At 73.2% G+C, this 55867-nt stretch carries 52 protein-coding genes (1 of these 52 cut by a window edge); 24 read left to right on the top strand and 28 right to left on the bottom strand.

Going from position 1 to position 55867, the window contains the following annotated elements; translation table 11 throughout:
* The 3 genes in view from ACFI33_RS02705 to ACFI33_RS02695 are tightly spaced (at most 40 nt apart) and all read left to right on the top strand, a layout consistent with a single transcriptional unit that may run on beyond the window.
* Positions 1-409 carry the final stretch of a magnesium transporter MgtE N-terminal domain-containing protein gene (locus ACFI33_RS02705; RefSeq protein ID WP_036339212.1) on the top strand. Its footprint begins 860 nt before the window's first position, so the window shows 409 of its 1269 coding nt (coding positions 861-1269); its start codon lies beyond the left edge, outside the window; its stop codon occupies positions 407-409.
* Between the two features lie 40 nt (positions 410-449).
* The gene (locus ACFI33_RS02700) at positions 450-1241 is read left to right on the top strand and encodes a DUF1003 domain-containing protein (RefSeq protein WP_036339209.1); all 792 of its coding nucleotides are present in this window, start codon (positions 450-452) and stop codon (positions 1239-1241) included.
* On the top strand, positions 1238-2386 hold the full coding sequence (locus ACFI33_RS02695; RefSeq protein ID WP_036339206.1) for an Mrp/NBP35 family ATP-binding protein: 1149 nt from the start codon (positions 1238-1240) through the stop codon (positions 2384-2386). The genes ACFI33_RS02700 and ACFI33_RS02695 overlap by 4 nt, the downstream gene beginning before the upstream one ends.
* 48 nt (positions 2387-2434) lie before the next feature.
* On the opposite strand, the gene ACFI33_RS02690 is transcribed toward ACFI33_RS02695, so the two are convergent.
* Complete coding sequence (locus ACFI33_RS02690) at positions 2435-3043, bottom strand: Sec-independent protein translocase family protein (RefSeq protein ID WP_036316486.1); 609 nt, start codon at positions 3041-3043, stop codon at positions 2435-2437.
* A gap of 60 nt (positions 3044-3103) precedes the next feature.
* Entirely contained in the window at positions 3104-3976 is an 873-nt protein-coding gene (locus ACFI33_RS02685; RefSeq protein WP_036316484.1) for a zf-HC2 domain-containing protein, read from the bottom strand.
* Between the two features lie 196 nt (positions 3977-4172).
* Here ACFI33_RS02685 and ACFI33_RS02680 point away from each other — a divergent pair, with 196 nt between their 5' ends.
* Entirely contained in the window at positions 4173-4823 is a 651-nt protein-coding gene (locus ACFI33_RS02680) for an O-methyltransferase (protein WP_036339203.1), read from the top strand.
* A 78-nt stretch (positions 4824-4901) separates the two neighbouring features.
* Here ACFI33_RS02680 and ACFI33_RS02675 read toward each other — a convergent pair whose 3' ends face one another.
* The 3 genes from ACFI33_RS02675 to ACFI33_RS02665 all read right to left on the bottom strand — a co-directional run bounded on the left by ACFI33_RS02675 (position 4902) and on the right by ACFI33_RS02665 (position 6397).
* The gene (locus tag ACFI33_RS02675) at positions 4902-5072 is read right to left on the bottom strand and encodes a DUF3117 domain-containing protein (RefSeq protein ID WP_002855133.1); all 171 of its coding nucleotides are present in this window, start codon (positions 5070-5072) and stop codon (positions 4902-4904) included.
* 180 nt (positions 5073-5252) lie between these two features.
* Positions 5253-5597, bottom strand: a complete 345-nt coding sequence (locus tag ACFI33_RS02670; protein ID WP_036339289.1) for a hypothetical protein — start codon at positions 5595-5597, stop codon at positions 5253-5255.
* The gene (locus ACFI33_RS02665) at positions 5594-6397 is read right to left on the bottom strand and encodes an LOG family protein (RefSeq protein ID WP_036339200.1); all 804 of its coding nucleotides are present in this window, start codon (positions 6395-6397) and stop codon (positions 5594-5596) included. Before ACFI33_RS02665 ends, ACFI33_RS02670 begins: the two co-directional genes overlap by 4 nt.
* Positions 6398-6575: 178 nt before the next feature.
* Between ACFI33_RS02665 and ACFI33_RS02660 the strand changes: the two genes are divergently transcribed.
* The 4 genes from ACFI33_RS02660 (at position 6576) to ACFI33_RS02645 (ending at position 9920) form a co-directional block, all read left to right on the top strand.
* Positions 6576-7310: an amino acid ABC transporter ATP-binding protein gene (locus ACFI33_RS02660; protein WP_127435213.1), complete on the top strand. Its 735-nt coding sequence runs from the start codon at positions 6576-6578 to the stop codon at positions 7308-7310.
* A 46-nt stretch (positions 7311-7356) separates the two neighbouring features.
* Entirely contained in the window at positions 7357-8250 is an 894-nt protein-coding gene (locus tag ACFI33_RS02655) for a glutamate ABC transporter substrate-binding protein (RefSeq protein WP_060973724.1), read from the top strand.
* A 105-nt stretch (positions 8251-8355) separates the two neighbouring features.
* Positions 8356-9036, top strand: a complete 681-nt coding sequence (locus ACFI33_RS02650; RefSeq protein ID WP_049146610.1) for an amino acid ABC transporter permease — start codon at positions 8356-8358, stop codon at positions 9034-9036.
* The gene (locus ACFI33_RS02645; RefSeq protein WP_036339187.1) at positions 9033-9920 is read left to right on the top strand and encodes an amino acid ABC transporter permease; all 888 of its coding nucleotides are present in this window, start codon (positions 9033-9035) and stop codon (positions 9918-9920) included. The genes ACFI33_RS02650 and ACFI33_RS02645 overlap by 4 nt, the downstream gene beginning before the upstream one ends.
* 61 nt (positions 9921-9981) lie before the next feature.
* Here ACFI33_RS02645 and dapE read toward each other — a convergent pair whose 3' ends face one another.
* Positions 9982-11118: a succinyl-diaminopimelate desuccinylase gene (dapE, locus tag ACFI33_RS02640; RefSeq protein WP_036339183.1), complete on the bottom strand. Its 1137-nt coding sequence runs from the start codon at positions 11116-11118 to the stop codon at positions 9982-9984.
* Between the two features lie 69 nt (positions 11119-11187).
* On the opposite strand from dapE, the gene dapD reads away from it, so the two are divergent.
* Together dapD and ACFI33_RS02630 are read left to right on the top strand one after the other, a co-directional pair.
* A complete protein-coding gene (gene dapD / locus ACFI33_RS02635; protein ID WP_036339180.1) occupies positions 11188-12153 on the top strand; it encodes a 2,3,4,5-tetrahydropyridine-2,6-dicarboxylate N-succinyltransferase in 966 nt (321 codons plus the stop codon).
* Between the two features lie 255 nt (positions 12154-12408).
* Positions 12409-13416 (top strand): DUF559 domain-containing protein, encoded by a 1008-nt coding sequence (locus tag ACFI33_RS02630; RefSeq protein WP_336575018.1) that lies wholly within the window; start codon positions 12409-12411, stop codon positions 13414-13416.
* 96 nt (positions 13417-13512) lie between these two features.
* Here ACFI33_RS02630 and ACFI33_RS02625 read toward each other — a convergent pair whose 3' ends face one another.
* The 10 genes from ACFI33_RS02625 to ACFI33_RS02580 all read right to left on the bottom strand — a co-directional run bounded on the left by ACFI33_RS02625 (position 13513) and on the right by ACFI33_RS02580 (position 27304).
* Positions 13513-14799, bottom strand: a complete 1287-nt coding sequence (locus tag ACFI33_RS02625) for a citrate synthase (RefSeq protein ID WP_073117070.1) — start codon at positions 14797-14799, stop codon at positions 13513-13515.
* Between the two features lie 148 nt (positions 14800-14947).
* Positions 14948-16099, bottom strand: a complete 1152-nt coding sequence (gene dapC / locus ACFI33_RS02620; RefSeq protein ID WP_127435468.1) for a succinyldiaminopimelate transaminase — start codon at positions 16097-16099, stop codon at positions 14948-14950.
* Positions 16100-16104: 5 nt separating this feature from the next.
* Positions 16105-16431 (bottom strand): ferredoxin, encoded by a 327-nt coding sequence (gene fdxA / locus ACFI33_RS02615; protein ID WP_036316465.1) that lies wholly within the window; start codon positions 16429-16431, stop codon positions 16105-16107.
* Positions 16428-16994: a hypothetical protein gene (locus ACFI33_RS02610; protein WP_036316464.1), complete on the bottom strand. Its 567-nt coding sequence runs from the start codon at positions 16992-16994 to the stop codon at positions 16428-16430. Before ACFI33_RS02610 ends, fdxA begins: the two co-directional genes overlap by 4 nt.
* The gene (typA, locus tag ACFI33_RS02605) at positions 16987-18897 is read right to left on the bottom strand and encodes a translational GTPase TypA (RefSeq protein WP_036339171.1); all 1911 of its coding nucleotides are present in this window, start codon (positions 18895-18897) and stop codon (positions 16987-16989) included. Before typA ends, ACFI33_RS02610 begins: the two co-directional genes overlap by 8 nt.
* A 114-nt stretch (positions 18898-19011) precedes the next feature.
* Complete coding sequence (locus ACFI33_RS02600) at positions 19012-20892, bottom strand: ABC transporter ATP-binding protein (RefSeq protein WP_115260835.1); 1881 nt, start codon at positions 20890-20892, stop codon at positions 19012-19014.
* Entirely contained in the window at positions 20889-22079 is a 1191-nt protein-coding gene (locus ACFI33_RS02595; RefSeq protein WP_036339168.1) for an ABC transporter permease, read from the bottom strand. Before ACFI33_RS02595 ends, ACFI33_RS02600 begins: the two co-directional genes overlap by 4 nt.
* Positions 22080-22084: 5 nt before the next feature.
* The gene (locus ACFI33_RS02590) at positions 22085-23605 is read right to left on the bottom strand and encodes an ABC transporter permease (protein WP_036339165.1); all 1521 of its coding nucleotides are present in this window, start codon (positions 23603-23605) and stop codon (positions 22085-22087) included.
* Between the two features lie 162 nt (positions 23606-23767).
* Positions 23768-25630, bottom strand: coding sequence for an ABC transporter family substrate-binding protein (locus ACFI33_RS02585; protein WP_036339161.1), 1863 nt, complete (start codon positions 25628-25630; stop codon positions 23768-23770).
* Between the two features lie 195 nt (positions 25631-25825).
* Positions 25826-27304 (bottom strand): phytoene desaturase family protein, encoded by a 1479-nt coding sequence (locus ACFI33_RS02580; protein ID WP_336575394.1) that lies wholly within the window; start codon positions 27302-27304, stop codon positions 25826-25828.
* Between the two features lie 65 nt (positions 27305-27369).
* Here ACFI33_RS02580 and zupT point away from each other — a divergent pair, with 65 nt between their 5' ends.
* A complete protein-coding gene (zupT, locus tag ACFI33_RS02575) occupies positions 27370-28158 on the top strand; it encodes a zinc transporter ZupT (RefSeq protein ID WP_044659390.1) in 789 nt (262 codons plus the stop codon).
* A gap of 15 nt (positions 28159-28173) precedes the next feature.
* Here the strand turns inward: zupT and ACFI33_RS02570 are convergent, their stop codons facing one another.
* Together ACFI33_RS02570 and tpx are read right to left on the bottom strand one after the other, a co-directional pair.
* Positions 28174-29355 carry a S1C family serine protease gene (locus ACFI33_RS02570; protein WP_136940137.1) on the bottom strand — a complete coding sequence of 394 codons (1182 nt, stop codon included), beginning with the start codon at positions 29353-29355 and terminating at the stop codon, positions 28174-28176.
* A gap of 2 nt (positions 29356-29357) precedes the next feature.
* A complete protein-coding gene (gene tpx, locus ACFI33_RS02565; protein ID WP_049147477.1) occupies positions 29358-29858 on the bottom strand; it encodes a thiol peroxidase in 501 nt (166 codons plus the stop codon).
* 81 nt (positions 29859-29939) lie between these two features.
* On the opposite strand from tpx, the gene ACFI33_RS02560 reads away from it, so the two are divergent.
* Entirely contained in the window at positions 29940-30842 is a 903-nt protein-coding gene (locus ACFI33_RS02560; RefSeq protein WP_127435576.1) for a patatin-like phospholipase family protein, read from the top strand.
* A 24-nt stretch (positions 30843-30866) separates the two neighbouring features.
* Here ACFI33_RS02560 and ACFI33_RS02555 read toward each other — a convergent pair whose 3' ends face one another.
* Positions 30867-31406: a PACE efflux transporter gene (locus ACFI33_RS02555; RefSeq protein WP_238693383.1), complete on the bottom strand. Its 540-nt coding sequence runs from the start codon at positions 31404-31406 to the stop codon at positions 30867-30869.
* A 129-nt stretch (positions 31407-31535) separates the two neighbouring features.
* On the opposite strand from ACFI33_RS02555, the gene ACFI33_RS02550 reads away from it, so the two are divergent.
* Positions 31536-32054, top strand: a complete 519-nt coding sequence (locus ACFI33_RS02550; RefSeq protein ID WP_127435327.1) for a ferritin — start codon at positions 31536-31538, stop codon at positions 32052-32054.
* A 145-nt stretch (positions 32055-32199) separates the two neighbouring features.
* Entirely contained in the window at positions 32200-33150 is a 951-nt protein-coding gene (locus ACFI33_RS02545; protein WP_127435326.1) for a DUF808 domain-containing protein, read from the top strand.
* A gap of 126 nt (positions 33151-33276) precedes the next feature.
* Here ACFI33_RS02545 and ACFI33_RS02540 read toward each other — a convergent pair whose 3' ends face one another.
* The gene (locus ACFI33_RS02540; RefSeq protein WP_127435325.1) at positions 33277-34113 is read right to left on the bottom strand and encodes an alpha/beta fold hydrolase; all 837 of its coding nucleotides are present in this window, start codon (positions 34111-34113) and stop codon (positions 33277-33279) included.
* Positions 34114-34241: 128 nt separating this feature from the next.
* On the opposite strand from ACFI33_RS02540, the gene ACFI33_RS02535 reads away from it, so the two are divergent.
* The 6 genes from ACFI33_RS02535 to ACFI33_RS02510 all read left to right on the top strand — a co-directional run bounded on the left by ACFI33_RS02535 (position 34242) and on the right by ACFI33_RS02510 (position 41288).
* Positions 34242-35249, top strand: coding sequence for an IS481 family transposase (locus ACFI33_RS02535; RefSeq protein WP_371506666.1), 1008 nt, complete (start codon positions 34242-34244; stop codon positions 35247-35249).
* Between the two features lie 114 nt (positions 35250-35363).
* Positions 35364-36098 carry an NUDIX hydrolase gene (locus ACFI33_RS02530; protein WP_336575287.1) on the top strand — a complete coding sequence of 245 codons (735 nt, stop codon included), beginning with the start codon at positions 35364-35366 and terminating at the stop codon, positions 36096-36098.
* A gap of 28 nt (positions 36099-36126) precedes the next feature.
* A complete protein-coding gene (nadA, locus tag ACFI33_RS02525) occupies positions 36127-37455 on the top strand; it encodes a quinolinate synthase NadA (RefSeq protein ID WP_036316443.1) in 1329 nt (442 codons plus the stop codon).
* A complete protein-coding gene (gene nadC / locus ACFI33_RS02520) occupies positions 37452-38372 on the top strand; it encodes a carboxylating nicotinate-nucleotide diphosphorylase (RefSeq protein ID WP_069941599.1) in 921 nt (306 codons plus the stop codon). Before nadA ends, nadC begins: the two co-directional genes overlap by 4 nt.
* A complete protein-coding gene (locus tag ACFI33_RS02515; RefSeq protein ID WP_462623720.1) occupies positions 38369-39541 on the top strand; it encodes a cysteine desulfurase family protein in 1173 nt (390 codons plus the stop codon). The genes nadC and ACFI33_RS02515 overlap by 4 nt, the downstream gene beginning before the upstream one ends.
* Positions 39542-39650: 109 nt before the next feature.
* Entirely contained in the window at positions 39651-41288 is a 1638-nt protein-coding gene (locus ACFI33_RS02510; protein ID WP_127445837.1) for an alkaline phosphatase D family protein, read from the top strand.
* A gap of 73 nt (positions 41289-41361) precedes the next feature.
* On the opposite strand, the gene ACFI33_RS02505 is transcribed toward ACFI33_RS02510, so the two are convergent.
* The 4 genes from ACFI33_RS02505 to ACFI33_RS02490 are packed head-to-tail and all read right to left on the bottom strand — an operon-like array spanning position 41362 to position 44760.
* The gene (locus ACFI33_RS02505; protein WP_036316435.1) at positions 41362-42369 is read right to left on the bottom strand and encodes a glycine betaine ABC transporter substrate-binding protein; all 1008 of its coding nucleotides are present in this window, start codon (positions 42367-42369) and stop codon (positions 41362-41364) included.
* Positions 42366-43118 (bottom strand): ABC transporter permease, encoded by a 753-nt coding sequence (locus tag ACFI33_RS02500; RefSeq protein ID WP_036316433.1) that lies wholly within the window; start codon positions 43116-43118, stop codon positions 42366-42368. The genes ACFI33_RS02505 and ACFI33_RS02500 overlap by 4 nt, the downstream gene beginning before the upstream one ends.
* Complete coding sequence (locus ACFI33_RS02495; protein WP_036316431.1) at positions 43115-44122, bottom strand: ABC transporter ATP-binding protein; 1008 nt, start codon at positions 44120-44122, stop codon at positions 43115-43117. The genes ACFI33_RS02500 and ACFI33_RS02495 overlap by 4 nt, the downstream gene beginning before the upstream one ends.
* Positions 44119-44760 (bottom strand): ABC transporter permease, encoded by a 642-nt coding sequence (locus ACFI33_RS02490; protein WP_002855197.1) that lies wholly within the window; start codon positions 44758-44760, stop codon positions 44119-44121. The genes ACFI33_RS02495 and ACFI33_RS02490 overlap by 4 nt, the downstream gene beginning before the upstream one ends.
* 228 nt (positions 44761-44988) lie before the next feature.
* Here ACFI33_RS02490 and ACFI33_RS02485 point away from each other — a divergent pair, with 228 nt between their 5' ends.
* Positions 44989-46290, top strand: coding sequence for a dicarboxylate/amino acid:cation symporter (locus tag ACFI33_RS02485; RefSeq protein WP_036316429.1), 1302 nt, complete (start codon positions 44989-44991; stop codon positions 46288-46290).
* 73 nt (positions 46291-46363) lie between these two features.
* On the opposite strand, the gene ACFI33_RS02480 is transcribed toward ACFI33_RS02485, so the two are convergent.
* The gene (locus tag ACFI33_RS02480) at positions 46364-47845 is read right to left on the bottom strand and encodes a sugar porter family MFS transporter (RefSeq protein WP_060973553.1); all 1482 of its coding nucleotides are present in this window, start codon (positions 47843-47845) and stop codon (positions 46364-46366) included.
* Between the two features lie 238 nt (positions 47846-48083).
* Here ACFI33_RS02480 and ACFI33_RS02475 point away from each other — a divergent pair, with 238 nt between their 5' ends.
* Positions 48084-49826 carry a bifunctional 3'-5' exonuclease/DNA polymerase gene (locus ACFI33_RS02475; protein ID WP_336575286.1) on the top strand — a complete coding sequence of 581 codons (1743 nt, stop codon included), beginning with the start codon at positions 48084-48086 and terminating at the stop codon, positions 49824-49826.
* A 14-nt stretch (positions 49827-49840) separates the two neighbouring features.
* Here the strand turns inward: ACFI33_RS02475 and ACFI33_RS02470 are convergent, their stop codons facing one another.
* Positions 49841-51091, bottom strand: coding sequence for a hypothetical protein (locus ACFI33_RS02470; RefSeq protein ID WP_041104976.1), 1251 nt, complete (start codon positions 51089-51091; stop codon positions 49841-49843).
* Between the two features lie 238 nt (positions 51092-51329).
* On the opposite strand from ACFI33_RS02470, the gene ACFI33_RS02465 reads away from it, so the two are divergent.
* Positions 51330-52775, top strand: coding sequence for an MFS transporter (locus tag ACFI33_RS02465; protein ID WP_127435461.1), 1446 nt, complete (start codon positions 51330-51332; stop codon positions 52773-52775).
* Between the two features lie 16 nt (positions 52776-52791).
* The gene (arfB, locus tag ACFI33_RS02460) at positions 52792-53223 is read left to right on the top strand and encodes an alternative ribosome rescue aminoacyl-tRNA hydrolase ArfB (RefSeq protein WP_002855208.1); all 432 of its coding nucleotides are present in this window, start codon (positions 52792-52794) and stop codon (positions 53221-53223) included.
* A gap of 20 nt (positions 53224-53243) precedes the next feature.
* Here the strand turns inward: arfB and ACFI33_RS02455 are convergent, their stop codons facing one another.
* Together ACFI33_RS02455 and ACFI33_RS02450 are read right to left on the bottom strand one after the other, a co-directional pair.
* Positions 53244-54710: a serine hydrolase gene (locus ACFI33_RS02455; RefSeq protein ID WP_127435302.1), complete on the bottom strand. Its 1467-nt coding sequence runs from the start codon at positions 54708-54710 to the stop codon at positions 53244-53246.
* A 33-nt stretch (positions 54711-54743) separates the two neighbouring features.
* On the bottom strand, positions 54744-55733 hold the full coding sequence (locus ACFI33_RS02450; protein WP_036338702.1) for a cation diffusion facilitator family transporter: 990 nt from the start codon (positions 55731-55733) through the stop codon (positions 54744-54746).
* Positions 55734-55867 lie beyond the last annotated feature (134 nt).

Here is a 55867-nt window from a genome sequence, read left to right as displayed (position 1 = left end):
GCCGGTCATCCTCCCCCCGGAGGCCACCGTGGCCGAGGCCATGGCGACCATCCGACAGCAGGAGATCTCCCCCGCGCTGGCCTCGCTCGTGATCGTGGCCCGGCCGCCCCTGGAGACGCCGACGGGCCGGTTCCTCGGCGTCGTCCACTTCCAGCGCCTGCTGCGGTACCCGCCGCCGGAGGCGATCGGCAACATCATGGACAAGGACCTCGAGCCCGTCTCGGACCTCGCCCCCATCGCCCATGTGACCCGCGAGCTCGCGACCTACAACCTCACGTGCATCCCCGTGGTGAACGAGCAGGACCGCGTCGTCGGGGCCGTGAGCGTGGACGACCTGCTCGACCACATCCTGCCCGACGACTGGCGGGCCATGGACCTCGACGACGCCGAGACCCGCCCCGCAACCTGACCCCCGCGGCCCGCCGCCGCACGACACCGGAGGTGTGAGCATGACCCAGACCGCGCGAGACCTGCGCCCGGGCCGCGGCACCGGCCTGGACACCCCGCTGAGCGCCAGCGGGCGCCGCGTGCCCCGGCTGGCCCCGAACCCGGACGCCTTCGGCGAGGCCACCGAGGGCATCGCCCGCTTCATGGGCACCCCGCAGTTCCTCGTCTGGATGACGCTGTTCTGCGCCGCCTGGCTGGGCTGGAACACGTTCGGCCCGATGGAGTGGCGGTTCGACTCCGCCGAGCTCGGCTTCACCGCGCTCACGCTCATGCTCTCCCTCCAGGCGTCCTACGCCGCACCCCTGCTCCTGCTGGCGCAGAACCGCCAGGACGACCGGGACAAAGTCGCGCTGCGCGAGGACCGTGACCGCGCCGAGCGCAACCTCGCCGACACCGAGTTCCTCACCCGCGAGATCGCCGGTCTGCGGCTGGCCGTCCAGGAGGTCGCCACGCGCGACTTCGTGCGCGGCGAGCTGCGCGGCGTCCAGGACGACCTCAGGGACGACCTCCGCGAGGCGCTGCGCGCCGAGCTGCGGGAGGAGATCCGGGAGGAGATCCGGGAGGAGATCCGGGAGGAGCTGCGCGCCGGCCTCCCGGGCGCCGAGGCCCAGCCCCGCAAGAACAAGAAGACCAAGGGCCGCGGCCGGGATGCGCGGCGCGGCGACGCCGGCGCCGAGCCCACGACCACCACGCTCGCCACCCTCGCGGCCCAGGAGGCCCGCGAGGCCGGGGGGTCCGGTCCGGCGGCCGGTACCGCCGACGGTGCGGGCCCGGTGGACGGGGGCGGCCGATGAGCGCCCTGGGCCTGCCCGTGCCCGAGGTCCGCACCGACCTCGAGCGCCGGGTGCTGGAACGGCTCGCCACGGTCCAGGACCCCGAGATCCGCCGCCCGATCACCGACCTCGGCATGGTGGAGTCGGTCGTGGAGACCGCCCCGGGCGTCGTCGAGGTCGCGGTCCTGCTCACGATCGCCGCGTGCCCCCTGCGCGGGACGATCCAGACGGACGTGGCCGCCGCCGTCGCCGTCGTGCCCGGCTGTGAATCCGTGGACGTTCGCGTCGGGGTCATGGAGCCCGAGCGCCGCCTGGCGCTGCAGGACGCCCTGCGCGCGACTCGGCCGACGAACCCGTTCGGGGAGGGGACGCTCACGCGCGTCCTCGCGGTGGCCTCGGGCAAGGGCGGCGTGGGCAAGTCCTCGGTCACGGCCAACCTCGCGGTCGCGCTCGCCGCGCGCGGGCTCGCCGTCGGCCTGATCGACGCGGACGTGCACGGCTACTCCATCCCCGGGCTCCTGGGCGTGACCGGCACCCCGACGAAGCTGGACCGGATGATCCTGCCCCCCGTGGTGCGGGACGTGAAGGTCATCTCGATCGGCATGTTCCTCGACGCGGACCGACCGGTGGCCTGGCGCGGGCCGATGCTGCACCGCGCGCTCGAGCAGTTCGTCACGGATGTGCACTGGGGCGACCTGGACGTCCTGCTCGTGGACCTGCCCCCGGGCACCGGGGACATCGCGATCTCGACGGCGCAGCTGCTGCCCGCCTCGGAGCTGCTCGTGGTGACCACGCCGCAGCACGCCGCCGCGCAGGTGGCCGCGCGCGCCGGTCAGCTGGCGGAGCAGACGGGCCAGACCGTGGCCGGCGTCGTGGAGAACATGGGGCCGATGACCCTGCCAGACGGCACCGTCCTGGATGTGTTCGGGACCGGCGGCGGCGCCGAGGTGGCGGAGCGGCTGTCCGGGGTGCTGGACACGCAGGTGCCGCTGCTGGGCACCGTTCCCCTGGACCCGGCGCTGCGCGCGGGCGGCGACGCCGGCGAACCCGTGGTGGTGTCCGCGCCGGAGAGCCCCGCGGGCCGGGCGCTGACGCAGATCGCGCAGCGGGTGGCCGTGCGACCGCGCGGGCTGGCCGGGCGACCCCTGCCGTTCACCCCTCGCTGACCTCGGGTGCCGGCGCCCCGGCCGGGGCACCCGACGCGCGCGACGGCGTCAGGTCGCGTCGACGTCGAAGGGGGCGGGCGCCAGCCCGAGCAGCTCGAGGGGGTCCGGTTCGGTCTCGACGGCGGCAGGACGCTCCTCTGCGAGGGCCTCGGCGCGGCCGGAGGCCATCAGGGCTGCGGCGGCACCGCCCACGGCGGCCGCCCCCGCGGCGGGCGCGGTGGACCGAGTCTGTGCGGCGGCGACGGACTCCGCGGCGGCGGTGCTGCCGCCCCCGGCGGGGCGGCGGAAGAGCGTGCGCGGATCCATGTCCGCCAGGTCCTGGTGGGTGAGGCCGCCGTGCACGTCCTCGGCGCTGATGCCCGTCGCCTGCGCCGCCCGGGACGCGGGCGTGGACGAGCCGTCGGCGGGCTCGCGGAGCGCGTCGCGGATGATGCGGCGCGGGTCGTACTGGCGGGGGTCGTACTTGCGCCAGTCCACCTCGTCGAAGTCCGTGCCGGTCTCCTCCTTGAACTGCGCCTTGGCACCCTCGGCCTTGTCGCGCATGACGCGCAGCCAGTCGGTGAAGGCGCGCGTGTACTCGGGGAGCTTCTCCGGCCCGAGGATGACGATCGCGAGCACCGCCAAGATGATGAACTCGCTGCCGTTGATACCTAACACCCTCCGAACTCTACTAGAGCGGCACCGCCCCACAGCCCGGAGCCGCGGGGGCGGGGCGGCTCAGCCGCGGGGGCGCGGCACGGCGTCCGCGATGCGTTCGAGGCCTCGCTCGAGGCGCTCCTCGACGGCGTCTCCGCCGCCCAGCTCGAGCACCCGTGCCCGCTCGGAGACCAGCAGGTGGGTGAGGACCGCGTCCGCGCGCTCGTCCGGCAGGGTGGCCTCCACGCGGTAGGCGGCCTGCGGCGTGGTCAGCTCGGCCGTCCAGCCGTCCTCGCCCCCCGCCGGGACGATCCGGTAGACGCCGCCGCCGGCCAGTCGACGCTCCTGCGCCCCCGTGCTCAGGGGCGCGGTCGAGGCACAGCCCTCCGGGGCGGCTCCCACGATCCGGGGTCGGCACTCGCGGACGGTCACGGTCGGCTCGTCCCGACCCCAGCCGACGACGACCTCCACGTCCTCGGCCGTCTGGGCGGTGTCCACGGTGAGCGGCTCCAGGCCGGCCCCCACGAGGGAGGGCACCGTCCAGCCCTGACCCCGCAGCTCCGCGACGGTTCCGCGCCGGTCCGTCGACGCGGTCCCGGCTGCCGGCAGGGCGACGGTGTCCGTCGGGGTCGGGGCCGTGCGCACGGCCGTGGCGCGGGGCGCGCCGGCCACCCAGACCGCGGTGAACAGCCCGCCGAGCAGGACGACGAAGGTGAGCAGCCCCACCACGAGGCGGCCGGAGACGCCGCGGGCGCGCAGCACCGGGGCGACGACGGCGCCCGCCGGACGCTGGTGCACCGTGCGGGCGGCGTCGAGCACGCGGGCCCGGGCCTGGACCGTGGCGCGGCACTCGGGGCAGCGGTCCAGGTGGCGGGCGATGCGCGCCCGGGACGCGGCGGGGAGGGCGCCCTCGAGGTAGGCGTCCATGTGGCGCTGGGTGTGTCGACGTCCCATGCGGCCACCTCCTCGGTCCTCGCGTCCTCGGCCCGGCGAACGGCCTCCCACATGGCGGGAGCCGGTTCGTGCCATCTCCCATCATCGGCCCGCCTCCTGGGAGAACTCTGGGTCGCGGCCGCGTGCCGACCCGTACACTGGCCCGCGTCGCCCGTGCCGCGGGCGAGGTCCCGCCGTCGTCGTCCCGGAGTCACCCATGAGCGCCCTGCAGCCCCAGCCCACCGACAAGCACGCGTCCTGGGCCTGGTCGGAGAGCCGGGCCACCGAAGACGACGTCGTCCTGCGCGCCCGCGAGCGCGCCGCCGAGCTGGAGGTGCCGCCGGTGAGTGAGGGGACGGCGGCCCTGTTGACGGTGCTGGCGGCCACGCGTGCCCCCGCGGCGGTCGTGGAGGTGGGCACGGGCGCCGGCGTCTCGGGTCTCGCCCTGATGCGCGGTCTGCCCGAGCGCACGGTCCTCACCACCGTGGACCCGGACGCGGAGGCACAGCGCGCGGCCCGCGAGGCGTTCTCGGAGGCCCGCCTGCCCACGAGCCGCACCCGCATGATCACGGGGCGCTCCCGGCTCGTCCTCCCCCGGCTCACGAGCGGCGCCTATGAGATGGTCCTGGTGGACGGGGACCCGGCCGCACGTCAGTTCGACGTCGAGCAGGCCGCGCGCATGCTCGCCCCCGGCGGCGTGCTCGTCGTGGTGGACGCCCTCGACGGCGACCGCGTTCCCCGGCCCGCCGTGCGCGACGAGTCCACCGTGTCCGCCCGGGCGGTGGACCGCCTCATCCGGGAGGACGAGCACTGGCTGTCCGCCGTCGTCCCCTCCGGCACGGGCGTGCTGATCGCGGTGCGCCGCTGATCCGCGGCGGGGACGCGGATGCGGACGCCCCGCGCACCGTGACGGTGCGCGGGGCGTCCGCGTCGAAGGGGTCAGGGCTCAGGCCTGGATGACGCCCTCGAGGCACTCCTTGAGCTCGCGGGCCTCGTCCGCGTTGATCTCCAGCACGAGACGGCCGCCGCCGTCGATCGGCACGCGCATGATCAGGCTGCGCCCCTCCTTGGTCACTTCCATGGGACCGTCCCCGGTGCGGGGCTTCATGGCGGCCATTGCGACTTCCCTTCTGGATGATGTTCCCGTCACGGCGTCCGGTGACCGCGGGAGCGGGCACTGTCCGGACGCCTCCGGCGCCCCCGCACGCGAGCGTGCGCGAGGCCGGTCACATCACCATTATCGCGGATTCCGCGTGCTCGCGCCAAACGATGGCCCGCACCGAGCCCGGCCCGCGACTCAGGCACGCCCCGCCGGATCGCTCCGGGACGGGTCGGCGGCCTCGAGCTCGGCCACCCGGGCCCGCAGGGCGGTCACCTCGTCCTCGCGCTGCGCCAGGGCGTCCCGCAGCCGCAGCAGGACGGCGTCCACCTGGTCCCGCTGGTAGCCGGGCACCGCGACGGCCAACCGCAGCAGGTCGACATCCGCCGCGCGCGGCCGCTCCGGCAGCAGCACGGGGTGCCCCGGCGTCCGCCCGGCCGGGTCGTCGGCCCGGAGCGTGAGCCGGCCCGCGAGGGCGGCGGCCAGGGCCGCCAGCACGACGACGAGCACGGCCACCAGGACGATCCACTGCGGCCCGCTCACGCGTCGGCCCTCCCCGCCGAGCGGAGCACGCACGCGACGGCCTCCTCGGCCGTGTCCACGAGGTGGAACAGGTCCGGGTCCTCGGGCGAGATCATGCCGCGCTCCACGAGCGTGCCGCGGATCCAGTCCACAAGCGGGCTCCAGAAGCCGCGGTCCACGAGGACCACGGGGAAGCGGGTGACGGTGCCGGTCTGCACGAGGGTGAGGGCCTCGAAGAGCTCGTCCAGGGTGCCGAGGCCGCCGGGCAGCACGATGAACCCCTGCGCGTACTTGAGGAACATGACCTTACGGACGAAGAAGTAGCGGAAGTCCACGCCCACGTGCACCCAGGGGTTCAGGCCGGTCTCGAACGGCAGCTCGATGCCCAGGCCCACGGACTCTCCACCGGCCTCGTGGGCGCCCCGGTTGGCGGCCGCCATGGTGCCGGGCCCCCCGCCGGTGATGACCGTGTACCCGGCCTGGGCCAAGCGGCTCCCGACCTCGTGGGCCAGGGCGTACTCGGCGCTGCCCTCGGGCGTGCGCGCCGAGCCGAACACGGAGACCGCGGGACCCAGCCTCGCGAGGGTGCCGAAGCCCTCCACGAACTCCGCCTGGATGCGCAGGACACGCCAGGCCTCGGACGTCGTCGAGGTGACGTCGGCGGCGGGGCGTGCCGCGTCGCCGGGCCGCCGGCCGTCGAGGAGGAGCTGGTCGAACGTGGGGGTGTGCGCCGCCTCCCCGCGCAGGACCTGCCCGCCGCGGCGGACGCGCTGGGGCGCGGCGGCGACGTCGCCGCCCGAGGGGTGCTCATGTGGGGCCATGGCGTCAGCCTAACGAGCCGGCGGGCCGCCAGGGCCGGCGTCGCACGGCGCACCCCGCCGGGTGTGGCGTGCGCTATATTCCATTGGCATGACGCAGATCACGCCTGAGCAGCCCCACGGCGCCCACCTCCTCGACGAGGCCGGCACGCGGCGCCGTCGCGGTGCCGCAGGCGACGACCTGATCGTCCTCGAGGGCGTCAACAAGCACTTCGGCGACTTCCACGCCCTCCGACAGATCGACCTGCGGATCCCGCGCGGCCAGGTGGCGATCGTCCTCGGCCCGTCGGGCTCCGGCAAGTCGACGCTGTGCCGCACGATCAATCGGCTCGAGACCATCGACGACGACGGCGGCCGCATCCTGATCGACGGGCGGCCGCTCCCCACCGAGGGCAAGCAGCTCGCCCAACTGCGCGCCGAGATCGGCATGGTCTTCCAGTCGTTCAACCTCTTCGCACACAAGTCGATCCTGGAGAACGTCACCCTCGGGCCCATCAAGGTGAAGGGCAAGCGCCGGGCAGACGCCGAGCGGCACGCGATGGAGCTGCTCGAGCGCGTGGGCGTGGCCGCCCAGGCCAGGAAGATGCCGGCCCAGCTCTCCGGCGGGCAGCAGCAGCGCGTGGCCATCGCCCGTGCCCTGGCGATGGAGCCGAAGGCCCTGCTCTTCGACGAGCCGACCTCCGCCCTCGATCCCGAGATGGTGCAGGAGGTCCTCGACGTCATGGTCCAGCTCGCCGAGGGGGGCATGACCATGGTCGTGGTCACCCATGAGATGGGCTTCGCCCGCAAGGCCGGGGACCGCGTGGTCTTCATGGCCGACGGCGCCATCCTCGAGGACACCGACCCCGACACCTTCTTCACGAACCCCCGGCACGAGCGCGCCCAGGACTTCCTGGGCAAGATCCTCGCGCACTGACCCCGTCCCCCGTCGCCCCCACCGCACCGAACCAGAGGAGAGCACCATGCTCCGCACGAAGCTCCTGACCCTGTCCGCCGTCACCGCCGCGGCCGCCCTGTCCCTCACCGCCTGCGCCCCCTCCTCGTCGCAGGGCGGCGGTGGCGACGCCGCCGGCTCGTCTTCGGCCGGCGAGTCGACGTCGTCCGGCTCCGGCGAGCGCCTGCGCATCGGCATCAAGTTCGACCAGCCGGGCCTGGGCTACCGCGAGGGCTCGGCCCAGCCCACCGGCTTCGACACGGACGTGGCCCGCTACGTGGCGGACAAGCTCGGCGTGGCCGAGAAGGACATCGAGTGGGTCCAGACCCCGTCCGCGAACCGGGAGAACGCCCTGGAGAACGGCGAGGTCGACATGATCTTCGCGACGTACTCCATCACGGACGCCCGCAAGGAGCGCGTCGACTTCGCGGGCCCGTACTTCGTGGCCGGCCAGGACCTGCTGGTCCGCGCGGACGACACCGCGATCACCGGCCCCGAGTCCCTCGAGGGGAAGAACCTCTGCTCCGTCACCGGCTCCACCTCGGCCCAGAAGATCAAGGACCAGTTCGCCTCCGGCGTGAACCTGGTGGAGCAGGGCGGCTACGCCGAATGCGTGACCTACCTCGAGTCCGGCCAGGTGGACGCCGTGACCACGGACGACATCATCCTCGCGGGCTTGGCCGCCGCCGACGCCAACAAGGGCAAGTTCAAGGTCGTCGGCAACACCTTCACCACGGAGCGCTACGGCGTCGGTCTGCCGAAGGACTCGGAGCGGTGCGAGGACATCAACGAAGCCATCAAGGAGATGAAGGACTCCGGCGAGTGGGAGAAGGCCCTCGAGTCCAACACCGAGGGCACGGGCTACACCTACGACGAGACGCTGAACTCCGGCGAGGACGCCGAGTTCGAGCCCTGCGCCTGACGACCTGCGCCGCCGGGTGGGCCTGGGACGTGACCTGAACCGTCACCCTCGGCCCGCCCGGCGGCTCCCCTGCCCGTCAGCCTTGTCCCGACCCTCGGAGAACTCATGGAATCGATCTCCTCGCTCCTCGCGGACTACGGCGCGGACATCCCGCTCGCGTTCTGGACGAACATCAGGCTCGCGTTCCTCGCGACCCTCGGCTCGTTCGTCCTCGGCGTGGTGCTCGCCCTGTTCCGCATCTCGCCCGTCCCCTCGCTGCGCGCCCTCGGCGCCGGCTACGTCAACGTGGTCCGCAACACCCCGCTCACGATCATCATGCTGCTCGGCGTGCTCGCCGTCTGGGGACAGCTGAAGATCAGCTTCTCGTCCGACTTCACGCTGAACTTCTTCATCTACGCCGTGATCGCCCTCTCGCTCTACCACGCGGCGTTCATGTGCGAGGCGATCCGCTCCGGCGTCAACACCGTCCCGCTCGGGCAGGCCGAGGCCGCCCGCTCCATCGGCCTGGGCTTCCTGCCCGCGGCCCGCCACGTGATCCTGCCCCAGGCGCTGCGCGGGGCCATCACCCCGCTGGGCAACACCGTGATCGCGCTGACCAAGAACACCACCGTCGCCGCCGCGGCGTCGGTGGCGGAGGCCTCGGGCCTGATGAAGCGCATGATCGAGTTCAGCCCGGACGTGATGGTGGCGATCTTCCTGACCTTCGCGATCGGCTTCTGCCTGATCGTCATCCCCATCGGCCTGCTGACCACGTGGGCCTCGGAGAAGTGGGCGGTGGCCCGATGAGTGCCCAGGCCTCCGTCCTCTTCGACGCCCCGGGTCCGATCGCCCGCCGGCGGATCCTCCTCGCCAACCTCGTCTCCCTCGCCGCGGTGTTGGTCGTGGCGGTGCTCGTGCTGATCCAGATGAACGCCACCGGCCAGCTCTCCGGCCGCCGCTGGCTGGCCGCCGTCGACGGCAACGCGTGGCGGAACTATTACCTGCCGGGCCTGCAGTTCACCCTGCAGTCCGCGGGCATCGCCGTGGTCTCCTCCGTGGTGTTCGGCCTGGTGTTCGGCTTCCTGCGGCTGGCCCCGGTCGGCCCGGTGCGCTGGCTGGCCGCCGTCGTCGTGGAGTTCTTCCGGGCCGTGCCGGTGCTCGTGATGATGGTGTTCTTCTACCAGCTGTTCGCACAGGTCGCGCGCACCGGGGCGATCCAGCCCCAGGACGGCCCGTACTACGCGGTGATCGCGGCGCTGACCCTGTACAACGGGTCTGTGATCGCGGAGCTGGTGCGCTCCGGGGTGCGCTCGCTGCCGCGCGGCCAGCGCGAGGCGGCCGCGGCGGTGGGCATGACGAGCATGCAGTCCCTGCGGCTCGTGGAGGTGCCTCAGGCCCTCATCGCCATGCTGCCGTCGCTGCTGAGCCAGTTCGTGGTGATCCTCAAGGACTCGGCGCTGGGCTACCTCATCGGCTTCTTCGAACTCCTGCAGTACGCCCGCCAGCTCGGCTCCGGCAACGGCAACATCCTGCAGTCCCTCGTGGTGGCCGCGATGATCTTCATCGTGATCAACTTCCTCCTCACCTGGGCGGCCACCCGGCTCTCGCGGCGGCTGTCGTCGCGGACGGCTGGCGACGCCAGCGCCCCCACGACCCCGCGCGTCGGGGCGCCCACGGACACGGCGGGCTGACCGGGCGGCGGGCGAGGCGGGCCCGCAGGTCGGGCGGCTGGCACCGGCCGACGTCGTCGGGTCAGCCGGCCAGCCAGGCCGTGAGCGCCGCGAGGCACGCGTGGACCGCCTCGCGGGGCACGTGCTCGTCGTCCGTGTGGGCCAGGAGGGCGTCGCCGGGGCCGAAGTTGACCGCGGGCACGCCCAGCTGGGAGAACCGGGCCACGTCCGTCCACCCGTACTTGGGCTGGGGCTCTCCCCCGACGGCGGCGACGAACGCGGCGGCGGCCGGCCGGTCCAGACCGGGGCGGGCGGCGGGCGAGGCGTCGTCGATCCGCACCTGGGCGTCCCAGTCCACGCCGGCCCCCTCCAGCACCGCGCGCACGTGCGCGTGGGCCTGGTCGAGGGTCTTGTCCGGAGCGAACCGGTAGTTCAGGTCCACGGACGCCTCGTCCGGGATGACGTTGCCCGCGACGCCGCCGGCCACGCGGATCGCGTGCAGCCCCTCGCGGTACTCCAGGCCCTCCACCGTGACCGTGGCCGGCTCGTACGCCGCCAGGGCGGTGAGCACGGGGGCCAGCTTGTGGATCGCGTTGTCGCCGCGCCAGGCGCGGCCCGAGTGCGCCGCGACACCGGAGAAGGTGACGCGGTACCGGCACGTGCCGTTGCAGCCGCCCTCCACGACGCCGTCGGTCGGCTCGAGCAGCACCGCGAAGTCGCCCTCCAGCAGCTCGGGGGCCTGGCGGGCCACGCGGGCGAGGCCCGACAGGTCCGAGGAGACCTCCTCGTGGTCGTAGAACACCCACGTGACGTCGTGCACGGGGGTCGGGCCGTCCGCGCGGCCGAAGCGGCCGGCCAGGGCCAGCTGCACGGCGACGCCGGACTTCATGTCCACGGCCCCGCGGCCGTACAGCACGTCCCCGTCCCACGCCGAGGGCACGGTCCCGCGCGAGCCCGGCACGGTGGGCAGGGGCACCGTGTCCAGGTGCCCGGCGAGGATCACGCGGGTCGGCCGCCCCAGAGCGGTGCGGGCGACGACGGCGTCCCCGAACCGCCGCACCTCGAGGCCGCCGAGGGCGCGCAGGGCCTGCTCGACGGCGTCGGCCAGCGGCCCCTCCTCCCCCGAGACGGAGCGCACGTCCAGCAGGGTGGCGGTGAGCGCCGCGACGTCGAGGTCCGGATCGGCGAGGTCGGGCAGGGGCACGGGGGTGAGACTCATGTGTCCAGTCTACGGACGCGCCTCCCACCGCCCTGCAGCGTGCCACCGCCACTCAGTAGGCTGAGGCGCATGACCCAGACCGCTGCACAGCAGCCCTCCCCCCGTCTCGTCTCCGGCCACGGCCTGGCCACCACGGCCGCCGACGGCGCCGTTCTGGACGTGTGGTTCCCCGCCCCCGTGGCCGGCCCGCTCTCCGCTGCGGACGCCTCGCTGCGCGACACCCTGCGCGCCCTCGCCGCGGACGACGCGGACCGCGGGACCACGCAGGCCGTCGTCGAGCTGGAAGTCGACCTGGACGCCGCCCCGGCCTCCACCGCGGACGCGTGGCTGCGCCTGCACGCCCTCTCGCACCGCCTGGCGCGGCCGAACGAGCTCAACCTCGACGGCGTCTTCGGGCTGCTCACCAACGTGGTGTGGACGAACCACGGACCCTGCGCGGTCGCCGACTTCGAGCTGACGCGGGCGAGGCTGCGTGCCCGCGGCGCCGTGCAGGTGTACGGCGTGGACAAGTTCCCGCGCATGACGGACTACGTCGTGCCCTCCGGGGTGCGCATCGGCGACGCGGACCGGGTGCGCCTGGGCGCCCACCTGGCCGAGGGGACGACCGTGATGCACGAGGGCTTCGTCAACTTCAACGCGGGCACCCTGGGGCACTCGATGGTGGAGGGCCGGATCTCGGCCGGCGTCGTGGTGGGCGACGGGTCCGACGTCGGAGGCGGCGCGTCCATCATGGGCACGCTCTCCGGCGGCGGCACCCAGCGGATCGTGATCGGCGAGCACGTGCTGCTCGGCGCGAACTCCGGCGTGGGCATCTCCGTCGGCGACGACTGCGTGGTCGAGGCCGGTCTGTACGTCACCGCGGGCACGCGCGTGAGCGTGCTCCAGGACGGCGAGGCGGCGCGGACCGTGAAGGCCGTGGACCTCTCCGGCGTGCCGAACCTGCTGTTCCGCCGCAACTCCACCACGGGCCGGGTCGAGGCCCTCCCCCGCGCCGGCCGGACCGTCGAACTGAACGCTGCGCTGCACGCGAACTGACCCGTCGCGCCAGGCCCGCGGCTCTTCCCTCCCCTCCCCGTTCCCCGCCGCGTTGGGGGGCGATTTCCGGTGGTATCCCGCCGGGATAACGCCCACTATCGCCCCCGGAGCTCCACGGCGGTCCGGGGGCGGGGCGACGACGGCGGCACGCGGCGCGGGCCGCCGGCTCCTGCACAGCGGCGCTCGCCCCGCGCGTCGTCCCCGTGCCACGTCCACCTCGCCCCGGGCGCCCCGCCGGTGTCGTCCGATGGGTGCATGCCGCGCGTCGTGACTCCTCTGCCGCCCGACCAGCCCGCCGTCCTGTTGGCCACGGACCTGGCCCGACTGGGACTGCCGCCCGACCGCGCCCGCCGGTCGGACCTGGAGCGGGTGGGGCAGGGCATCCACCGGCAGCGGGCGCACCCTGGCACGGGATGGGCCGACCTGGGCCTGCCCGAGCCCGGGCACGGCTTCTCCCCCGATCACCTCGCCGCGCTTCTGCGCCGACGCCCGGATGCCGTCCTCTCCCACGAGACCGCGGCCCACCTGCACGGTCTACCGATGCCCGCGCGTGCCTGGCGGCGGCGCGACCCGGCGACCGGCGAGCTCGACGTCGACCCGCCGGTTCACCTCACCGTGGCCCGGGGGACACGACGCGTCCGGCGGGCTGGTCTGATGGACCACCGGCGGCCGCTGGCGCCCGAGTTCGTCACGCACGTGCACGGCCTGCGCGTCACCACGGTCGATCGCACCTGGCTGGACCTGTGCTCCCTGACTCCCCCGTGGACGTTCGAGGACCTCGTGGCCGCCGGGGACCACGCCGTCCGGCACCCGTGGACGCCCGCGGGCCGGACGGATCCGGCCACCACGATCGCCGCGCTGCGGTCGGCGCTGCACGCGTCCGGACGCTTCCACGGCCGCCCGGCCGCCCGGGAGGCGCTGGATTCCGTTCGCGTCGGGGCGGACTCGCCGCCCGAGACCCGCCTGCGCCTCGCCCTCGTGGCCGGCGGGCTGCCGGAGCCGGGGCTGCAGGCCGCGCTCGAACCCGAGGACCCCTTCTCCCCCGTGGCCGACCTCGCCTACCGCCACGTGCGCCTGGCCCTGCAGTACGACGGTGCCGGGCACCGCACGCGGGAGCAGCAGGCGCGCGACGCCCGCCGGGACCGCTACGGCCAGGCGCGCGGCTGGACGACGCTCCGCGTCACCTGGGCGGATGGGCGCGAGGACTTCCGTGGCGTCGTCGCGGTGGTCCGACGCCGCCTCGGCCCCTCCGCCTCGACATGAAGACGCTCCGGCGAACGCATTGGGGGCGGTTTCGGGTGGTATTCCGTCGGAATACCACCCGAAACCGCCCCCAAACGCAGGGTCAGCGCCCCCGGGTCAGCGCTGCGGGTACTGGCGCAGCTGCTCGCCCACGTAGATCTGGCGCGGGCGGCCGATCTTGGTGGCCGGGTCCTCCATGAGCTCGCGCCACTGGGCGATCCAGCCGGGCAGGCGGCCCAGGGCGAAGAGGACGGTGAACATCTTCTCCGGGAAGCCCATGGCCTTGTAGATCACGCCGGTGTAGAAGTCGACGTTCGGGTAGAGCTTGCGCTCCACGAAGTAGTCGTCGGCGAGGGCCTTCTCCTCGAGACGCTGGGCGATCTCCAGCAGCTCGTCGTTGCCGCCCATCTTGCCCAGGATGTCCTCGGCGGTCTTCTTGATGATCTTGGCCCGCGGGTCGTAGTTCTTGTACACGCGGTGCCCGAAGCCCATCAGACGGACGCCGTCCTCCTTGTTCTTCACCTTCTCCATGAAGTCCTCGGGCGTGATGCCCTCCGACTTGATCTTCCGGAGCATGTTCAGCACGGCCTCGTTGGCGCCACCGTGCAGCGGGCCGTAGAGGGCGTTGATGCCGGCGGACACCGAGGCGAACAGGTTGGCCTGGGTGGAGCCGACCAGGCGCACCGTCGAGGTGGAGGCGTTCTGCTCGTGGTCCGCGTGCAGCATGAGCAGCAGGTCGAGGGCCTTGACCACGTCCGGGTCGATGTCGTATTCCTCGGCCGGCACGCCGAAGCACAGGCGGAGGAAGTTCTCCACGTAGTTCAGCGAGTTGTGCGGGTACATGAACGGCTGGCCCAGCGACTTCTTGAACGCGTAGGAGGCCAGCACCGGCAGCTTGCCCAGCAGACGCACGGTGGAGATGTGGACCTGCTCCGGATCGTGCGGGTCCAGGGAGTCCGGGTAGAACGTGGACAGCCCGGACACGGAGGAGGACAGCACCGGCATGGGGTGCGCGTCCCGCGGGAAGCCGTTGAAGAACAGCTTGAGGTCCTCGTGCACCATGTTGTGGCGCAGGATGTTGGTCTCCCAGGCCTCCAGGGTCTCCTTGGACTCGGGCAGCTCACCGTAGATCAGCAGGTAGGCCACCTCCATGAACGAGGAGTGCTCGGCGAGGTCCTCGATGGCGTAGCCGCGGTAGCGCAGGATGCCCTGGTCGCCGTCGATGAACGTGACGGCCGACTTGGCGTTCGCCGTGTTCATGAAGCCCGGGTCGTAGGTGACGTCGCCGGTCTCCTTCAGGAGCGGGGCGATGTTGATGCCGTTGTTGCCCTCTGTGGCGTGCTCGACGCCCAGGTCCAGGCTCTGCTCGCCGACGGTCAGCCGGACGGACTCGTGATGGGTCACGGGTGTGCTCCCTCGTCTTGTCTTCTCGATGGCCCGGGTTCGCACGCCCATGTGGGCGCGCCCACGCGGGGACGACTCTGCTCCAAACTATCAAGGACCGGCCCGGGACGCGCGGTCGCTTCCCCCGACGACGGCCCCCGACCCCGGCTCAGCCGGTCCGCGGCCCGCGGGCCGTGAGTCTCGCCGCGGCCCGGGCGACCGCCTCGTCCGTGGCGGTGATCGCCACGCGGACGTAGCCGTCGCCGCCGGCACCGTAGAACACGCCGGGCCCGGCGATGATGCCCAGGTCCGCCAGGTCGCCCAGCAGGTCCCACGAGTCCTGCGCCGTGGCGTCGGCCGGGTCCAGGTCCGCCCGCCGGGTCCACAGGTACAGCCCCGCCTCGGAGTGGTCCACCGTGTGGCCGGAGGCCTCCAGCGCGGTGCGCAGCGCGTCCCGACGGCGGCGGTAGCGGTCCTTCTGCTCCGCCACGTGTGCGTCGTCGGCCAGGGCCACGGCCATCGCGTGCTGCACCGGGGCGGGCACGATCATGCCCGCGTGCTTGCGGGTGTTGATCAGGGTCGCCACGAGCTGCGGATCCCCCGCGGCGAACGCGGCGCGGTAGCCGGCGAGGTTGGACTGCTTGGACAGCGAGTAGACGCTCAGCAGGCCCGTCAGGTCGCCACCGGAGACCTCGTCGGACAGGATGCAGGGCACGACGGCCCCGTCCCACGCGTCCCAGCCGAGCTCGGCGTAGCACTCGTCCCCGCACACCACGGCGCCCACGTCACGGGCGGCGTCCACCGTGCGGCGCAGCGCCGCCGCGTCCAGCACGGCGCCGGTGGGGTTGGCCGGCGAGTTGGTCCACACGAGGCGCACCCGCTCCCGCACCTCGGGCGCCAGCGCGTCGAGGTCGTCCGCGGCCACGGCCTCCGCCCCGGCCAGCAGCGCGCCCACCGCATAGGTGGGGTAGGCGGCCTCGGGGTGGACGACGACGTCGCCTGCGCCCAGCCCGAGCAGCGTGGGCAGCCACGCGATGAACTCCTTGGACCCGACCGTGGGCACCACGGCCGCCGGGTCCAGCCCGGACACCCCGCGACGCCGGGCGTACCAGTCGACGACCGCGCGGCGCAGGTCGTCCGTGCCGTGCGTCGTCGGGTAGCCGTGCGCGTCGGCGGCCTCGGTCAGGGCCCGGCGGATTAGCGCCGGCGTCGGATCCACGGGCGTGCCGATGGACAGGTCCGCGACGCCGTCCGGGTGGGCGGCGGCACGCTCACGGTAGGGGGTGAGCGTGTCCCACGGGTAGTCCGGCAGCGTCAGCATGGGGCTCAGGCGTCCGCGTTCTGCAGGGGCAGAGCGGAGATGATCGGGTGGTCCTTGGCGATCATGCCCAGCTTGGCGGCGCCGCCCGGGGAGCCCAGGTCGTCGAAGAACTCGACGTTGGCCTTGTAGTACTCGGCCCACTCCTCGGGGGTGTCGTCCTCGTAGTAGATGGCCTCGACGGGGCACACCGGCTCGCACGCACCGCAGTCGACGCATTCGTCCGGGTGGATGTAGAGCATGCGCTCACCCTCGTAGATGCAGTCCACGGGGCATTCGTCGATGCACGCCTTGTCCTTGACGTCCACACACGGCAACGCGATCACGTAGGTCATGGCTGACCGTCCACCTCTCTCTGGGCACGGGGTTGCGGGGCTGCGGTCCAGGGTACTCGCTCCCCCGGACGCGTTTCGCGGGCGGTCACAGTGGCCCGGCGGGGGCGCGTGGCGGCCTCGGCGGCCTCCGCGGGTCGGCGGTCCAGCCGCCGGCCCGCGGCCAACAGGACCATACCGAGCACCGGCTGGCCGACGTTCCAGGCCACGGAGGCGACGACGGCGCCCGGCGCCGCCGCCCACAGGCCGGCCGTCCAGGACAACCCCAGGGCGTCGTCCACCGGCAGGCGCTGCAGGGCCAGGACGGCGGTGAACGCGCCGGCGACGACCGCGGCCCCCGCCGGCAGGGCGCGCCCGCCGCGGCCCGCGCGTCGGACCATCCACCAGCGCTGTGTCGAGCCCACGAGCACAAGCGCCAGCACCGCACCCCAGGGCAGGGTCCAGCCGCCCGGCAGGGAGGCCAGGTTCAGATGGACGGCGGTGCCGAGCGCGCCGGCGACGACGCCGAGCAACGCCCCGCCCACCACGTCGGCGGGCCGGGCGCGGCGGCGGGGACGCTCAGGCACGGGCGCGGGCGCGCGCGGCCTTCAGGCGCTCATTGGCGTCCAGGACGACCTTGCGGATGCGGATGTCCTCGGGGGTGATCTCCACGCACTCGTCCTCGCGGGCGAACTCGAGGGACTCCTCGAGGGTGAGCCGGCGCGGGGGCGTCAGGCCCTCGAACGACTCGGAGGAGGCCGCACGCATGTTGGTGAGCTTCTTCTCCTTGGTGATGTTCACGTCCATGTCGTCGGCGCGCGAGTTCTCGCCCACGATCATGCCCTCGTACACCTCAGCGCCCGGCTGCACGAAGAAGGTGCCGCGCTCCTGCAGGTTGATCATGGCGAACGGCGTGGCGGTGCCCGCCCGGTCGGCCACGAGGGAGCCGTTGGTGCGGTACTCGATCTCACCGGTCCACGGCTCGTAGCCGGCCGCGTAGGAGGAGGCGATGCCTGCGCCGCGGGTCTCGGTGAGGAAGCGGGTGCGGAACCCGATCAGACCGCGGGCCGGGACCAGGAACTCCATGCGGATCCAGCCCGTGCCGTGGTTGGACATCTCCTGCATGCGGCCCTTGCGCGCGGCCATGAGCTGCGTGACCGCGCCCATGAACTCCTCGGGGATGTCGATGGTCATGCGCTCCATCGGCTCGTGGACCTTGCCGTCCACGGTCCGGGTGACCACCTGCGGCTTGCCCACGGTGAGCTCGAAGCCCTCGCGACGCATCTGCTCCACGAGGATGGCCAGGGCGAGCTCGCCGCGGCCCTGCACCTCCCACGCATCCGGGCGCTCGGTGGGGAGCACCTTGAGCGAGACGTTGCCGATCAGCTCCTTGTCCAGGCGGTCCTTCACCTGGCGGGCCGTGACCTTGGCGCCCTTGACGCGGCCGGCCAGCGGGGAGGTGTTGATGCCCACGGTCATGGAGATGGCCGGGTCGTCCACCGTGATCAGCGGCAGCGGCTTCGGGTTCTCCGCGTCGGTGAGGGTCTCACCGATCATGATGTCCTCGATGCCGGCGACGGCGACGATCTCGCCCGGGCCGGCCTCCTCCGCGGGCACGCGCCCGAGGCCCTTGGTGGCCAGCAGCTCGGTGATCTTCACGGTCTTCAGGGCGCCGTCCTGGCGGGCCCACGCGACCTGCTGGCCCTTGCGAAGGGTGCCGTTGAAGATGCGCAGCAGCGCGAGGCGGCCGAGGAACGGGGAGGCGTCCAGGTTGGTGACGTGCGCCTGGAGGACCTCGCCCTCGGTGTAGGACGGGGCCGGGATGTGCTCCATGATCACGTTGAAGAGGGCCTCGAGGTCCTCGGCCTCCGGCAGGGCGCCGTCGGCGGGCTGGGTCAGGGAGGCGCGGCCGGCCTTGCCCGAGGCGTAGACGACGGGGACGTCCAGCACCGAGTCGAGGTCCAGGTCCGGGTCCTCCTCGGCCAGGTCCGAGGCCAGGCCGAGCAGCAGGTCCATGGAGTCGGAGACGACCCCGTCGATGCGCGCGTCGGGGCGGTCCGTCTTGTTGACCACAAGGATCACGGGCAGCTTGGCCGCGAGGGCCTTGCGGAGCACGAAGCGGGTCTGGGGCAGCGGGCCCTCGGAGGAGTCCACGAGGAGCACGACGCCGTCCACCATGGACAGGCCGCGCTCCACCTCGCCGCCGAAGTCGGCGTGGCCGGGGGTGTCGATCACGTTGATGGTGACGGTCTCGCCCTCGGGGGCGGACGGGCCGGAGTAGAACACCGTGGTGTTCTTGGCGAGGATCGTGATCCCCTTCTCCTTCTCCAGGTCCCCGGAGTCCATGACCCGCTCGGCGACGTCGCCGTGCGTGTTGAAGGCACCGGTCTGGCGCAGCATGGCGTCCACCAACGTGGTCTTGCCATGGTCCACGTGGGCCACGATGGCCACGTTGCGCAGATCGGAGCGGCGGGTTTCGGTCGAGGTCATGGGCGTCCTGTCCGGTTCGACATCAAAGGGGTGGAGGCACACGCCGACGGCGGCCCCCGTGCGATTGTACGCGCAGGGGCCGCCGTGGACAGGCGGGCCGGTGGGCCCGAGCGGTCAGTAGACGCCCTCGCCGAGGGAGGCGAGGAATTCCCGGCGCTCCTGGCGACGCTCCGCCTGCTGGTCCGGGTCCGGCACGGGCGCCGCCGCCAGGAGGCGACGGGTGTACTCCTCCTTCGGACGGTGGAGCACCTCCTCCGTGGGGCCCTGCTCCACCTGGCGGCCGTCCTTGAGGACGAGCACCTTGTGGGCCAGCATGTCCACCACCGCGAGGTCGTGAGACACGAACAGGCACGCGAACTCGTAGCGCTGCTGCAGCTCCGCGAACATGTCCAGCACGGCGGCCTGGACGGACACGTCCAGGGCCGAGGTCGGCTCGTCCGCGATGAGCACCTGGGGGTCCAGGGTCAGGGCGCGCGCGATCGAGATGCGCTGGCGCTGACCGCCGGAGAGCTCGTGCGGGTACCGGTTCACCACGGAGCGCGGCAGACGCACCGCATCCAGCAGCTCCTCGGCGCGGGCCAGGCGCGAGCGCCGGTCCCCCACCTTGTGCACGACCATCGGCTCGGTGATAATGTCGCCGATCGGGAACCGCGGGTCCAGTGAGGCCGCCGGGTCCTGGAAGACCACGCCGATGTTCTTGCGTAGGGCGCGCTGCTCGGCCTTGGGCATCGTCGCCAGATCGTGGCCCTGGATGCGCAGAGAGCCCTCCGCGATGGTGAGCAGACCGAGCACCGACTTGGCGATGGTGGACTTGCCCGAGCCGGACTCGCCCACCAGGCCCAGGATCTCGCCCGGGGCCACCTGGAAGCTGACGTCGTGGACCACGCGGTTCTTCTTGCCGCGGTGGTCGTACTCGAGGTGGAGGTTCTCCGCCTCGATCGCGTACCGGGCCTGCGTCTGCGTGGCCGTGACCGGCTCCGGCTCCGCCACCTCGAGGGGCTCGCCGAGGCGCGGCACCGCCGAGAGCAGCTTCTGGGTGTAGGGGTGCCGGGCGTGCTGGAGCACCTGGTGCACCGAGCCCTGCTCCACGAGCTCGCCGTGGAGCATCACGCACACGCGGTCCGCCATGTCCGCCACCACGCCCATGTTGTGCGTGATGAGCAGGATGCCGGTGTTCATCTTGTTCTTCAGGGAACGCAGCAACTCCAGGATCTCGGCCTGGACCGTCACGTCGAGCGCCGTGGTGGGCTCGTCCGCGATGATCACCTTCGGCGAGCAGCTGATCGCCATCGCGATGACGATGCGCTGGCGCTGGCCGCCCGAGAACTGGTGGGGGTACTGCTTGAGGCGGGTGGCGGCGTCGGGGATGCCCACCATGGTGAGCAGCTCGACGGCGCGCTTGTCCGCCTCGGTGCCGTAGGCGATGCCGTGCAGCTCGAGGGCCTCCGTGAGCTGGTCTCCCACGGTGAGGACGGGGTTCAGGGCCGTCATGGGCTCCTGGAACACCATCGCCACCTCGTCGCCGCGGATGCCGCGCAGCTGCCCCGGGGTCATGGTGAGCACCTCGCGGCCGGCCAGCTTCACGGAGCCGGTGACGTCCGCATTGCCCGGGAGCAGGCCCATGGCGGTGGCGCTCGTGACGGACTTGCCGGAGCCGGACTCGCCCACGAGGGCGACGACCTCGCCGGGCTTGACGTCGAACGTCACACCCTTGACCGCGTGCACCTCGCCGAACTCGGTCGCGAACTTCACGTCCACGTCGCGGAAGGCGAGCACCGGCTCGCCGCCCAGGTCGTCGTGGCGGGCCACGACGCCCATCGCGCTCGTCGCGGGGCCCGGAGGCACGCCGCCGGCGCCGGAGGACCCGGGCACGGCGGCGCCGCGCGCCTCGAGGTCGGCCGACGACGCCGCGTGCGAGCCCTGCCCGCCGTCGGTCACGTCGTTCTCGTTCTTCTTGCCGAACATGGATCGGCCTTTCTTGTCGTTCGCGCTCATCGCTGACCGTCCTCGTCCGCGTCGGAGATCCGTGCGGATCCGCCGGCCTCCTCCACGGGGGCCTCGATCCGACCGGCCGTCGGGGCCGCGGCCAGACCGCCCGCCGTCGTCGCACCGGCCTCGGTGGCGGCCGCGCGGCGGCCGAAGAAGCGGAGCCTGCGGTGGGCGCCCCCACCCTGGCGCGGGTCGAAGGCGTCGCGCAGGCCGTCGCCGAGGAAGTTCACGGACAGGGCGATCGCGAGGATGATCATGCCGGGCCACCAGAACAGCCACGGACGGGTGGTGAACGCGTTCTGGTAGTCGGAGATGAGCAGGCCCAGGGACGAGTCCGGCGCCTTCACGCCGAAGCCGAGGAAGGACAGCGAGGTCTCCAGCAGCACCGCGCCCGCGATCGCGAACGTCGCGTTCACGACGATCACGCCGATCGTGTTGGGCAGCAGGTGCTTGAAGATCAGACGGCCCGGCTTGGCGCCCATGGCGACGGCGGCCGCCACGAACTCCTTCTCGCGCAGGGACAGGACCTCTCCGCGCACGAGGCGGGCCAGGGACGTCCAGGACACGAGGCCGAGCACCACCGCGAGCGGGAGGATGCCCATCTTCATGCCGCTGGCCATCTGGCCGAGCACCGCGGCGAGCACGAGCAGCGGGATGACGATGATCAGGTCGGTCAGGCGCATGAGCAGGGAGTCGACCCAGCCGCCGAAGTACCCGGACACGGCGCCGACGATCGCGCCGATCACGGTGGAGAGCAGGCCCACGATGGCCGCGATGATCATGGACTGCTGGGTCCCGCGCATCACGAGGGCGAAGTAGTCCTTGCCCGTGGTGTCCTGGCCGAAGGGGTGCTCGCCCCAGCGGAGGCCCTCGCCCCCGAAGGCCTGCGGCACGACCGACAGCGTCGGGCGACCGCCGTTCACCACGGAGGCCGCGGCCGTGTAGGACTTGTCCCACCAGCCGGGGATGCCGGCGAAGCCGATGGAGGAGAACGCCATCAGCGTGATGAAGACCAGCACGATCAGGGAGATCATCGCCGCCCTGTGGCGGAAGAACCGCTTGCGGACCAGGGCGCCCTGGGAGTAGGACTTCCCGGCCTTGGCGCGGAGCTTGGCGTCCTCCGCCTCCGCAAGGTCGAAGATCTGCTTCTCGTCGAGCTGCGCGCCCGTCATCGAGGAGTTGTTGGTGGTCATCTGGCTCACACTCGAATCCGGGGGTCGAGGACGGCGTAGAGCACGTCCGCCACGAGGTTCATCAGCACGGCGGCGGTGCCCGTCACGAGGAAGAACGCCATCACGGGCATGGGGTCCACGTCGCGCAGGCCGGTGGCGAACAGCTCGCCCATCCCCTTCCAGCCGAACACCTGCTCCGTGATCACGGCGCCGCCGATCAGGCCGGCGAAGTCGAAGGCCATGATCGTGGTGATGGGGATCAGGGAGTTGCGGAACGCATGCTTCAGGATCACCTGGCGCTCCGGCAGGCCCTTGGCGCGCGCGGTGCGGATGTAGTCCTGGCGCGAGACCTCGAGCATGGAAGAGCGCGTGTACCGCGAGTACGTGGCCACCGAGATGATGGTCAGCAGGATGGTGGGCAGCAGAAGCTGCGCACCGCGGTCCAGGAACACCACCCAGAAGTGGGCGTCCAGGTTCGGGGTGCCCGAGCCGATCGTGGAGATCGGGCGCGGCTTGACCTTCAGGAAGGTCGGCCAGTAGTTCATCAGGTGTTCCGCCACGATCGCCACGCCCATGATCAGGGCGGTCACCAGCGAGGCAGACACGGCCGAGCCCTTGGAGAAGCCGCCGAGCAGCCGGCCCACCAGGATGGCCACCAGCACGAGGATGACGCCGAGGCCGGCCAGCAGCAGTGCGGACGGCGTCCGCCACAGCAGGCCGTAGGTGGCGTAGTAGGCGACGAGGCCGATCGCGACCGTGACCAGAGCGGCCTTGAGGACCGACCGGTTGCGCAGACCGGAGATCACCGCGGTGGCGCCGACGGCGGCGGCCAGGCCGATGACCAGCTGCACGACCGGGCCCATCTGCGGATGCCGCCAGAAGTCGACGGCGAACAGCACCCAGCCGGCGAGGAGGATGAACGCGGCGGTGGCGCCGAACGTGAAGGCGCGCCGCCTGAGGTCGCCCGCCATGACGGCCTGCAGGACCAGGCCCGCGAGGACGGCGACCCCGATGAGGAGGGGCCAGTTCAGCTCGGGGCTGCGGATCCAGTCGTTGAACCGGATCCCCATGTACTCCTTCAGGAGCACGGCCGCCCAGAACACGGGCAGCGAGAAGAAGAGGAAGATCAGGAACGTGACCACGTAGTCGAGGCCGGAGTACTGGCGGATCGCGGTGACGATGCCGATCGCGATGCCGATGATGATCGCCAGGACGGTCGCGAGCACCACGAGGCGCAGCGTGGAGGCCGCGGCGTTGCTCAGCAGGTCGGCGACGGACTGGCCGTTTCGGCTGAGGCCGAGGTCGCACTGACCGGTGACGCAGCCGCCGATGCCCTGGAGCCAGTCCCAGTACCGGGCGTACCAGGGCTGGTCCAGCCCCATGAACGCGGTGCGGGCGGCGATGAGGGTCTCGCGGTTGGGGTTCTGTGACTCTCGCAGGTCCTGGAGGGGGTCACCCGAGTGGGCCACGAGGAAGAAGAGCAGGATCGACGCGCCGAACAGCACCAGGAGGGAGCTGCCGAGGCGCTTGAGGATGAATTTCAGCACAACAGGGGGTGACCTTCCGTGCGCGTGCAAGGGAAAGGGAGGGGTGCGGGTTCGCCGCGGTTCACGGCCAGAGCCCGGCCGGTGCCCGGCCGGGCTCTGTCCTCGATCCCGACGCCGGCGGTCCGCGGGAGGCGGACCGCCGGGTCAGAGGTCAGCGGGGTGTCACTCCTGAACGCGGACCCACTGCTCCACGTTCCACAGCGCACCCGACTGGGCGGCGGTGTCGCGCACGTTGGCGACGTCGGCCTTGTGGCCGACCAGACCCGGGTGAGCGTACAGCGGGATGGCCTGGAAGTCCTCCCACAGCAGCTTCTCGATGGTCTTGACCTGCTCCAGCTGCTCGTTCTCGTCCAGCGAGGTGGCGAGCTTGTCCCAGGCCGCGTCCACCTCGGGGTTGTTGTAGCTCTGCTGGTTCTGGGCGCCGTCCGACTGGTAGATGTTCGCGCCGGAGGCCTTCTGGCCCGAGCCGGCCCAGGCGAAGAGGGCGGCGTCGTAGTCACCGGCCGGCATGACCTCCTTGAAGAACACCGGCGAGTTGGCGTCCTGCACGTCGAAGCCGGCCTGGTCGCAGGAGCTCTTGATGAGCGCGACGGTCTCGGTGCGACGCTGGTTGCCGGCCTGGTAGCCGAGGCGGACCGTGGGCTTGGAGACGCCCGACTTCTCGACGAGCTCCTTGGCCTTCTCGATGTTCGGCTGGTCCATCTCCTTCGGGTAGGCCGCGTCCACGACCTCCTGGTACTTGTCCTGGAAGGGGAAGACCTCGCGCAGGTTCATGACCTGGGCGTCCGCGTAGATCGGCTTGATCAGGTTGTCCACGATCTGCTGGCGGGGCAGGCAGAGGGCGAAGGCCTCGCGCAGCTCCGGGGAGTCCGCGAAGACCGAGCCCTCGCCGCGGTTGTAGTCCACGTGCTCCCAGGTCAGCTGGTCACCGGTCTGGACGTTGACGTCCTCGCCGAGGCCCTCGAGCTGCTGGAGGGTGTCCACGGTGGCCTGCGGCTCGATGACGTCGAGGTCGCCGTTCTGCAGGGCCTGCACGTGGGTCTTCGGGTCGGCGAAGCGGAGGACGAGCTCCTTGGTGGCCGCCGGGGTGCCCCAGTACTCGGGGTTGGCCTCAAGGGTGATGGACTGGCCGGCCTGCCAGCCGCCGTCCTTGAACTTGTAGGGGCCCATGGAGGGCACCAGCGAGGCGTCCGGCAGCTCGCCGGGGCTGAAGTCCCAGCCGTCGTTCCAGAACTCGGCCGCCGGGGTGAGCGCCTCGACGTCCTTCTCCTTCGCGGCGGTGACGAGCTCCTCGAAGCTCATGCCCGCCTCCTTGGCGACGATGTGCGCCGGCAGCGCGGTGCTGATGAGGATCTCCCAGTCCGCGTAGGGCTCCGGGTAGGTGACGGTGAACTCCTTGCCGTCGGCCTCGCCCTCGGGCGCCTCCGGGATGTACTTGCCCTGCTCGAAGGAGATCGAGTCGAACAGCGGGGTCTCGGCACCCTCGGCCTTGATCGTGTCGTTGTTCGCGGCCCAGTGGACGATGAAGTCGCCCGCGGTGACGGGGGTGCCGTCGGACCACTTGGCGTCGTCGCTGATGGTGTACTTCACGGTCAGCGGGTCGTCCGAGGTCTTCTCGTACGTGCCGAAGTCCTTGTCCGGGATGATCGAGCCGTCGGTGCCGAAGTACCAGAAGGACGAGAACATGCGGTCCGCGACGGCCGAGTTGTACGTGGTGTACGTGTTCGACTGCAGGCCGTTGTAGGACAGGAAGTCGTCGGCGCCCACCGAGTACGCGATGGAGCCGTCCTGGGTCTTGACGTCGCCCAGGTCGGCCTTCCCCGGCCCGGAGGCCTCGGCGGTGAGCTTCTGACCCTTGTCCCCTTCGATGACGTTGCCGGCGCCCGAGTCGCCGCCCTGGCTGGCGCCGGAGGCGCTGTTGCTGCTGGAGTCGCCTGCATTGCCGCCGCCCGGGGCGCACGCGGAGAGGATGAGGGCCGAGCCGGCGGCCAGGGCCGCGGCAGCGGAGAGCTTCGTGTACTTCATGGAAGGTGCTTCCGTTCATGAGAGGTGCAAGGACGTCGCGCGCCCGCATCCCTGTGGGGACCTGGTGGTGCGAGACGACCCCCGGGCCGTTCCGTCGAGACGGGACGTTCCGTGAGATGGAGCACACTGTAGCGGGAACATTCAGGTTCGCGAAAGTCCGAATCTGGATCCGTCCCGTCCGTGGCGCCGGCGCGGTCAGCGACGACGGTCCGCCAGCAGAGTCCGCACGGCCCACGCCCCGCCCATGCCATGGACGCCGGCGCCCGGCGGGGTGGAGGCGGAGGCCAGATACAGCCCGGTCCGACCCGCCCGGTGCGGCCGGGGCGACGCGGTGGGGCGCAGGAGCGCGCGCGCTCCCGCGAGCGATCCCCCCGCGATGTCACCGCCCACGAGGTTCGGGTTCCACGCCTCCAGATCGGCCGGGCGCATCGCGACCGCGGCCCCGATCCGGTCCCGGAAGCCGGGTGCGTGCCGCTCCACCTCCGCCTCGATCAGCGGACGGACGTCGCCGGGGTGGCCGTGGGGCACATGGGCGTAGGACCAGACGACCGTGTGCCCCCGGGCGGGCCCGGTGGCCCGTGAGGGGTCCGCCGCCTGCTGCTGACAGAGCATGACGAAGGGCCGCGTCGGCATCCGGCCGGCCGCGACGTCGTCCTCGGCCCGCCGGATCTCGGCGGCGGTCCCGCCCAGGTGCACCGTCCCCGCGCCCGCGAGCCGGGCGTCGCGCCACGGGATCGGCCCGTCGAGCAGGAAGTCGACCTTGGACACGGACGGCCCGGGGCGCCACCGGCGCAGGGCCGCGGCGTATCGCGGCGGCAGGCCCGTGCCGGCGACGCGCAGCACCTGGCGCGGGGTCAGGTCCAGCACGACGGCGTCCGCGGCGGGCAGCGCGCGCAGGTCCGTGACCTCGTGGCCCAGGTGCAGCCGCCCGCCGTGCGCCCGCAGCACCGCCACGAGCGACTCGACGATCGCCCCCGACCCGCCGCGCGCCACCGGCCAGCCCGAGCTCATCCCGAGCGCGCCGAAGAGCGCACCGAACGCCGCCGTCAGGGGCCGGCTCGAGGGCAGGATCGCGTGGGCCGCCGAGCCCGTGAACAGGGCACGGGCGGCCGCCGTGCGGAACATCGCCCGGCCCAGCAGATCGGCCGGCCACGGGGCGCGCAGGCCGAAGCGGGCCATCGCCACCGGATGGGGCGGGGGTCGCAACACCGGGCCGAGCGCGCCCGCCAGGATCTCGTCGACGTGGTCGACCAGGGCCCCGTGCACGGCCCGCCAGGCCCGCGCGTCGACGCCGAGACCCGCGGCGGTGGCCTCGAGGTCCCGGTGCAGGAGGGCGGCCGGCCCGTCCGGCAGCGGATGTCCCATCGGCACGGCCGGGTGCAGCCAGGCGAGCCCGTGGTCCGTCAGCCCCAGCTCCCGGAACACGGGGCTGGCGACGCCGAACGGATGGCCCGCCGCCCCGAGGTCCACCACGGTCCCCTCCCCCAGCACCGGCGCGGACGCGCACGCACCGCCGGGCACCGGGGCCCGCTCGAACACGTCCACCTCCCAGCCCTCGCGGGCCAGCAGGGCGGCGGCGGTCAGGCCGTTGGGTCCGGCGCCCACGACGACGGCGCGGCCCGGCTCGACGCCCCGGGGCAGGGCGAATCCGGGGCCGGTGGTGGTTTCGGTCATGGTCTCCTCCTGTAGTCCCTAGGATGGTCGCACCCCGCCCGCCGCCCGTCAGGAGGCCCTCCCCCGTGGACCCGTTCTGGACCGCGCTCGCTCTCACGACGTTCGCCGGGCTGGCCACGGTGCTGGGCGGCGTCCTGGCGATCGTCGGACGCGCGCCCTCGGGCCGCGGGCTGGGGGCCGCCCTCGGCCTCGCCGCGGGCGTCATGCTCGCGGTCTCCTTCCTGGAGATGCTGCCGGCCGCCGTCGAGGGGCTGGGCGGGGCGGTCGGCCCCGCGGCGACCGCCGTCGCGGTGGCCGCCCTGATCCTCGGCGCAGGCTCCTACGTGCTGCTCGAGCGCGCCGTCCCCGACCCCGTCTCGGAGATGCCGGGCGACGTCGACGACCCGGCCGGCCTGGACCGGCGGCGGATGCTGCGCCTGGGCACGGTGACGGCCCTGGCGATCGGCCTGCACAATCTGCCGGAGGGCTTCGTCACCTTCGCCGGCACCCTGCAGGATCCGTCGGTGGGCCTCGCGCTGGCCGTCGCGATGGCCGTGCACAACGTTCCCGAGGGCGTGGCCGTGGCCGTGCCCGTGCGGCAGGCCACCGGATCGCGGCGCAAGGCCTTCGCGTGGGCCGCGTTCACGGGGATCGCGGAGCCGCTGGGCGCGCTGATCGGCTGGCTGCTGCTGGCCCCGTTCCTCACACCCGCGCTCCTGGCCGCCGTCTTCGCGGCCGTGGCGGGCGTGATGGTGACCGTGAGCCTCGACGCGCTGCTGCCCGCCGCCCGGGCGGCCGGGGGCCGCGCCGCGGCGCTGGGCGGCGTGCTGCTGGGCGTGGCCGCGATGGCCCTCTCACTGGACCTGCTCTCCTGAGCGCCGGGGGGCCGGTCAGTTCACGAGGGCCGGCTGCAGGACCGCCTCGGCCTCGCGCACCTCGCCGTCGGCGGTGCGCCACTGGACGGTGATCCGGTCCCCCACGTTGTGGTCGTTGACCAGGCGGGACATCCGGGAGGCGTCGTCGCCGACGGTCCGCCCCTCGATCTCGAGGATGACATCGCCCTCGACCAGGCCGATCTGCTCGGCGGCGGAGCCCGCGTCCACCTGCATGACCACGACGCCGACGTCGGGATCCGCGCCGACCATGATGCCCAGGGCGCCGTCCGCACCGATGCTCACGGTGTCCGTCTCCTCACCCGAGAGGACCTGGTCCACCACGTCGAAGGCCACCTCCAGCGGGATCGCGAAGCCGTCCACCTCGTCTGCGGTGGTCCCGTCGCTGGCTGCCACGGTCACGCCGACCACCTGGCCGGCGTCGTCCACCACCGGGCCGCCGGAGTAGCCGGGCACGACGTCCGCGTCCGTCTGGATCAGGCCGGACAGGCGCGCGTACTGATCGGTGCCCTCGGCCGCGGCCATGATCGAGCGGTCCGTGCCGAGCACGGTGCCGCGCACGGCCGTCAGATAACCCTGGCCTCCGCCGTTGCCGACGGCGGCCACCTGGTCCCCGCGCCGCACCGGGTCCAGCGAGACGCTGGCCACCGGCAGGTCTGAGACGCCCTCGACGTCGAGCACCGCGATGTCTTGCTCGGCATCGCGCCCGAGCACCGTGGCCGTGTGCCGCGCGCCGGTGTCCGCGACCACCACGTGCACCTCCGAGGAGTCCTCGACCACGTGGTAGTTGGTCACCGCCAGCCCGTCCGGGGAGAGCACCATGCCCGTCCCCGTGCCGGTGCGGGCGCCGAGGGCGGTCTCCACGAGGAGGATGCCCGGGGCGTCCGCGACCGGCTGGCCGGGGTCCAGGGACGATCCGTCGTGGGCCGATGCGGACCAGTCCACCGCCACGCCGTCGTGGATGTGGGTCAGGCCCGCCGCGAGCGCGCCCGCCTCCCGGGCGGGGGCCTCGGCGGCGGGCACGGTCGGGGCGGAGTCCGCGGCGACGTCGACCATCCGGCCGGCGAGGAGCGCGGTGAGGCCCCCGGCCAGGACCAGCGCGCCGAGCACGCCGAACAGCGCGATGACGAACGCCAGGGGCGAGCGTCGTGCGCGCGGCGGCCAGCCCGGCGGCGTCACGCTCAGCCCCGGGCGGCCGCCAGGGCGGCCTCGTAGTCCGGCTCCTCGGAGATCTCGGGGACGAGCTGGGCATGACGGACCACGCCGTCGGCATCGACCACGACGACGGCGCGGGCCAGCAGGCCCTCGAGCGGACCGTCGGTCATGCGCACGCCGTAGTCGTCGCCGAACGACGAGCGGAACACAGAGCCGCTGCGGACGTGGTCGATGCCCTCGACCGAGCAGAAGCGCGCGGCGGCGAACGGCAGGTCCGCGGACACGGCCACGACGGTGGTGTCCCCGAGGTCCGCGACGCGGGAGTCGAACTCGCGGACGGAGGCGGCGCACACGCCGGTGTCCAGGGACGGGAAGATGTTCAGGATCACGCGACGGCCGCGCAGCTCCCGCAGGGTCACCGGGGACAGGTCCGCCCCGGTGAGGGTGAAGTCGGGGGCGGGGGCACCCACCTGGGGCAGCCCACCGACGGTGTGGACGGGGGTGCTCTTCATGTGGGTCGTCGCCATGGGGACAGCCTAGGATGGGCGCGGCCGGACGGGAGCGCCCCGCGCCCTGCTCGGCGGACGGCGAACACGGAGGGACCGACCATGACCGAGCCCATGACGTCCAACGTCACCGACACGGCGCTGCTGTTCGAGGGCGGGGGGATGCGCGCCGCGCTCACCTCGGCCGTGGTGGCGGAGCTGCTGCGCGAGCGGATCCACGTGGACTTCGTGGCCGGCATCTCGGCGGGCTCGTCCAACGCCGTGAACTACCTGTCCCGCGACCCGGCCCGTGCGCGGCGCTCGTTCGTGGACTTCGCCGACGATCCTCGGTTCGGCAACTGGCTGAGCTTCCTGCGCGGCAAGGGCCTGTTCAACGCCGAATACATCTACGAGCACGCCGGCCTGCCCGAGGCGGACCTGCCCTACGACTTCGCCACGTTCCGCGCGAACCCCGCCCGGCTCGTGCTGGGCGGGTTCGACGCCGCGAGCGGCGAGACCCGCTGGTGGGACCGCTCCGACATGACCACCCTGACCGACCTGATGGTCCGCGTCCGCGCGTCGTCCACGATGCCGGTCCTCATGCCCCCCGTGCACGCCGAGGGCACCGTGTTCGTGGACGGCGCCCTCGGCGTGGACGGCGGGATCCCGCTGACCGCGGCGGAGGACGCGGGGTTCGAGAAGGTCCTCGTGGTCCTGACCCGGGAGCGCGGGTACGTGAAGCGGCCCGAGCGGTTCCCCTCGTTCTACCAGCGCACCTTCCGGCGCTACCCCGCCGTCGCGGACGCCCTGCTCACGCGCTGGCGCCGGTACAACGCGACCCGCGAGCGCCTGTTCGAGATGGAGCGGCAGGGACGGGCCTATCTGTTCGTGCCCGCGACCATGCCCATCTCCAACGGCGAGCGGTCCGTGGCCAAGCTGGCCGCCGCCCACGAGCTCGGCCTGGACCAGGTGCGCCGCGAGATGCCGGCGATCCGCGCGTTCCTGGGGCTGCCGGCGTCCCGCTGAGCCGCGCCTGCTCCGAGCGGTGGGTCAGGCCTCGGCGCGGGCGGCCGAGTCCGGCAGGCCGAACACCGAGTCGAACGCGTAGGCGTACACCGCGGCGTAGACGAGGAAGAACACGAGCAGGCCGGCCTCGATGAGGAACGCCTCCCCCAGCCCGATGCCGAGGATCAGCGCCACCGCGGGCACGAGGAACACGATCAGCCCGCCCTCGAAGCCGACGGCGTGGGCCACGCGCACCCACCAGGGTCGGCCCGTGATCCCGAGGCGGCGTTCGAGGGTCTCGAACACCGAGTTGAACACGATGTTCCACAGCAGGGCCACGGTCGAGGACACCACCGCCACGGCGAGCGAGGGCCCGCCGCCGTTGCCGAGCGCCGCCAGGATCCCGGTGGTGAAGAGGATGGCGAGCAGCTCGAAGACCACCGCGTAGACCACGCGGCGCAGCAGGGGCGTCCGGAACACGCGGCGGCGCACGAGCGCGTCCCGGCCTCCCGGGCCCCGCGGCACGTCGGAGGGCGGCGTCGACGCGGGGTCGACGCCCGGGCGGGCGCGGTGGGTCTCGGACACGGCGCCCAGCCTAGGGCCGGGTCCGCGGGGCGCCGAATCCGGCGGAGCCCGCCGCCCGCCGTCGTCGCGCCTCGATGACGGGGCGGCGCGCCTTTACCGCGCCCCGGCCGCCTGCCTAGAGTTCGAGTCATGAAGCTCACCGAAGACCTGCTGCAGAAGTTCGACGACCAGATCACCCTCGAGTTCGAGGCGTCCATGGTCTACCGCCAGCTCGCGATCGCCGCCGACGACCTGGACCTGTCGGGGATGGCCGCGTGGCTGCGGCACCAGGCGGACGAGGAGATCGTCCACGCGAACAAGTTCATCGACCACGTCGCCGACCGGGACAGCGTCCCGACGATCGGCGCCATCCCGGCCCCGCCCGTGCAGGCCGGCATCTCGGCCCTGGAGATCTTCCGGGCCGCGCTCGCGCACGAGCAGAAGGTCTCCGAGGCGATCCGGGAGCTGTACCGGGCCACCGAGTCCGCGGGCGACCTCAACTCGCGCCCGCTGCTGAACTGGTTCCTGGACGAGCAGATCGAGGAGGAGTCCACCGTCTCCGAGATCGTGGGCCAGCTCGAGCTCGTGGGCGACGACGGCTCGGGCCTGCTCCGCATCGACGGCCGTCTGGGCTCCCGTCCCGTGGAGACCACCGAGAACGACGCCTGAGCCCACCGGCGGCCTCGTCGGCCGCGCACGCACCGGCCCGGTCCCCCACGGGACCGGGCCGGTGCGTGTCCGTCCCCGCCGCTATGCTCGACCTGCGCCCTGCCCGCGCACCGGCGCGCCCGTCGGCCCCACCCCAGGAGGAACCATGGTCGGACTCGTAGCCCTGCTCGACGACGTCGCCGCCCTCGCCCGCCTCGCCGCCGCGAGCGTGGACGACGTGGCCGCCGGAGCGGGACGCGCCGCGGCCAAGGCGGCGGGCGTGGTGGTCGACGACGCCGCGGTGACCCCGCAGTACATGGCCGGCGCGGCCGCGGCCCGCGAGCTGCCGATGATCTGGCGGATCACCAAGGGCTCCCTGCGCAACAAGCTCGTGTTCATCCTTCCCGCGCTGCTGCTGCTCGACTGGCTCGCCCCCTGGATCCTGCCGTGGCTGCTGCTGGCCGGCGGCACCTACCTGTCCTATGAGGGCGCGCACAAGGTGTGGGGCAAGCTCGCCGGCCACGGGCATGCCGACGACGAGGAGCCTGCCGTCGAGCGGGGTCCGGAGGCTGAGGACACCGTGGTGCGCGGGGCCATCACCACGGACTTCATCCTGTCCCTGGAGATCATGGTCATCTCCATGAACGAGGTGGCCGACCTGGGCTTCTGGATGCAGGCGGCGGTCCTGGCGGTGGTGGCTGTCGTCATCACCGCGGGCGTGTACGGGGTGGTGGGGCTGATCGTGAAGATGGACGACGTCGGCCTGCACCTGCACCAGAACGCCACGACCTCCGGCGGCCGTTCGTTCGGCGCCGGGCTGGTCAAGGCCATGCCGCACGTGCTGCGCGTGGTGACCGTCATCGGCACCGTGGCGATGCTCTGGGTGGGCGGCCACATCGCCCTCGTGGAGCTGGACGCGCTGGGCGTGCCGTGGCCCTACTACGCCGTGCAGCACGGGATCGTCGAGCCCGTCACGCACGCCGCCGGCGCGTTCCTCGGCTGGCTCACGGACACCGCGACATCGGCTGTGTGGGGCCTGCTCTGGGGCTCGGTCGCGCTCGGGGTGGTCCTGCTCGTCGGACGCCTGCGCGGAAAGAAGGCCGCGCCCGCCCACTGATGCGGCGGCTGACGGGTCCGCCCCCACCCGCGCCCGACGCTGAGGCCCGCAGACGCGCCGCTACGCACGGAACGTGGCGGCGCGTCTGCGGGCCTCGGCGCTGTCTCCGTCTCCCGACGGGCCCCGTCAGTCGGCGGTGAGGAAGGTGCGCACCGCGGAGACGAAGGCCTCGGGCTGGTCGGCGTGCAGCCAGTGGCCGGCGTCACGGACGGTCACGCGCACGACGCGCGGGAACAGCTCCTTCATCCGCGGCACGTCCTCATCCTGGACGTAGTCCGACTCGGCGCCGGCCAGCCACAGGACCGGATGGTCGAACACGCGCTCCGGGTCCTCGGGGACCACCGGGTCCGGGAACGAGCCGATCTCCCGCAGGTGCTCGAAGAGCATGGCCACATTGGGCTGCCACGCGAAGTGGTCGCCCGTGCGCCGCAGGTTCTGCAGCAGGAAGCCGCGCACCCGCGCGTCGTGGACGTGCTCGGCCATGGCCGCGTCGGCCTCGGCCCGCGAGTCGTACGCGTCCAGGTCCATGCGCAGCATGGTGCCCAGCAGGTGCACGAACTCGTCCGTGGCCTGCGGTGAGAGCCGCGGGGAGATGTCCTCCACGATCAGCCGGTCCACGAGCTCCGGGTGCCGCAGGGCGAGCACCATGGCGACCTTGCCGCCCATCGAGTGGCCCAGCAGGTGGACCGGCCCGTCGGCGGCGAGACCGCCCCGCAGGTGGGCAGCCACCCGGTCCGCGATCTCGCGGTAGTCCACCCGGTCGGTCCAGGGCGAGGCGCCGTGGTCCGGCAGATCGATCAGCTCCACCGTGAAGTCGTCGCCCAGCTCCTTGGCCGGGCCGGTGAAGTTCCGGCCCCGGCCCATGAGGCCGTGCAGGAACGCGACGCGGCGCGGGCCCTCCCCGATGCGGGTGGAGGCCAGGGGGGCGTCGGACGGGTCGGAGGCGGCGGCGGTCGTGTTCACCCGACTCAGGCTAGCTGTTGTGGGTCATGAGGTTCTTGCCACGAGGCGCCGGCTGAGATGAGACGAGTGGGCCCCGCCCCGCAGGATGGAAGTTCCTACACCACCCACCTGCCAGAAGAGACCCACTCATGACTCACGCTAACGCACCCCTGACCCCGACCGGCCGTCTCAGGATGGTCCACCGCCACCTGCACGACGGGATCCCGCAGGCACACGTGGCCGCCGAGTTCCGGGTGAGCCGGCCCACGGTGGCCACCTGGGTCGCCCGCTACCGCGCCCAGGGAGAAGCCGGCCTTCAGGACCTGCCCAGCCGGCCGCACCGTTCACCTGCCCAGCTCGATCCGGTCTTGGTCGCCCAGATCCACGCCCTGCGGCGGGAGCGCAAGTGGTCCGCACGGCGCATCCATCACCACCTCGCCTCCGAAGGCCACCAGGTGTGTCTTCGTACCGTGGGACGGTGGCTGCACCGACTCGGGATCTCCCGCCTACGGGACCTGACCCCGGCCGGAGAAGACCTGCGCCAACGACCCCAGAAGATCACCGCCCGCGGCCCGGGGCACATGGTGCACCTGGACGTGAAGAAGATCGGGCGCATCCCTGACGGGGGAGGCTGGCGTGCTCACGGCCGGGACTCCGAGAACGCGCGAGCGGCCAAGCGCGGGCCTGGCCGACGGGTCGGGTACACCTACCTGCACTCGGCGATCGACGGGTACACCCGCCTGGCCTACACCGAAGCGTTGGAGGACGAGAAGGCGGTGACCACGATCGGGTTCTTCTGCCGGGCGAGGGCGTTCTTCGCCGCCCACGGCATCACCGTGGACCGGGTGATCACGGACAACGGCAACAACTACCGGGCCGTGGACTTCACCCGGAAGGTGGTCTCGCTCGGGGGCCGGCACCACCGGATCCGCCCATACACCCCGCGCCATAACGGGAAGGTCGAACGGTACAACCGGCTGATGGTCGATGAGGTCCTCTACGCCCGCCCGTACTCCTCAGAGCAAGCTCGGCGTGAGGCCCTGCAGGTGTGGGTGAACCACTACAACTACCATCGGCCTCATACCTCCTGCGGAGACGCTCCTCCGGCCTCACTGGCACCGACCCGAGTCAACAACGTCATGCCCTCCTACAGCTAGCGCGGGACCGCGCCGGCGCCTCCCCCGCCTTACAGTCATCTCGACCCTCTGAGATGGGCGCGAACAGTGTCATACTGACCAGAACAGCCCCGCCAGTCCGCCCCGGGAGGTCCCATGCCGGTCGCTGAGGCCCGCGTCAGCGTGGCCGTGTCCACGGCCGTCTTCGGCGTGCGCCCGGACCCGCACGGCGTGCCCCGCCTCTGCGTCGCCCTCGTCCCGCGGATGCGCGAGCCGTTCCTGGACCGGTGGGCGCTGCCGGGCGCGTGGCTCGGCGCGGACGAGGAGCTGGCCGACGTCGCCGCACGCGTGGCCGCCGAGTGCGTGCCCGGTCCCGTCCGTCGCCTCGAGCAGCTGGCGGCGTTCGGCGCCGTGGACCGTTCCCCCACCGGACGCGTCCTCACGGTGGTCCACTGGGCGCTCAGCCCCGCCCTGGACGACGACGGCGCCGCCCCGGCGTCCAGCCCGGACCCGGACGTGGCCGGGCTGCCCATCGGGGTCCATGTGCGCTGGCACCGGGCCGACGCGCCGCCCGCGCTGGCGTTCGACCACGCGCAGATCCTGGCGGCGGCCGTGGCGCGCCTGCGCGCGGACCTGCCGCGAGCCGGCGTCGGGCACGCGCTGCTGGGGCCCTCCTTCACCCTCGCCGAGCTGCGCGCCGTGCACGAGGCCGTCCTCGGCCGCGGCCTCGACGCCGCCAACTTCCGCCGCGCCACCCTCGCCGCCGGGACCCTCGAGGAGACCGGCGAGGTCCGCGGCGGCACCCCGCACCGCCCGCCCAAGCTCTACCGGTACCGGCCCGCCGGGCCCGGGACCGACCCCGATCCCGCCGGGCCGGACGCCCGCCGCTGACCCACCAGCCCCGACCCAGGAGTCACCCATGACCACCCCGACCGGGACCACCGCCTCGGTGGCCCGCACCCTGACCCTGATCGACAAGGACGCCGCGCGCGGCTCCTCGTGCTCCCCCGACCTGACCCGCGGCCCCTGGGCGTTCGACGCCGGCCTGCCCGCCTACGGCCCCGGCGCATCGCAGGACGACGCCGTCCCGGCCGACGCCCCCGTGCAGGGCCGCATCCCCGAGGAGTACCAGCGGGCCTCGGACGAGGAGCTCCACGCCCGGATCAGCGCGGCGCGGCAGACGCTCGGCGAACGCGTCGTCGTGCTGGGCCACTTCTACCAGCGCGACGAGGTCGTCCAGCACGCCGACTTCGTGGGCGACTCCTTCCAGCTCGCGCGCGCCTCCCAGGGCCGGCCCGAGGCGGAGGCGATCGTGTTCTGCGGCGTGCACTTCATGGCGGAGACCGCGGACCTGCTCTCCACCCCGGACCAGGCCGTCATCCTGCCCAACCTCGCCGCCGGCTGCTCCATGGCGGACATGGCCGACCTGGACTCGGTCGAGGACGCGTGGGAGCAGCTCGAGGCGGTCTACGGCACCGAGCCGGACGACGACGGGCGCGTGCCCCTGCTGCCCGTGACCTACATGAACTCCTCCGCGGCCCTCAAGGGCTTCGTCGGCGAGCGCGGCGGCATCGTGTGCACGTCCTCCAACGCCTCGGCCGTGCTGGACTGGGCGTTCGAGCGTGCCCAGCGCGTCCTGTTCTTCCCGGACCAGCACCTGGGCCGGAACACGGGCCGCGCCAGGGGGATCCCACTCGAGCAGATGCCGACGTGGAATCCCCGCCTGCCGCTGGGCGGGAACTCCGAGGACGCCCTGCGGGACGCGAAGGTCCTGCTGTGGCACGGCTTCTGCTCGGTGCACCGCCGCTTCACGGTCGCGCAGATCGAGCAGGCCCGCGCCGAGCACCCGGACGTCCAGGTGATCGTGCACCCCGAGTGCCCCCTGCCCGTGGTGGAGGCCGCGGACTCCTCCGGGTCCACCGACTTCATCGTCAAGGCCATCCAGGCGGCGCCGGCCGGCTCGACCTTCGCGATCGGCACCGAGATCAACCTCGTGCAGCGCCTGGCCGCCCAGCACCCCGAGCACACGATCTTCTGTCTCGATCCCGTGATCTGCCCGTGCTCCACGATGTACCGCATCCACCCCGGCTACCTCGCGTGGGTGCTCGAGGAGCTCGTGGCCGGCCGCGTGGTCAACCGGATCACCGTGCCCGCGTCCGTCGCCGACCCGGCCCGCACCGCTCTCGAGCGGATGCTGGCCGTCGCGCCGAAGCAGTCGGCCGCGCAGTCCGCCGGGGCCGGGACGTGACCCCGGCCGACCGCGCCCCGGCGACGCCGGCCCCGCAGCCGGACGTGGAGCGGATCGTGGCCGCCGCGCTCGCCGAGGACGCGCCCTGGGGTGACGTCTCCTCGGAGGCCTTCGTCCCGGAGCAGGCCCGGATCACCGCGCGCGTGGTGGCCCGCGAGCCCGGGGTGCTCTCCGGCACGAACGCCCTCGAGGCCGCCTTCCGGCTCGTCGACCCGGCCGTGTCCGTCACCCTGCACCTGGCCGACGGCGCCGACCTGTCCCCCGGCGCCGTCGTCGCCGAGGTCGCGGGCCCCGCCCGCTCGGTGCTGCGCGCCGAGCGCGTGGCGCTGAACCTCGTCCAGCGCCTGTCCGGGATCGCCACGACGACGGCCGCCCACGTGGCCGCCGTGCGCGCCGGCGGCGGGCACGCGCAGGTGGTGGACACCCGCAAGACCACCCCGGGCCTGCGCGTGCTCGAGCGGCAGGCGGTGCGGGACGGAGGCGGGCACAACCACCGCTTCAGCCTCTCGGATGCCGTGATGCTCAAGGACAACCACCTGGCCGCGCTGGGGTTCGGCGGCGCCGGTGACCCGGGCGAGGCCCTCACCGCGGCCCTGCGCGCCGGGATGGCACGCCTGCCGCACACCACCCACGTGGAGGTGGAGGTCGACCGGCTCGAGCAGATCCCGGCGGTGCTCGCCGCAGGGGTCGGCACGATCATGCTGGACAACTTCTCGCCGGCCGAGCTGCGGGCCGGCGTCGAGCTCGTGGCGGGCCGCGCCGTCGTCGAGGCCTCCGGCGGGGTGAGCCTGGAGACGATCGGGGCGATCGCGGCCACGGGTGTGGACGTGATCTCGGTGGGTGCGCTGACCCATACCGTCCGGTCCCTGGACCTGGGCCTGGACGCCGTGGTCGAGGAGGGCTCGCCGCGCCGATGAGCACCACCCTCGACCTGGACCACGCGGCCACCGCGCCCGTCCGGCGCAGCGCGCTGGAGGCGATGTGGCCCGCCCTCACCGGCGTCTACGGCAACCCGTCCTCGGCGCACGAGGCCGGCCGGGCGGCGGCGGCCCTGCTCGAGGACGCCCGCGCGCGGGTGGCCCGCGCGATCGGCGCCCGGGCCGGGCAGGTCGTGTTCACCTCAGGCGGCACGGAGGCCGACGCGCTCGCCGTGCTCGGCACGGTGCGCGCCCGGATCCTCGCCGGACGCCCGGCGGGCCACGTGCTGACCACGGGGATCGAGCACAGCGCGGTGCGGCAGTCCTGTGACCAGCTGGCCCGGCTGCACGGCGTCGAGGTCGAGCACCTCGCGCTGGACCGTGACGGCCTGACCTCGGCGGACGACCTCGCCGCCCGCCTGCGCCCGGACACCGCGCTGGTCAGCGTGCACCTGGCCCACAACGAGGTGGGCACGGTGCAGCCGGTGGCCGAGCTGGCCGCCGTCGCCCGGGAGGCGGGCGTGCCGCTGCACGTGGACGCGGTGCAGGCCGCGGGGCAGATCCCGGTGGACGTGCGCGCCCTCGGGGCGGATCTCGTGGCGCTGTCCGGGCACAAGGTGGGCGGGCCCAAGGGGGTCGGCGCGCTGTGGGTGCGCCCGGGTCACGCCCTGGAACCGCTCGTGCCCGGTGGCGGCCAGGAGCGGGGCCGGCGGTCCGGGACGCAGAACGTGGCCGGTGCCGCCGGGTTCGCGGCGGCCTTCGAGGAGGCCGAGGCGGAGCGCGCCGCGGCCGCGGACGCGTGGTCCGGGCTGCGGGACCGGTTCGCGGCACGCGTGCTCGACGGCGTCCGGGAGCTCGTGCCCGACGCGCGGCTGACCGGCCATCCCGCGCGTCGGCTGCCGCGTCACGCCTCGTTCGTGCTGCCCGGTGCGAACGGCGAGTCGGTGCTGGAGGAGGCGGCCCGCCGGGGCGTGCTGGCCTCGGCGGGGTCCGCGTGCTCGGCCCACGACGCCGAGCCGTCCCCGGCCCTGCTCGCGCTGGGCCTCAGCGAGGACGAGGCCCGCACGGCCCTGCGCTGCACGTTCGGCCCGGACGCCGACGCCCCGCTGCTCGACGCCGCGGCGGACGCGATCGTCGACGCCGTCCGGACGGTCGCCGCCCTGCGCTGAGCGGCCCCGGGCCGGTCGACCCCGCTGCCGCCGGGGCCGGCGTCGGAAGTTCACCCGAGGGTCAGCCCACCGCCACATGCGCCTCGCCTGCGTGCCCCACCCTGGCCCCGTGAAGCAGACCACCGCACCCCTGTCCCACTCCGCCTCCCGCCGTTCGGTGCTCGCCGCGGCGTCCGCCGCCGTGCTCGCCCCCGCCGCCCTCGCCGGCCCCGCCGCCGCCCGTCCGGCCCGCCACACCCCCGGTGGCCTGGTCGCGTCCCGTCTGACGCTGCCGTCCGGCGTCGCCACCGGCGATGTCACCTCGAACTCGGCCGTGCTGTGGGCGCGCTCGTCCGGCCGTTCGCGCCTGCACGCCACGCTGCGCGCGGTCGACGAGGACGGGAAGGCGCTGCGCGGCCGCTTCTCTCGCGGGCTGACCCTGCGCTCCGGCTGGGTCGACGGGGCCACCGACCACACGGCGAAGATCCTCGCGGACACGCTGCCCTCCGGCACCCGCTTCGAGGTGACGTACGCGTTCGAGGACGAGGCCGGCCGCCTGGGCGAGTCGGCCGTGGCCCGCTTCACGACGGCGCCCGGCGCGCGGTTCGGCCGGAAGACCTCCGCCGCCCAGTCCTTCGTGTGGACCGCGGACACCGCGGGGCAGGGCTACGGCATCAACCCGGAGATCGGCGGCATGCGCGGCTACGCGGCGATGCACGCCACGCAGCCCGACTTCTTCCTGCACTCCGGCGACACGATCTACGCGGACAACCCCATCCCGGAGACCCTCGAGGTGGCCGGCGAGCCCACCTGGCGCAACCTCGTCACGGAGGAGACGTCCAAGGTCGCCGAGACGCTGAACGAGTTCCGCGGCCGCCACCGCTACAACATGATGGACGACAACCTCCGCGCCCTGTACACGGACGTCCCCGTCATCGCCCAGTGGGACGACCACGAGACGACCAACAACTGGTGGCCGGGCGAGGTCCTCGAAGACCCGCGCTACACCCAGGTCCGTGACGTGGACACACTGGCCGCCCGCGCCCGCCGCGCGTGGCAGGAGTACATGCCGATCGCCGACTCCACGGCCCTGCGCCGCGGCTCCGGCTTCGAGCCCGCCCGCATCTACCGCAGGATCCCCCGCGGCGCGACGCTCGACGTGTTCGCCCTGGACATGCGCACCCACAAGGGCGAGAACACCCCGGGGCTCGAGACCCACGAGACCCCGATCCTGGGCGAGGAGCAGCTGCAGTGGCTCATCCGCGGGCTGCGCGCGTCGACCGCCACGTGGAAGGTCATCGCCAACGACCTGCCGCTGGGCCTGATCGTCCCCGACGGCACGGGGCAGGAGTCCCTGTCCAACGGCGACGACGGCGCCCCGCTGAGCCGCGAACTGGAGATCGCCCGCCTCCTGAAGGCGATCAAGGACCACGGCGTGAAGAACGTCGTGTTCCTCACCGGCGACGTCCACTACTGCGCGGCGCACCACTACTCCCCCGACCGCGCGGCGTTCACCGACTTCGAGCCGTTCTGGGAGTTCGTGGCCGGCCCCATCAACGCCGGATCGTTCGGCCCGAACACACTGGACGGCACCTTCGGCCCTCGCCTGGACTTCGAGGCGCACGGGCCGGTCATGGGCTCGCCGCGCTCCGGCGAGCACCAGTACTTCGGCCACGTCGAGATCCCCGAGGACGGCCGCGAGTTCCGGGTGCGTCTGATCAACGCCGCCGGCCGGACGGTGTACTCGCGCACGCTGACGGCGGCCTGATCCGCCGTGCCGCGCGGCGGGTGACGCTCCCCAGCGGGGCGTCCCCCGCGGTGTCGGCGGCGTCGGCGGACCGTCAGTCGGTGATCAGGCCCTCCTCGCGGAGCCAGTCCCACGCGACCTGGGTGGGCTCCTCGCCGTCGACGTCCACCCGGGCGTTCAGGCGCGCGGCCGTCGCGTTGTCCAGGCGCGCGGTCACGGGCGCCAGCAGGTCGGCGATCTCGGGGTGCTCGGCCAGGACCTCCTCGCGCACGATGGGGGCCGCGTTGTACTTCGGGAAGAAGCTCAGCGGGTCCTGCAGGGTCGTCAGGTCCAGCGCGGCGATCCGCCCGTCCGTGGCGTACGCCTCCCCGAAGGTGCACGTCCCGTCCGCCACCGCGGCGAACACCGCCCCGATGTCCATCTGGCGCAGCCGGGATCCGGTGGGCCGTTCGATCCCGTAGGCCTCGAGCATGGGCAGGAATCCGTCGTTGCGGGCGGCGAATTCGGCGCTCACGCAGAAGGACTGGTCCTCCGTGGGGAGGTCCTTGATGTCCGCGAGTGTCTCCAGGCCGAGCTCCTCCGCCCGGTCCTGGCGCACGGAGAAGGTGTAGGTGTTGTCGAGTTCGGCCGGCGGCAGCCACACCAGGCCCTGTTGCGCGTCCTCGTCCCGGACCGCGGCCCACTGCGCCTGGGCGTCCGGGATCGGATCGGTGTGGCCCAGGTACGTGATCCAGGCGGTCCCCGTGTAGTCCCACTCGACGTCCACGACGCCTGCGACCTGGGCCTGGCGCGCACTGAGCGAACCCGGCATGTTGGTCAGATCCTCGACGTCGGCACCCGCGGAGCGCAGCAGGATCGCGGTGATCTTGCCGAGCACGACGCCCTCGTTGAAGTTCTTGGACCCCACCGCCACGTGGGCGCCCTCGAGGTCGATCCCGGCGACGTCGCCGGCGGGCGTGCCCGAGGGCAGGTAGCCGCCGGCGGTGCTCAGCCCGCACCCGGACAGGACCAGGGAGGCCGCCAGGCCGAGCGCGGCGAGCGCGGCACGAGCGGGGGTCCGGCCGCGGCGGCGGGATGGGATGGTCGCGCGCGAGGTGGTCATGCGAGCCCCCTCGGGGTGGCCAGCGTCTCGACGAGGCGGCCGATCCACTCGATCATCAGGGCGAGGGCGGCCACGAGGATCGCCCCCGAGACGAGCAGCGGGAAACGGAACAGGACGATCCCGGTCTGGATGAGCAGGCCGAGGCCGCCGGCGTCGATGAACGTCGCGAACGCCCCGGTGCCCACCAGCAGCACCAGGGCGGTCCGCAGACCCGCCATGATCACGGGCAGGGCCAAGGGCAGCTCCACCCGGAGCAGGGTCTGCAGCGGTGACATGCCCATGCCGCGGGCCGCCTCGACGACGGTGGGGTCGACGCCCCGCAGCCCGGCCAGGGTGTTGGCCAGCACGGGCAGGAACGCGTAGAGGGACAGGGCCAGGACGGCGACCCGGAAGCCGAACCCCCACGCCATGGCGAGCAGGACGATCACACCGATCACGGGAGCGGCCTGGCCGGCATTGGCCAGCCCCATGGCGACGGGGGTGAACCGCCGGGCGGCGGGGCGGCTCAGCAGCACGCCGAGCGGGACGGCCGTCGCCACGACCAGAACGGTGGACACGCCGACGAGGGCCAGGTGCTCGGCGGTGAGGCGCAGGACGGTGGGCCAGGTCAGCAGCCGGGCCTCGACGTCGTCGAGGGCGGCTCCGCGCACCCAGACGGTCCACCCGATCAGCAGGGCGGCCACGAGCAGCGGCAGGCCGATCAGGAGCAGGCGGTCCTCGGCGGAGGCCGCACGCAGCCGGGCGATCATGGCCGAGCCTGCTCGTCGCCGGCGCGGGCGTGCGCGCGCAGTGTCGGATAGTCGAGCAGACCGATGACCGTGCCATCACGGACCACGGCGATCTCCTCCGTCGGGGCCATGACCAGCGCGGCGAGGGCCTCGCTGATCGGGGTGGCCGCGTCGAGCACGGGCTCGCCCGGCAGCGTGCCCGTCGGGTGCGGTGCGATCGGGCGCAGCGGCAGCGAGTCGACCGACCGCAGCCCCAGCCGTTTGAGCCCCGCCCCCGACCCCACGAAGTCGGCCACGAACTCGGTGGCCGGCCGCGCCAGGACCTCTTCGGGGGTGGCGTACTGGGCCACGTGCGCGCCGGGTTCGAGCACCAGGATCCGGTCGCCCAGGAGCACGGCCTCGTCCACGTCGTGGGTGACCATCACGATGGTCTTGCCCACCCTGGCCTGGATGTCGAGCATCTCCTGCTGCAGGCGCTGGCGGGTGAGGGGGTCCACGGCGCCGAAGGGCTCGTCCATGAGCAGCACGGGTGGATCCGCCGCGAGGCCCCGCGCCACGCCGACGCGCTGCTGCTGTCCGCCGGACAGCTCGCGCGGGAAACGGTCCCGATAGATCGCCGGGTCCAGGCCGACGAGCTCGAGCAGCTCGTCCACACGGTCGGCGATGCGCCGGCGGTCCCACTTGAGCAGGCGCGGCACCAGGCCGACGTTCTCGGCGACGGACAGGTGGGGCATCATCCCGCCGCCCTGCACGACGTAGCCGATCTGACGGCGCAGCCGGGTGGGGTCACGGCGTGTGATGTCCTCCCCGCCGATCAGGATCCGCCCGGAGGTGGGCTCGATGAGGCGGTTGATCATCTTCAGCGAGGTGGTCTTGCCGCAGCCGGACGGGCCGACGAACACCACGGTCTCCCCCGCGGGGATGATGAGGTCCAGGGCGTCCACGGCGGGACGGTCCTGCCCCGGATAGAGCTTCGTCAGGGACTCGAGACGGATCTCGGCCCCGGCGTCACGGTCGGTGCTCATGCGCGCAGTCCCTTCGAGATGGTGAGCCGGCCGAGCAGCACGAGCAGCCCGTCCAGGACGAGGGCGACGACGACGATGCCGAGGGTGCCCACGAGGGCGTAGTTCAACGCGTTGGCGCCGCCCAGGGAGACCAGCCCCGTGAAGATGTACGAGCCCAGTCCGGGCCCCAGGACGTAGGCCGCGACCGCGGCCACGCCCATGCCGAGCTGGCCCGCGACCCGGATGCCGGTGAGGATCACGGGCCAGGCCAGCGGGAGACGCACCCGGGTGAACAGCGCCACCGGCCCCATGCCCATCCCCCGGGCGGCCTCCAGCACCTCCGGGTCCACGCCGCGCAGACCCACGAGCGCGTTGCGGAGGATGGGCAGCAGGGCATAGAAGACCACCACCACGACGGCGGGGACGGTCCCGATGCCCACCAGGGGGATCAGGACGCCGATGAGCGCGAAGGAGGGCAGGGTCAGCCCGACGGCCGTGAAGGCGTTCGCGATCGGGGTCAGGGCCTTGATCCGCGTGGCGATCACGGCCAGCGCGATGGCGAGCACGGTGGCGATGGCCAGCGCCTGCAGCACGAGCCACCCGTGCTGCCACGCCCGGAAGAGGATGTCGGGCCAGCGTGAGGCGAGGAACTCGCTCATGCGGCCTCCACGCCGGCAGCGCACCCCTGGGCGGCCCGGGCGTCTGCGGGGCGGGGCAGGACCGTCATCGTCGTCTCCTTCGGTCCGGGTGGGTCGGGCGTGCTCTTGCACGCTCCCCGAGATGGTGGCGCTCCCTGTGTTCTGCGCCACGAAGGGGGTCACCGGCACCGCCAAGGATGGCCTACCGACCGGGCGACGGGCAGGACGGCCTCCGCTAGCGTGTCGGCCATGTCTCGCTCCCACTCCGATGCCCTCGACGCGTCCGGCCCCGACTCCGGGGGCGCCGTCGCCGTGCCCCGCCGCCGCGTCGGCCTGCTGCCCCGCATCCTCGTCGCGATCGTGGCCGGCGTCCTCGTCGGCCTGGTCGCGCCGACCTGGCTCGTGCAGGCCTTCGCCACCTTCAACGGGCTGTTCTCGAACTTCCTGGGTTTCATCGTCCCGGTGCTGATCCTGGCGCTCGTCGCCCCCGCGATCGGCGACATCGGCCGGGGCGCGGGGAAGCTGCTGGCCCTGACCGGCGGCATCGCCTACGGCTCCACCCTGGTCGGCGGCTTCGGCGCCCTGCTGGTCTGCCTGCTCGTCTTCCCGCTGATCCTCACGCCCGGGTCCTTCGAGGGGATGGCCAACCCTGAGGACGCGCTGCTCGGCCCGCTGTTCGAGGTGCAGATGGACCCGCCCTTCGGCGTGATGACGGCCCTGCTGCTCGCGTTCGTGCTCGGCATCGGCCTGACGATGCTGCCGCGCGGCGCCCTGCACGAGAGCTTCGACCAGCTGCGATCGATCATCGAGCGGGTCGTCATGGGCCTGATCGTGCCGCTGCTGCCCGTCTACATCTTCGGCGTGTTCCTGAACATGACCGCCGCCGGCGAGGTCTTCAAGGTCATCACCACGTTCCTCGGCGTGATCCTGCTGGTCTTCGGCCTCACCGTGGTGCTGCTGCTCCTCCAGTACGTCGTCGCGGGCGCGATCGCGGGCCGCAACCCGTTCACGGCACTGAAGACGATGCTGCCGGCCTACGCGACGGCCCTGGGCACCTCGTCCTCGGCGGCGACCATCCCGGTGACCCTGCGCCAGACCCTGCTGCTCGGCGTGCGCCGGCCGATCGCCTCGTTCGTCGTGCCGCTGTGCGCGACGATCCACCTGGCCGGCTCCACCGTGAAGATCGTCTCGTTCTCCATCGCGGTGCTGTTCCTCTCGGGCCAGTCGATCGACGTCCCGGTGTTCGTGGGCTTCATCTTCATGCTGGGCGTCACCATGGTCGCGGCGCCCGGCGTGCCCGGCGGCGCGATCGTGGCGGCCTCGGGCCTGCTGACCTCGATGCTCGGCTTCACCGAGCCGCAGGTCGCGCTCATGGTCGCCACGTACATCGCCATCGACTCCTTCGGCACCGCCACCAACGTGACCGGCGACGCCGCCATCGCGATGATCGTCGACAAGATCGCCGGAGACCGTCTCATCGAGGACTCCGAGGACGAGGGCCTGGAGCGCCTCGACGACGAGGGGGCCGCGACCGGCGCCGACGCCGGCTGACCCGCCCCGCACACACCACGGCCCCCTCCCTGTCTGCAGCTCAGGGAGGGGGCCGTCGTCGGGACGGGCGGTGTCAGCCGCGCAGATCCCGCTCCGCCTCGGCGCGCACCGCGCGCCGCTGCCCCGGGGAACGCACGACGACGTCGCTCATCTCCTCGAGCGTCTTGCCCTTGGTCTCGGGGACGAAGGCCGCCACGAAGGCCAGGGACAGCGCCGCCATGACCGCGTACAGACCGTAGGCGAGGGTCAGGCCGATGTCCGCCAACCACGGGAACGTGGTGGAGACGGTGAAGTTCGCCGCCCACTGCGCGGCGGCGGCCACGGCGAGCGCGCCGGCGCGGATGCGGTTCGGGAACATCTCGCCCAGCAGCACCCAGACCAGCGGACCCCAGGTGGCGCCGAAGAACACCACGAAGGCGTTCGCGGCCACCAGCGCCACCGTGGACCACGGCTGCGGCAGGGAGACGGACTCGGCGCCGCCGGTCTGCGCGAAGGAGAAGGCCAGTGCCATCAGGCCGAGGCTGACCGTCATGCCGGCGGAGCCGGCGATCAGCATGGGGCGACGGCCGACGCGGTCCACCAGGGCGATCGCGATGAGGGTGACGGCGATGTTCGTGACCGAGGTGATCACGGTGACCGTGAGGGCGTCCGACTCCCCGAAGCCCACCGAACGCCACAGGGTGGTGGAGTAGTAGAAGATCACGTTGATGCCCACGGCCTGCTGGAAGACGGAGAGCAGGATGCCGATCCACACGATCGGCTGCAGGCCCGCCGACGGTCCGCGCAGGTCCGCCAGCGACTCGCGGCGCTCCGAGTCCAGCGAGCGCCGGATGTCCTCGATCATCAGGTTCACCCGGTCCACGCCGGTGAACTCGTGCAGGACCTCGGCCGCCTCGTCCGTGCGGCCGCGGGCGACCAGGTAGCGCGGGGACTCCGGCAGCTTCAGGGCGAACAGGCCGTACAGCACCGCCGGGACGGTCTCGGCCAGGAACATCCAGCGCCAGGCGTCGACGCCGAGCCAGAACGGCTGCGCCGCTCCCCCGGCCATCGTCGCGAAGAGCGCGTCCGTGAGCAGCGCGGCGAAGATGCCGAGGACGATCGCCAGCTGCTGGAGCGAGCCGAGGCGACCGCGCACATGGGCCGGGCTGACCTCCGCGATGTACGCCGGAGCGATCACGGACGCGGCGCCCACGCCCAGGCCGCCGACCATGCGCCAGAAGATCAGGTCGACCACGCCGAACGCCAGGCCCGAGCCGATGGCGGAGACCAGGAACAGGATCGCGGCGATCACCATCACGGGCACGCGGCCGCGGCGGTTGGCGATCGGCCCGGCGAACCAGGCGCCGAGCGCGCAGCCGATCAGCGCCGAGGAGACGGCGAAGCCCGTCAGACCGGCGCCGAGGCCGAACTCCCCGGCGAGGGCGTCCACGGCACCGTTGATGACGGAGGTGTCGAAGCCGAACAGGAAGCCGCCGAGCGCGGCGGCGACCGAGATGCCGACCACCTTGGCGTTGAGGCGAGACGTCGCGGCGCCGCCGGACCGGGTCGCTGTCATGGTGGGTCCTCTCTGGGTGGCGCCCGACGGCCGGCTGCGCGCCGGTGCGTCCGCACAGTGTGTTCTCCGCTCGGCGAGCGTGCAAGTCGCACAGCCCCTCCCCCGCCTCCCGACGAGGCGGCGGGACATCAGGGGGAACCGTGCCCGCTGCGCCCGCCGTGGTCGCCGCCGTGCCGGGAGGTCTGCCGCACAGGGCTGCGGCAGACGGCGCCTCGGGTCACGGGGCAGAATGAGGGCCATGTTCGTCGTCCTGGGCCCCGCCCCCGCCTCCGTCGGCAGCCCCGGCGCCTGGTGGGCCCTGGACGGGGAAGGCGACGGCGCCTCTCCCCTGGGATCCTGCGCCGCCGGGTCCGTGGCCGGGCTCGTGGCCGGTCTGCCCGCCCGCCTGGGCGTGGACCCGAGCACGGTCCGCTGGGTGCTCGCCGACGTCGGGACGGAGTACGCCGCCTGGCTGGTGGCGGGGGTGCGGGTGGATCGGTGCTGGGACCTGGCCCTCGTCCAGCGGATCCTGCGGCACGCGGCAACGGCGCCGGGCAGCGGGGTGCGTTACACGCCCGTGGCGCAGCTCGAGGTCGCCGACCCGACGGAGCCCGTGCGCCCGGCGCGGGTGCCCGCCGGTCAGGAGTCCTTCTTCGACCTGCCGGACGAGGCCGGCCCCGCTCCGGACGTCACCGTGCTCGCGGCGGAGCTGGCCGCGCAGCGGGCGGCCGTCGAGGGCTCGGCCCACCCCCACCGGCTGCGGCTGCTCGCGGCGGCGGAGTCGCAGGGCGCACTCGTGGCCGCAGAGATCCGGGCGGCGGGTCTGCCGTGGGACCGGGGCGTGCACGAGGCGCTCCTCGCTGAGCAGCTCGGCCCCCGGCCTGCACCGGGCGAGCGTCCCGCCCGCCTGCAGACCCTGGCCGAACGCATCGCCGACGTCCTGGGCTCCCCCAGGCTGAGCCCCGACTCGCAGCCGAGCCTGCTGCGGGCGCTGCAGACGACGGGCGTGGCCGTGGAGTCCACGCGGCAGTGGGACCTGAAGCACTGGATCGACGCCGGCGGCGCGGAACGCGAGGCGCGGGCCGCGCTGCTCGCGCCGCTGCTGGAGTACAAGGCCCTGGCTCGGCTGTGGACGGCCAACGGCTGGCACTGGCTGGACCAGTGGATCGGCGACGACGGCCGGTTCCACGCCGCCTACCTGGTCGGCGGCGTGGTGACCGGGCGGTGGGCCGCCCACGGCGGCGGGGCCATGCAGGTCCCGGCCGGGGTGCGCGACGCCGTCCGCGCAGACCCCGGGTGGACGCTGACCGTGGCCGACGCCTCCCAGGTGGAGCCGCGCATCCTCGCCGCGATGGCCGCCGACGAGGCGCTGGCCCGTGCCGGGACCACGCCCGACCTGTACCGGGAGGTGGCGGAGCAGGGCCGGGCGGCCGGCACCGCGCTGGCCGACCGCGGGCGCGCGAAGATCGCCCTGCTGGGTGCGATGTACGGCTCGACGACGGGCGACTCCGCGGCGCTCATGCCGCACCTGCGCCGGCTCTACCCCCGAGCGATCGGCCTGCTCGAGCGGGCGGCCTCCGTCGGCGAGGGCGGCGGCCAGGTGTCCACGTGGCTGGGCCGCTGGTCCCCCGCACCGGGGCGGAAGTGGCAGGAGTCCGTGTCCGACGTCGGCACCCAGGCCGCCGAGTCCGCGGCCCGGCGACGGCGGCGCTCGCAGGGCCGCTTCACCCGGAACTTCGTGGTGCAGGGCACCGCGGCCGAGTGGGCGCTGTGCTGGATGGGCGAGATCCGTCGTCGAATGCGCTCGGCCGGCATGCGCACGGAACTCGTGTTCTTCGTCCACGACGAGGTCGTCCTGCACGGCCCGGCCACGGAGGCCGAGGCCGTGCGGACGGTCGTGGCGGAGTCCGCGAGCGCCGCCGGCCGCCTGCTGTTCGGCCCCGCCCCCGTGGACTTCCCGCTCACCGTCTCCAGCGTGGGGTCGTACGCGGACGCGAAGTGAGGGGCGTTGGGGGGTCAGGCGCCGTCGTCGGCTGGCTCAATCTCCGCCCGCCGGGCTCGGATCTCCTCGGCCTTGGCGAGCATGCGCTCCTCGCGCTTGGCCTGCAGGGTCCGACCCAATCGGCTGGCGCCCTGCTTGGCGTCCACGGCGTTGGTCTCGACAGCCGTCTTCACCTCACCCGCGAACCCCTGCGCGGCCTCCAACCACCGCTTCCCGGCGACGCGCCCGAGGGCGTCGAGCTCGATGTCCGTGTGCGTCACGAACTCGACCACCTGATCGGTCACGGCATTCGACCCCCGGGTGACGCGGCGCGAGCTGATCGGGTTGGCGACGTAACCGAGGTTCTTCAGGGTTCCTGCCTCGACGAGGGACTCGTTGATTCGCCGGAGTGCCTCAGCGATCCGCGCGGTGCGGTGCACCCGCGCGGCCACGAGGCCCTCGCGGTGCTCGGCCAGCAGCTCGGGTTCGTCCTCCTCCACACGCGCCAGCTCGAGCAGCTGCTGTCGGTCCTGGACGGCCATCGAGCGGGCGAGCATGCCGAGCCAGAACTGGACGTCCTCCTCGGCCGCGCCGACGACCTTGGCCAGCTTGTCCACGTCTGCCTTGGACGCGATGACGCGGTCCGCGACGGCGGCCAGCTGCGAGACGGCTTCTGCCTGCACCTGCTGCAGCAGCAGCGAGTTCTGCTGAACCTTGGACCAAGTGACGGCGGAGACCCGTCCGGTCGATCCGTGGACGGCCTCGGCCTCTTCGATCGCGAAGACGATGCCGCCCAGCTGACCGGCGATCTCGAGCTTGCGCTGCTTCAGGAGGCGATCGAGCTTCTCGTCGATGACGGCCAGATAGTCCTGGATGTCATCGAGCGCGGCCATGATCTGCAGCTGGGTGTTGGCTGCCGCCAGCGCGGCCACGGCCGCGGGGTTGGCCAGCGGGGTCGCCGTGAACGAGAGGTGCTTCACGATCTGGCCTCCGGAGCCGCCGGCGACGTCCTTGCGCCGCAGCACCCCCGAACTCAGGTTCTTCACGCCCAGGGCTTTGACCGTCTCGTAGGACTTGTCGTCCAGCCGGAGATAGCGTGCCCCCTCCAGCTGCGCCTGGGAGATCCCCTGCACCAGCGTGCTCAGCTTGGCCACGAGCGACGGCGTGACCACCTTGGCCCGCACGTCCTCGGCCTGGTCCAGCAGATCGAGGGCCCGGGACGGGCCCCAGACCAGCAGGCCCTGGTCTGCCGCGAACACCTGCATCTCGTCGTGCGTCTCGCTCATGCGTGAAGACTACGGCCTGACGGAGCAGTTCCGGGCCCCCTCAGTTCGCCTTCTCCACCACCGGGGACCCGAGGTGCCTCTGTCCCGCACCCGACGCCGGCGGGACGGGGCGGCAGGGCGTCGACCGCGGTCATGGCCTCCGTGCGCCGCACCGGGCCGAGGACCCTGGGACCTGGCACGATGCGGGACGAGGGCCGATCCTGGAGAGCGCCCGAGACACCCCCGAGAAGGAGACCGCATGCCCGTCGCCCCGCGTCCGTCCGACGACGCCGCGTCCTCGGTCTTCACCCCGCACCAGCAGCGCATCCTCGCGGTGCTCCTCATCCCGATCTTCATGTCCCTGCTGGCCGTGTCCAGCATCAACGTGGCCCTGCCCGCCCTGCAGCGGGGCCTGGACGCCAGTGACGCGGAGCTGCAGTGGGCCATCTCCGGCTACACCCTCGTGTTCGGCATGGTGCTCGTGCCGGCGGGCCGGGCGGGTGACCTCTTCGGACGACGCCGGCTGTTCATGGTGGGCCTCGGCGTGTTCGCGCTCGGTGCGCTCCTGTCCGGCCTGGCGCCCACGGGCGTCCTGCTCGTGCTCGCGCGCCTGGTCATGGGCGTGGGCGCGGGCCTGCTCAACCCGCAGGTCACCGGCTTCATCCAAAGCGAGTTCTCCGGCACCTCCCGCGCCCGGGCGTTCGGGGCGCTCGGTGCCGTCGTCGGGGTGTCCGTGGCGGTGGGGCCGCTGCTCAGCGGCGGGCTCATCGCGTGGCTCGGCGGCGACCTCGGCTGGCGCGCGACCTTCCTGGTGAACGTGCCGATCGCCCTCGGCGCCCTCGTCGTGGCCCGCCACTGGCTGCCACGCACCGCCCCCGAGCGGGCGCGGCGCCCGGACCTGGACCCGGTCGGCGTCGTCCTGCTGGCCGGCGCCCTCGTGGCCGTCATGCTCCCGTTCCTGGACCGTGAGCTCGGGCCGTGGCGGTTCGTGCTCGTGCCCGTCGGCATCGGCCTGACCGCCCTCTGGACACGCTGGGAGGCCCGCTACGCCCGACGGGGCCGCGCCCCGATGGTGGACCTGCGCCTGTTCCAGACCCGCAGCTTCGCGTGCGGCGCCCTGCTGATCGCCATCTACTTCACCGGCTCGACCAGCATGTTCGTGGTGATCGCCATGTTCATGCAGAACGGGCTGGGCTACCCGGCGCTGCACGCCGCACTCATCGGCCTTCCCTCGGCGGTCATGTCGAGCGTGATGTCCACCGTGGCCGGTCGCGTGGTGCTGCGCACGGGCCGGAAGATCGTCGTCCTCGGCATCGCGCTGGCGCTGCTCGCCGTCGTGGGCTCCATCGGGGTGGCGTGGGCCAACCGGGAGTTCGGCCTGAGTCCGTGGTGGCTGCTGCTCACCCTCGCCATCTTGGGTGCCGGGCAGGGGTTGGTGGTCTCCCCCAATCAGACCCTCAGCCTGGCCGAGGTCCCGCCGCGGCACTCCGGCACGGCCGGCGGCGTCCTGCAGACCGGCCAGCGCGTCGGCACGGCCGTCGGCACCGCCGTGATCGTGGGGGTGTTCCTGGGCGTCGCCTCCGGTGCCGACTGGGACGGGGCGTTCATGGCCGCCTTCGCGCTGGTGGCGGGGTGCATGGCGCTCGCGCTCCTCGTCGCACTCGCGGACCTGCGCGGACCACGGACGGCGGCGCCCCGTGGCTGAGCCCCGCCCCGGCGACATGCGCGTCACCCCCGGCCCCGGCGCACCCCGCGGGCTGGTCATCCCCGCGGGCGAACTCGTCGAGCGCTTCTCCCACGCCTCCGGCCCGGGCGGTCAGGGCGTGAACACGGCGGACTCGCGGGTCCAGCTCAGTCTGGACCTGGCGGCCACCTCCGCCCTCGACGACGTCCAGCGCGCCCGCGTCCTCGCACGGCTGGCGCCCCGGCTGGCCGGCACGGTGCTCACCGTCAGCGTGGCGGAGCACCGGGCCCAGCGGCGCAACCGGGTGGCCGCCCGCGAGCGGCTCGCGGCGCTGCTGCGCGAGGCCCTCGCCCCGCCGACGCCGCGGCGGGCCACGACGCCGACGCGCGGCTCCCGGCGGCGCCGGCTGGAGGCCAAACGCCGTCGCTCCGAGGTGAAGCGCACGCGCCGCCGCCCCGGCCTCGACTGAGGCCGCTCGCAGGCGGCGGCTCAGTCCCGCGCGGTCACCCCACGGCCGGCGGCCGAGCGGTGACCCCACGCGTCGCCACGCCGGGCGAGGTAGTCCTCTTCGGGCCAGCTGCTCACCCCGGACACGCGCATCCTCACCACCCGGCCGTCGTCGCCGAGGTCGAACGGGATGCGCTCCCCCGACGCGCCGAAGCCGTCCTCGTCCTCGGGCAGGAACGTGGTGGCGTCCAGCGCTCGCAGCTCGTGCATCCTGTCCCGGGGGCCGGGGGTTCCGGGGTCGATCAGCACGAGGCGCTCGCCGGCGCGAACCACGTCCGTCTCGCCCCACAGGGAGACGTAGCGGCCGGTCAGCCGGTCGAGGTCGTCGGTCGTGACACCGGTGGGCAGCGCCTGCCCGTCGGCGGCGTCCTGGGCGAGCAGGTCGATGAGCTCGACGAGGCCCACCGCGAGCGCGTCCGCCGGACCGTCCACGGCGTTGGTGAGCACGCTGACGGTCAGACCGGTGGCCGGGTCCACCAGGGTCCGGGTGATCTGCCCGGGGAAGCCGCCGGAGTGGCCCACGAGCCGTCGTCCGCCCACGCTGATCCCGATCAGGCCGAGCCCGTAGGTGCCGGTCCCGGTCCCCCGCGGGAAGGAGGCCTCGGCCCGGTGCATCAGGCGCAGCGCGTGCTCGTCCAGCAGCTCACGCCGATCCAGTGCGAGAGCGGAGAAGAAGCGGCTGAGCTCCTCCGCCGTGGAGACGAAGCCGGTGGCCGCGGCCAGCGCGCCGGTGGCGGTCGGTGCCACGCTCACCCGACGCCCACGGCCGTGGGCCCGGGTGTGGCCGACGACGGCCCGGCCCGCCGCGTCGTCGTCGATCTCGGGGCGGGTGTCGGTGAGGTTGAGCGGGACGAGGATGTCCTCCGTGACGTGCTCGGCGTAGCCGCGGCCCGTGGCTGCCTCGATGATCGCCCCGAGCAGGCCGTACCCGATGTTCGAATACTTGAACCGCTCCTGCGGGGCGTAGGTGGCGCCGTGCTCCCGGACGATCGCGCGCAGGGCGTCGGCGTCCGGGAAGGGGCCGTCGAGCTGCCAGTGGTCCGCGTCCACCCCGTCGCGGATGGCGCCGGAGGTGTGCGAGAGCAGCTCGCGGACGGTGACCCGGGCCAGCGGGGTGGCGGCACAGTCGGGCAGTCGTCCGGCCACGGTGTCGTCCAGGCGCAGACGACCGGTGGCGACCAGGCGCAGCACGGCGACGGCCGTGAAGGTCTTGGAATGGCTGGCCACGCGGAACAGGTGGCCGGTGGTCAGCTCCGCCCCGGTGGCCTCGTCGGCCACCCCGAACGCGGCGGAGAGCACCAGCTCGTCGCCGAGCCGCACGGCCACCTGGGCGCCGGGTACGTGCCGCGTCTCCACCTGGGTGGCCAGCCACCGGGACAGGTACGGGGCCGCCTCCCGGAGGCGGTCGAGGGACGGAGCGGGCGGCGGGGCGGGGGTGGTCCGGGTCACGAGAGGCCACTGTACGATGCCGGCCGCGCGGGCTCAGACGCGGGTGTTCTGCGATTCCGGGGCCAGGGGCGCGTGGGCGGGGTTGGACAGGGAGAGCACGACGGCGGCCACGCGCGGGTGCTCGAGGAGGGCGTCCTCCACGCGCTGGAGCAGGACCGCGGCCTCGCTCTCCCGCTCGTCCCCGGCCAGGTCCACGGCCCCGACGACGAAGAGCTTCTCCGGGCCGACGTACTCGAGGTGCAGGTAGCTCACGGAGAGCACCTCGGGCCGCTCCAGCAGCCAGCGCAGCACCCGGGTCCGGATCACCGGGTCGGCGACCTCGCCGACGAGGAACGCCATGTTCCGCGAGAGCAGGAAGATCGCGACGACCCCGAGCAGCACGCCCACGAGGATCGAGCCGGCGGCGTCCCACCGGGGGTCCCCGGTGAGCTGGTGCAGGGCGAGGGCGGCGGCCGCGATGGCCAGGCCGATCAGGGCCGAGGCGTCCTCCACCCACACGGCGCGCAGGGTGGGGTCCGAGGTCTGGCGCAGGAACGTGGCATCGCTGATGTGCCGCCGCTCCGCGTCGCGGCGGACGCGCCGATGCGCGTTCAGGAACGAGATGCCCTCGAGCACGAACGCGACGGCGAGCACGATGTACGCGATCGTGTACTCCGCCTCCTCCTCGGGGGCGGACCAGGCCGTGATCCCGTGCCAGACCGAGACCGCCGAGCCCACCGCGAACAGGCCGAAGGCCGCGACCATCGACCACACGTAGGCCGCGCGCCCGTAGCCCAGCGGGTGCCGCGCGTCGGGGGCTCGGCCGGCCCGACGCTCCGCCAGCAGCAGGAAGACCTCATTGCCGGCGTCGGCCCAGGAGTGCGCGGCCTCCGCCACCATCGCGGCTGAGCCGGTGACCGCGCCCACGATCGACTTGACGACGGCGATCACCGCGTTCACGCCGAGGGCGATCAGGACGGTCAGCAGGCTCTCGCCGCCGGTCTCGGCGGCGGGCGGGGCGACGGCGGGCGGGGTACGGGTCATCCCCCGAGTCTGCCCCTGCAGGCGGGTGCCGGGCCAGGCTCGCCATGTCCGGGTCCGCCGGTCCGGGAGCGCGAGATGGGGTCCACGCGGATCGGCGTCGCCGAGCCCGTGAGGTCTCCGCGTGCGCGGCCTAG

It is taken from the genome of Micrococcus sp. PSi08 (genome assembly GCF_054960655.1).
Note: the sequence above shows the minus strand (reverse complement) of the source record. Positions and strands in the feature narration are given on the sequence as shown.

What these genes read in the sequence shown, in the direction of transcription:
- ACFI33_RS02700 (WP_036339209.1), top strand. Translation starts at nt 450, where the DNA reads ATGACCCAGACCGCGCGAGACCTGCGCCCGGGCCGCGGCACCGGCCTG.
- ACFI33_RS02650 (WP_049146610.1), top strand. Translation starts at nt 8,356, where the DNA reads ATGGAATCGATCTCCTCGCTCCTCGCGGACTACGGCGCGGACATCCCG.
- ACFI33_RS02480 (WP_060973553.1), bottom strand. Translation starts at nt 47,845, where the DNA reads ATGACAGCGACCCGGTCCGGCGGCGCCGCGACGTCTCGCCTCAACGCC.
- ACFI33_RS02595 (WP_036339168.1), bottom strand. Translation starts at nt 22,079, where the DNA reads ATGACCACCAACAACTCCTCGATGACGGGCGCGCAGCTCGACGAGAAG.
- ACFI33_RS02475 (WP_336575286.1), top strand. Translation starts at nt 48,084, where the DNA reads ATGTTCGTCGTCCTGGGCCCCGCCCCCGCCTCCGTCGGCAGCCCCGGC.
- ACFI33_RS02535 (WP_371506666.1), top strand. Translation starts at nt 34,242, where the DNA reads ATGACTCACGCTAACGCACCCCTGACCCCGACCGGCCGTCTCAGGATG.
- ACFI33_RS02450 (WP_036338702.1), bottom strand. Translation starts at nt 55,733, where the DNA reads ATGACCCGTACCCCGCCCGCCGTCGCCCCGCCCGCCGCCGAGACCGGC.
- ACFI33_RS02470 (WP_041104976.1), bottom strand. Translation starts at nt 51,091, where the DNA reads ATGAGCGAGACGCACGACGAGATGCAGGTGTTCGCGGCAGACCAGGGC.
- ACFI33_RS02490 (WP_002855197.1), bottom strand. Translation starts at nt 44,760, where the DNA reads ATGAGCGAGTTCCTCGCCTCACGCTGGCCCGACATCCTCTTCCGGGCG.
- ACFI33_RS02655 (WP_060973724.1), top strand. Translation starts at nt 7,357, where the DNA reads ATGCTCCGCACGAAGCTCCTGACCCTGTCCGCCGTCACCGCCGCGGCC.
- ACFI33_RS02630 (WP_336575018.1), top strand. Translation starts at nt 12,409, where the DNA reads ATGCCGCGCGTCGTGACTCCTCTGCCGCCCGACCAGCCCGCCGTCCTG.
- ACFI33_RS02675 (WP_002855133.1), bottom strand. Translation starts at nt 5,072, where the DNA reads ATGGCCGCCATGAAGCCCCGCACCGGGGACGGTCCCATGGAAGTGACC.
- ACFI33_RS02600 (WP_115260835.1), bottom strand. Translation starts at nt 20,892, where the DNA reads ATGAGCGCGAACGACAAGAAAGGCCGATCCATGTTCGGCAAGAAGAAC.
- ACFI33_RS02695 (WP_036339206.1), top strand. Translation starts at nt 1,238, where the DNA reads ATGAGCGCCCTGGGCCTGCCCGTGCCCGAGGTCCGCACCGACCTCGAG.
- ACFI33_RS02545 (WP_127435326.1), top strand. Translation starts at nt 32,200, where the DNA reads ATGGTCGGACTCGTAGCCCTGCTCGACGACGTCGCCGCCCTCGCCCGC.
- fdxA (WP_036316465.1), bottom strand. Translation starts at nt 16,431, where the DNA reads ATGACCTACGTGATCGCGTTGCCGTGTGTGGACGTCAAGGACAAGGCG.
- nadA (WP_036316443.1), top strand. Translation starts at nt 36,127, where the DNA reads ATGACCACCCCGACCGGGACCACCGCCTCGGTGGCCCGCACCCTGACC.
- ACFI33_RS02685 (WP_036316484.1), bottom strand. Translation starts at nt 3,976, where the DNA reads ATGGGACGTCGACACACCCAGCGCCACATGGACGCCTACCTCGAGGGC.
- ACFI33_RS02505 (WP_036316435.1), bottom strand. Translation starts at nt 42,369, where the DNA reads ATGACCACCTCGCGCGCGACCATCCCATCCCGCCGCCGCGGCCGGACC.
- ACFI33_RS02485 (WP_036316429.1), top strand. Translation starts at nt 44,989, where the DNA reads ATGTCTCGCTCCCACTCCGATGCCCTCGACGCGTCCGGCCCCGACTCC.
- ACFI33_RS02645 (WP_036339187.1), top strand. Translation starts at nt 9,033, where the DNA reads ATGAGTGCCCAGGCCTCCGTCCTCTTCGACGCCCCGGGTCCGATCGCC.
- tpx (WP_049147477.1), bottom strand. Translation starts at nt 29,858, where the DNA reads ATGGCGACGACCCACATGAAGAGCACCCCCGTCCACACCGTCGGTGGG.
- dapC (WP_127435468.1), bottom strand. Translation starts at nt 16,099, where the DNA reads ATGCTGACGCTGCCGGACTACCCGTGGGACACGCTCACCCCCTACCGT.
- ACFI33_RS02585 (WP_036339161.1), bottom strand. Translation starts at nt 25,630, where the DNA reads ATGAAGTACACGAAGCTCTCCGCTGCCGCGGCCCTGGCCGCCGGCTCG.
- ACFI33_RS02580 (WP_336575394.1), bottom strand. Translation starts at nt 27,304, where the DNA reads ATGACCGAAACCACCACCGGCCCCGGATTCGCCCTGCCCCGGGGCGTC.
- dapE (WP_036339183.1), bottom strand. Translation starts at nt 11,118, where the DNA reads ATGAGTCTCACCCCCGTGCCCCTGCCCGACCTCGCCGATCCGGACCTC.
- ACFI33_RS02680 (WP_036339203.1), top strand. Translation starts at nt 4,173, where the DNA reads ATGAGCGCCCTGCAGCCCCAGCCCACCGACAAGCACGCGTCCTGGGCC.
- ACFI33_RS02465 (WP_127435461.1), top strand. Translation starts at nt 51,330, where the DNA reads ATGCCCGTCGCCCCGCGTCCGTCCGACGACGCCGCGTCCTCGGTCTTC.
- arfB (WP_002855208.1), top strand. Translation starts at nt 52,792, where the DNA reads ATGCGCGTCACCCCCGGCCCCGGCGCACCCCGCGGGCTGGTCATCCCC.
- dapD (WP_036339180.1), top strand. Translation starts at nt 11,188, where the DNA reads ATGACCCAGACCGCTGCACAGCAGCCCTCCCCCCGTCTCGTCTCCGGC.
- ACFI33_RS02550 (WP_127435327.1), top strand. Translation starts at nt 31,536, where the DNA reads ATGAAGCTCACCGAAGACCTGCTGCAGAAGTTCGACGACCAGATCACC.
- ACFI33_RS02530 (WP_336575287.1), top strand. Translation starts at nt 35,364, where the DNA reads ATGCCGGTCGCTGAGGCCCGCGTCAGCGTGGCCGTGTCCACGGCCGTC.
- ACFI33_RS02500 (WP_036316433.1), bottom strand. Translation starts at nt 43,118, where the DNA reads ATGATCGCCCGGCTGCGTGCGGCCTCCGCCGAGGACCGCCTGCTCCTG.
- ACFI33_RS02665 (WP_036339200.1), bottom strand. Translation starts at nt 6,397, where the DNA reads ATGGCCCCACATGAGCACCCCTCGGGCGGCGACGTCGCCGCCGCGCCC.
- ACFI33_RS02560 (WP_127435576.1), top strand. Translation starts at nt 29,940, where the DNA reads ATGACCGAGCCCATGACGTCCAACGTCACCGACACGGCGCTGCTGTTC.
- ACFI33_RS02515 (WP_462623720.1), top strand. Translation starts at nt 38,369, where the DNA reads ATGAGCACCACCCTCGACCTGGACCACGCGGCCACCGCGCCCGTCCGG.
- ACFI33_RS02495 (WP_036316431.1), bottom strand. Translation starts at nt 44,122, where the DNA reads ATGAGCACCGACCGTGACGCCGGGGCCGAGATCCGTCTCGAGTCCCTG.
- typA (WP_036339171.1), bottom strand. Translation starts at nt 18,897, where the DNA reads ATGACCTCGACCGAAACCCGCCGCTCCGATCTGCGCAACGTGGCCATC.